The following is a 57,671-nucleotide window of genomic DNA, read 5'->3' as shown; positions in this document are numbered from 1 at the left end:
CAAGAGGATGATTGGGATGAAGCGTGAAAATATAAAAACGATATTACTTACGGTACTCGTCGTCATCAGTCTTGTTTTTACATGGGGGATATGGACGTTCCAGCCAAACTTTTCTGAAGGCTCATCCTCAACAGAGTCTACTGTTCGTGTGAAACATAAAATCGAAAAAACCACCCAAAAGCTGTCTGAAACGGTAAGGCCGAGGGACATGTTTATCCATGAGGACGGCGCTCATTACAAGGTGGATGACAATGCCCTCTATGAAGAAATTTGGTCTGACTTGCCGCATTGGGATGTGAAAGGAATTAAAGATATTTCGGATCAGTATGACAAGGCTGGATTCAAAAGCTGGTTTTATGGAATAGGCGGTTCTGAAGCCAAGCTTGACTTGCAATTCAGCGATACGATTCCGATTGATATTTTCCAAACGCTGTTTAAATGGTCTAATCAGTCGTTTGAATACAGTTCGTTTGATCATATTCTGATCCCGTTCAATGAAACAAAAGCGAACAAGAAAATCTATTTGGTGTCTTACAGCAAACAGCTCATTCTTGAAGTGACGGTTGAATCGGCAAACTACCGGAACATTATGAATGACTTGAAAAACAGGCAATCAAATATGCCGGCGTTCAGTTTGTTCTCCATTGGCTCAAAGAAAGAGTTCTTGCTGCCGAACAAACCGCTTACGATGGACAAAAAAGAATTTGTCACAGAATCGATTAAAACAAATACCTTTAAGCAGGCTTTGTTTAGCGATCCGAGCATTGTAAGAGAAGATTCGAATTACAACAACAGAAATGTGCTGACAGATGGGATCAGCCGTTTAGATGTAAATCTAAGCCAGCGACAGGTGCAATTTCAGCAGCGCAATTTGGTGCAGAGCACATCCTATCAAACAGGTGAATTAATCAAAAAGAGCCAAAAATACCTTGAGGATACCGGAAGCTGGACGGATCACTATCAATTTTTCAATATCAATGACAGCCAGCAGCTGAGCTTCTATATCTTTATGGATCAGATCCCGGTCATTAACAGCACCGCCAAACCTTTCGGAGCGACATCGGCGATTACGGTGCAATGGGCGAATGATGATATTCTCAGCTATAAGCGGCCGAATTACAGTCTCGGAACGAATCCGATTAAAACAAGTGAAACAGAGCTCATGAGCGGCAGCGAAGTGAGGATGCTGCTTTCGAAACAAACCGCTTATGATACGGACAAAATTGATCAGATCTTCCTTGCTTATCAATTGGTATCAACATCAACCAACGATGATCCTCTCGTTGAACTGGAACCGGTTTGGGCGATGAAAGTAAATGGAAAAATTGTGCCGATTACAAAGGATTTATTGAGGAAGGAGGGGGCTAGCAGTGGAGTGGAATAAGACAAAATCAATCTTCATCGTTGCCTTCCTCATTTTAGATATTTTCTTAGGCTATCAGTTTTTTCAAAAATGGCAGGCTACCGGAAAAGAATATGAAGTCATTAAAAATGATGTCGAGCATGACATGAAGGCCGATCATATCACGTATGAAGGCTTGAATAAGGAAGCGACAGAAGGCTATCGGATCACGGCAAATCAAAAATCTTTCTCCAAGGAGGAAATTGAGGCGCTGAAGGATCAAAAGCCTTTGATGGACATGCCTAGTGATGATCATAAAGTAACGAGCCTGAAAATGAAGTTTGCAAATCCAATCGCCCTATCAAAGAAGGATATTGAGGACGATGCTCAGGCACTTGTTTCTTCGAAAATTCAAGATGGCGAAAAATATAAGCTTTGGAAGGTTGATAAATCGAAGAAAGAAATTATTTTCTTCCAAACGTACGAAGGTCATTATATTTACCAAAAGACCGACAATCCCTCTAATATGATCGGGCAAGTGGTGCTGCACTTAAACGGTAAAAACGAGGTTGTGTCATACGACCAGACTACGCTTGAGACCTTCAAGCAAATCCAGAAAGAAAGCTTAATTACTGAAATGGATGCGGTTGAGCTATTGTACTATCAAAATCAATTGAAAGAATACAGCACTGTGAAGAGCTGTAAATTCGGCTATGTAGCACAATATCCGCTGACAAGTACGCAGGTGCTGGCGCCGGTATGGAGAATTACGGTCGAGTACGAGAAAAAAGTGAACGGTGAGAAAAAGACAGTACAAGAGTATTTTACTGTGAATGCTTTGGAGAGTACGATTTTAGATACAGATCAATGAAAATAATGGAGTGAGACAAACATGAGCTTGCAATTTAGCGTACTTGCGAGCGGGAGTACGGGAAATGCGTTTTACCTCGAAACAGAGAATCACGCATTTTTAGTGGACGCCGGTTTGAGCGGAAAAGCCATGGATGGGCTGATGGCGCAGATCGGGCGTAAGCTGGATGATGTAGACGGCATTTTTGTGACGCATGAGCATAGTGACCATATTAAGGGCCTTGGTGTCGTCGCCAGAAAGTACAAGCTTCCGATCTATGCGAATGAGAAGACTTGGAAAGCGATGGAGAATCAAATCGGCAAAATTGACACCGATCAAAAGTTTGTATTTCCAATGGAGACGGTGAAGTCGTTTGGCGGACTTGATGTTGAATCGTTTGGCGTCTCCCACGATGCGGCGGAACCGATGTTTTATGTGTTCCATTATAACGGCCGAAAGCTCGCGTTAATGACAGATACGGGATATGTCAGCGACCGGATGAAAGGCATTATCCGTTCAGCGAATGTGTTTGTGTTTGAAAGCAATCACGATGTCGGTATGCTGCAAATGGGAAGATACCCATGGAGCATTAAGCGGCGGATTTTAAGTGACGTCGGGCACGTGTCAAATGAAGATGCTGCCTTGGCGATGACGGATGTCATTGGCGATAAGACGTCCCGTATTTACCTGGCGCATTTGAGCCAGGACAATAACATGAAGGAGCTGGCAAGAATGTCTGTACAGCAGACATTGGCTTCTAAAGGATTTGTGACGGGCGAGACATTTGACTTATACGACACAGATCCGAAGAAGGCCACTCCGCTTTGCGCTGTATAATTTTTCTATGTAAATCATGACTATTCTAGGAGTTTCTAACCCACAATATAACCATATTAACGTTCTTGGAAAGGATGGAATATGGTGGATTACGAACGTGAGGAAGAACATACTACTCCTGAACAGCCAAAGAGAAGCAAAAAAGGATATTTTCTTTCGAGTCTGATTGGCGTGATTGTCGGTGCCGTATTAATGGCGTTTATCATGCCGTATCTTTCAAATGAAGGGCTAGATACGGGCGCTTTAGATCAGCAGCAGAACAACAACGGCCGGGAATCAATCAGGACGGTGAATGTCAGTGTCAACAATGCCGTCACCAAGATTGTCAGCAATGTGTCGCCCGCCGTTGTCGGTGTTGTGAACATCCAAAAATCAGATATTTGGGGAGAGAGCGGCGAGGCTGGGAGCGGCTCTGGCGTCATCTATAAGAAAAATGACCATTCCGCTTATGTCGTGACCAACCATCATGTCATCGAAGGCGCTTCCCAAATTGAAATCAGCTTGAAAGACGGTTCACGTGTATCAGCTGATCTTGTCGGCAGCGACCAGCTGATGGACCTTGCCGTTTTACGGGTGAAAAGCGATAAGATTAAAGCAGTCGCCGATTTCGGAAATTCAGATAAAGTGAAGTCTGGGGAGCCGGTTATTGCGATCGGGAACCCGTTAGGCCTTGAGTTTGCTGGCTCTGTCACACAAGGCGTCATCTCAGGTACGGAGAGGGCGATCCCAGTGGATTCAAACGGTGATGGACAGCCTGACTGGAACGCAGAAGTCCTGCAAACAGATGCGGCCATTAATCCTGGGAACAGCGGCGGTGCTTTGTTAAATATGGATGGGAAGGTCATTGGCATCAATTCAATGAAAATTGCCGAGTCGGCGGTTGAAGGGATTGGCCTGTCGATTCCATCTAAGCTCGTGATCCCTGTGATAGAGGATTTAGAGAGATACGGAAAGGTCAAACGCCCGTTCCTTGGCATTGAGATGAAATCGCTAAGCGACATCGCAAGCTATCATTGGGATGAAACATTAAAGCTTCCTAAGAATGTCACCAATGGAGCGGTTGTGATGGGTGTAGACGCCTTTTCACCTGCCGGAAAAGCGGGACTGAAGGAACTGGATGTCATCACGGAATTTGACGGATACAAAGTAAATGATATTGTTGACCTGCGAAAACGGCTTTATCAGAAAAAAGTCGGTGACCGGGTGAAGGTGAAGTTTTACCGCGGCGGAAAAGAAAAATCTGTAGACATCAAGCTGTCCTCCGCAGACCAATTAGGCAGTTAATAAAAGCAGTCTGGCATCGTTGCCAGGCTGTTTTGATATGCAAAAAAACTGAACAGGGGTCACGCCCGTTCAGTTGAAAAGGATATATCGAATATGAAGAAAAATACAAGATGGATGTTACACGTGAAACAGCAAACAGCAGTTAGCTGCAAATACTTCCGTTCTCTGCATGGACTTTAATGGTTTGTTCCGTGTGGTTGCTGGCTGTACACATAGATGCCATTTCTTTTTTCAATGCAGAAGAAGTAACGTTTTTTAGTGTTTGACCGATTTTACAGGGCAGACCCATCCCGCTCCCGGAAATATGGAGGTTCGGGATTAGGCCTTGCCATAACGAAATCGATTATCGACAGCCACAATGGGACGATTGAAGTGAAAAGTGAAATCGGTAGAGATACTGTTTTCCTGATCAGGCTTCCTGCCCCGGATTATTCGTTAGACGAGTGAGAAAATTTCTTCAGCCGATATTGGAGGCTTTGTCTGCTGATGCCAAGCTCCTGAGCAGCTTTCGAGATGTTATGGCCGTGTTTTCTTAACACGTTCTCTATCACATATTTTTCGAAGCTCTCCATTTTTTCTTTTAAGTCCGCGGCCGGCTGGTGTCTTGGTGTTTCCGGCTCTGGGATGTCAGCCGGCTTGATTTTCATGCGGTATTGATAGGGCAGATGGGAGGCCGTAATCGTTTGCTCGTCCGTCATGAAATTCATTGCGCCTTCAATCATATGCTCAAGCTCGCGAATATTTCCCGGCCAGTCATAAGAAAGGAAAAATTGCTTCACGTCTTCGCTGATGTGTTCAACATTCATTTGGAACAGATGGTTGTTTTTCTGGATGAACTCCGACGCGAGAAGCAAAATGTCTTCTTTTCGTTCCCGAAGCGGCGGGATGATCAGTGTGACGACACTCAGCCTGTAATACAAGTCCTTCCGCATTCGTTCGCCGGCAATCGCGTCAATTGGGTCTTCATTCATCGTGGCAATAATACGTACGTCAATCGGTGTATCCTTTGTCGAACCAATGCGCCTGATTTTCCGTTCTTGAAGGGCGCGCAGCAGCTTCGCCTGAAGGCTGAGATTCAGCGAGTTGATTTCATCTAACAGCAGCGTCCCGCCGTGAGCTTGTTCAAACAGGCCGGGCTGGTCGACAGCGCCGGTAAACGCGCCTTTTTTCGTCCCAAACAAAATGCTTTCCACAAGGCTGTCTGGCAGTGCCGCACAGTTTTGCGAAATAAACGGGCCGCCTGAACGATCGCTGCCATTATGAATACTTTGCGCGAACAGCTCTTTTCCCGTGCCGGTTTCGCCTGCGAGAAGGACAGATGATGACGTGCGGGTTGCCCGCTTGGCGTTTTCGATGACGTCTTGAATGGCCGGGCTGGTGCCGAGGATGCTGTCAAACGTATAGGTGGTGCTGCCTTTTTTGTTCATATTTTCCCTGATCAGCCGTTCAAGCTTTGTCACATCCTTGGCAATTTCAACGGCGCCCTTGATTTTGCCGTCCTGGACGATGGGATATGTATGATTGATCGTCGTAATTTCCTGGCCTTTATTATTGAAATAGCTCTGTTTGACGTTTTTAATCGTCTTGCCTTCCTGAAGAGCCTGTACCAGTGTGCTGTCCTGCTGCTTTGAAAACATAAACACATCCATCAGGTTTTTATTCAAGACGTCATGCTTCTCCATATCTTCAATCTGCATCATTTTATTGTTATAAACGATTGTGTTTCCATGCTCGTCTACCACGTGCAGGCCAACATCGATTTCATCTAAAATACTCTGAAAAACCAATGTGAGGAATTCGCTGTCTTTGACCACTGTATGAACCTCCCTCAATTATTTTCTTAATATTGCTTCTATTTTATAAAAAAATGGAGAGGATATGCAAAAGAATTTTGCACTTGCTGGAATTTTTGCTCGAAATATCAGAATGTTTTTGCACCTTGTCCTCGAAAATTGTAGAAAACACACGAATTCTTGATTTGGCACAGAACTTGCATTTATATAAAGGGAAAGCAGGATAACATGTTGAAACAGAAAACAAGGGGGAATTCAAATATGTCAGCTTTATCTAAATCCAAAGAAATTATTGATCAGACGTCTCATTACGGAGCCAACAATTATCATCCGCTCCCGATTGTTATTTCTGAAGCGCTGGGTGCTTGGGTAAAGGACCCGGAAGGCAATGAATATATGGATATGCTGAGTGCTTACTCTGCGGTAAACCAGGGTCACAGACACCCGAAAATCATTCAGGCATTAAAGGATCAGGCTGATAAAATTACCCTCACGTCACGCGCGTTTCATAACGATCAGCTTGGGCCTTTTTACGAAAAAACAGCTAAACTGACAGGCAAAGAGATGATTCTGCCGATGAATACAGGAGCTGAAGCGGTTGAATCTGCAGTGAAAGCGGCGAGACGCTGGGCGTATGAAGTGAAGGGCGTAGCTGACAATCAAGCGGAAATTATCGCATGTGTCGGGAACTTCCACGGCCGCACAATGCTGGCGGTATCTCTTTCTTCTGAAGAGGAATATAAACGAGGATTCGGCCCGATGCTTCCGGGAATCAAACTCATTCCTTACGGCGATGTGGAAGCGCTTCGACAGGCCATTACGCCGAATACAGCGGCATTCTTGTTTGAGCCGATTCAAGGCGAAGCGGGCATTGTGATTCCGCCGGAAGGATTTTTACAGGAAGCGGCGGCAATTTGTAAGGAAGAGAATGTCTTGTTTATTGCGGATGAAATTCAAACGGGTCTCGGACGTACAGGCAAGACATTTGCCTGTGACTGGGACGGCATTGTTCCGGATATGTATATCTTGGGCAAAGCGCTTGGCGGCGGTGTGTTCCCAATCTCATGTATTGCGGCGGACCGCGAGATCCTAGGCGTATTTAACCCTGGCTCACACGGTTCAACATTTGGCGGAAACCCGCTTGCATGTGCAGTGTCTATCGCTTCATTAGAAGTGCTGGAGGATGAAAAGCTGGCGGATCGTTCTCTTGAGCTTGGCGAATACTTTAAAAGCGAGCTTGAGAGCATTGACAGCCCGTTTATTAAAGAAGTCCGCGGCAGAGGCCTGTTTATCGGTGTGGAATTGACGGAAGCGGCACGTCCGTATTGTGAGCGTTTGAAGGAAGAAGGGCTTTTATGCAAGGAAACGCATGATACAGTCATTCGTTTTGCACCGCCATTAATCATTTCCAAAGAGGATTTGGATTGGGCAATAGAGAAAATTAAGCACGTGCTGCAAAACGCATAAATCCGCACCATGGCGGGATATTCACTTCGTTTGTATAAATTTACAACAGAAAAATCAGCACTCCCTATTTGCTCAGCTACAGTATTTTAGTATAATGTATCTTTATGAGAAGAAGTGAATTTTATATTAAATAGATAGAGACTCTTTGGACAGCAAACTGGGATAGCACCATGCAGATGTTCCAGCTTAGATCCAATACAAGTTGCTGAAGGGGTGCAGAATGTGAATACAAACCAAGATAACGGAAATCAGCTCCAGCGGACAATGAAATCACGCCATTTGTTCATGATTTCATTGGGCGGAGTGATCGGAACCGGTTTCTTCCTTGGAACCGGGTTTACCATTAACCAAGCGGGACCGCTCGGCGCGGTTCTGTCCTATTTAGTGGGCGGCTTTATCATGTTTTTGACGATGCTCTGCTTAGGAGAGCTGGCAGTCGCCTTTCCTGTGTCGGGGTCCTTCCAGACCTATGCGACAAAATTTATCAGCCCGGCCTTCGGGTTTGCGTTCGGCTGGCTGTACTGGCTCGGCTGGGCGGTTACATGCGCCATTGAATTCTTATCAGCGGGGCAGCTGATGCAACGCTGGTTTCCGCATATAGACGTGTGGATCTGGTGTCTGGTCTTTGCGGCTCTGATGTTTATTCTAAATGCGATCACCACAAAAGCCTTTGCGGAATCTGAATTCTGGTTCTCAGGCATTAAAATTTTGATTATCCTTTTATTTATTATTCTCGGCGGAGCTGCCATGTTTGGCCTGATTGATCTGAAGGGTGGAGAGCATGCGCCGTTTTTGACACATTTTTATGAAGACGGGTTATTTCCGAACGGCATAAAGGCAATGCTGATTACGATGATTACCGTGAACTTTGCGTTTCAGGGGACTGAGCTGATCGGGGTTGCAGCCGGAGAAAGTGAAGACCCTGAAAAAACGATTCCACGGTCAATCAAACAGACAGTATGGAGAACGCTTGTCTTCTTTGTGCTTTCAATCATTGTCATTGCCGGCATGATTCCGTGGAAACAGGCGGGTGTCGTGGAAAGTCCATTTGTTGCCGTATTTGAGCAAATCGGAATCCCATATGCAGCTGATATCATGAACTTTGTTATTTTAATCGCGCTGTTATCCGTTGCGAATTCAGGTTTATACGCATCGACACGTATTCTGTACGCGATGGCGAATGAAGGACAGGCCTTCAAAGCGCTCGGAAAAACAAATCAGCGCGGTGTGCCGATGTACTCGTTAATCGTAACGATGGCTGTGGCCTGCCTATCACTTCTGACAAAGTTTGCGCAGGCTGAAACTGTATATATGGTACTGTTATCTTTGGCGGGTATGAGCGCGCAGGTCGGCTGGATTACGATTTCGCTTTCCCAAATCATGTTCAGACGCAAATATATCCGTGAGGGCGGGAAGATAGAAGATTTGAAATTTAAAACACCGCTGTACCCGGTGCTTCCGCTGATCGGCCTAACGTTAAATACGGTCGTGCTCATCAGTCTTGCATTTGATCCGGAGCAGCGTATCGCGCTGTATTGCGGCGTACCGTTTATGGTCATTTGCTACATCATTTATCATGTCGTCATTAAAAAACGCCAGCAGGCGAATCGTCAGCTAGAGCTTTAAAACGTTGTCCGCAAGTCATCTTTGTTAGAACCCGCATAGGACATTATCTTAAATGTTGAGGTGGAATCACAGATGGATAAAACGATTTCGGTTATTGGAATGCCAATGGATTTAGGACAAGCACGACGCGGAGTGGATATGGGCCCGAGTGCCATCCGGTACGCTCATCTGATCGAGCGGCTCTCAGACATGGGGTATACGGTTGAAGATCTCGGTGACATTCCGATCAACCGCGAAAAAATCAAAAATGACGAGGAACTGAAAAACCTGAATTCCGTTTTGGCGGGAAATGAAAAACTCGCGCAAAAGGTCAACAAAGTCATTGAAGAGAAAAAATTCCCGCTTGTCCTGGGCGGTGACCACAGTATTGCGATCGGCACGCTTGCAGGCACAGCGAAGCATTACGATAATCTCGGCGTCATCTGGTATGACGCGCACGGAGATTTGAATACACTTGAAACTTCACCATCGGGCAATATTCACGGCATGCCGCTCGCGGTCAGCCTTGGCATTGGCCACGAGTCACTGGTTAACCTTGAAGGCTACGCGCCTAAAATCAAACCGGAAAACGTCGTCATCATTGGCGCCCGGTCACTTGATGAAGGGGAGCGCAAGTACATTAAGGAAAGCGGCATGAAGGTGTACACAATGCACGAAATCGACCGTCTTGGCATGACAAAGGTCATTGAAGAAACCCTTGATTATTTATCAGCATGTGATGGCGTCCATCTGAGCCTTGATCTGGACGGACTTGATCCGAACGACGCACCGGGTGTCGGAACCCCTGTCGTCGGCGGCATCAGCTACCGGGAGAGCCATCTGGCTATGGAAATGCTGTATGACGCAGGCATCATTACCTCAGCCGAATTCGTTGAGGTTAACCCGATCCTTGATCACAAAAACAAAACGGGTAAAACAGCAGTAGAGCTCGTAGAATCCCTGTTAGGGAAGAAGCTGCTGTAATAAGAAAACCCCCGCATCCCGCGGGGGTTTTTCATTTATCCAATCATTTTCTCAGCGACTTTCATTTCCTGTGAGTGGGTTTGATGGTCTGCAATAAACCAACCTGATAAAATCACCGCTGCGACGCCTGCGCCAATCAGAAATCTTTTCATTTATATAACCTCCGTTCGTTTAATCAGTTCTTCAATCTGTAATGCTTCATAAAAAAAGTGGGCAGCTTCTTTGTAAAGCTCAAGTTCCCTATACCGTTCGCCAGCCAAAATGGAAAGTTCTCTTACACTGTCATACTCTTTCTCGGACAACAAGTCATCCATATGTTGTTTGCATAAGTGAAACGTTTCCGCATGACCCCCTTCTGCATAAATGGCATATAAAATGTCTATTTTTGCCTCACATATTCTATTCGGCTCAGCAGTCAATTTTTCCTTCACGTCTTGGTAATAAGATAAGGCCTGTTCTTTCTTTTTGATCTTAAACAGTTCTCGTATCAGCAAGTAGGCAGAATGATAATAATAGGCGGAGCGGGCATACTCATCGTTCCGTAGAGCCTCCTCTAATTTCGAAACCGCTTCTTCTGATTTGCCGCTTTGCGCATGAAGAAGGCCGAAGTTATGCAAAAGCTGGGCTTCAAAAAAATGATCCTCTAATTCACTCGTGATCCGAATTGCTTCGTCCAAGTAAGCCTCAGCTTCTTCAAACTGGCTCATCTCTGTAAAATTGCCTGACATGGTAATCAGCGCTGAAGCCAGCTTCTTTTTATAATCAGTCTCTTCCCTGAACGTTTTGACCGCTTGCCGTGTATGATTGAGGGATACAATATTTTGTCCCAGCTTATAATAGAGCTTTCCGACCTTCAGGTGAAATTCGGCTTTTTCAATCGGATCGGGAATGTTGTCGAGATACTGCTCTGCATCTTTATACAGCCCAATGGCAATGTCATAATTATTTTTATAGGCCTCATACATGCCTTCAAACAGAAAAAAGTAATATTTCAGCATGTCAGACGTAGCATTCATATGAGAAGGCTCCTCATGCTGAAAGCCCTGTCCTCTCGCCTCGTGAAGCAAAACCTTGTGGCGCAGTTCCAATAAGGAGAAGTAGGCCAGCACCTCCTGATCCTCTTCCATGTCATCCAATAAAGGCTTCACTTCTTCAAATAAACGGGAGGACTCTTCAACTTCATGTTTCTTGATAGCAAGGTACCAATCGTTGAGCATGCTAGCGATTTCTGCGGGTGCGATCTTATTCATGTGAAACTCCTTTCTCTAGTGACTTATCAATCTCAGTTGCTTATTCTGATAGTAACACCTCTTTCTATTTTATGTAAAATCCTCTAGTCAATATATGAAGGAGAGATGATATGACAATTATGCTGAGCCCTATGCAGACAGAAGAATTTCGGTCTTATCTCACATACACAACAAAGCATTACGCGAAAGAAAAGGTAAAAGCGGGAACATGGATGCCTGAAGATGCACAGCTTTTGTCTAAGCAGGCGTTTACTGATCTGCTCCCGAAAGGGCTGGAAACACCCCATCACCATTTGTGGAGCCTCAAGCTGAATGAAAAGGATATCGTTGGCTGGCTCTGGATACATGCTGAACCGGAACATCCGCAACAGGAAGCGTTTATTTATGATTTTGGGTTATATGAACCGTATCGGGGAAAGGGCTACGCAAAGCAAGCATTGGCGGCATTAGATCAAGCAGCACGCAGTATGGGAATCCGCAAGCTGTCCCTTCATGTCTTTGCTCATAATCAGACGGCGCGAAAGCTATATGAGCAAACCGGATTTCAAGAAACAGACGTAGTGATGAGCAAGAAGATTTAATGAAAAGGGCCTGATAAAGGCCTTTTTCTGTAAATGGTTTCTAAAAATTCTGTAAATAACCTAGTTACTTTCCTTATTTTCCTAATATAATGTGGGTGAGGAAATTACCTTTCCTACACTCACAAGAAAAGAGGAGATGTAATGAAGTTGAAGAAACGAGTGTCGATGTTTTTGGTAGCGCTTACAATGTGCGGCGGCCTGTTTGTTTCTCCCGCCAAAGCCGTAAAGACCACAAATTATGCTGTAGAAATCGCCGCACTGCAGCCAGGCACGACACCGGAAGAAATCATGAAATCTGCCAGCCAGATTGCCAAACAGCAGCACGTAAAGCAGGACATTATCCTAAAACAGTTCTATAAGGAAATCACGGCTGATAAAGCAGAGGGAGACCGGCTCGCCAAGGAAAGCGGCATGTCTATCATGGGCGGGTCGTCCGGCACGAAAAAACTCCCGACAAGCGCGAAAGGCAATATCTATTACACGAACTCCTACACAGCCTACTACAATCACGGCCACGTCGGCATGTACTCCGCTGCTGACAAAATTGTTGAATCTGTCCCGAGCGACGGCGTCAGGCAGATCGCTTATAATGCCAGAGACGTGGAAGACAACTCCATTGTGCAAACCGTCAGCGTATCCTCATCTCAAAAAACAGCTGCTGCCGACTGGGCGGTATCAAAGGTCGGCGACCCATACTCATTTAACTTCGTCAATAACAGAAATACGGGCCATGACGGCGCCAAAAACTGTTCAAAGCTCCTATGGTCTGCCTTTTTGCTAAAAGCAGGGATTGATATAGACAGCAACGGAGGCTTAGGCGTGTATCCGCGCGACATCACAAGTTCTTCGTATACGACAACCATCATGACCATTTACTAAGGAGAAGGATATGAAAAAGTGGATGATTACCATCGCCATGCTGATTCTCGCAGGAATCGCACTATTTGTCTTCATTTCTCCTCTCAAAAGCCATAAAACCGTAAGTCAGCAGGATCTCAGAAACCCCGATTTCCTGGATGACAAAGAAGTCCTGCTGTATTTCTCATCCTCTGCGGATCAAGATGCATTTGGCGGCGGGAAAAGCTACGCCCTGTTTATCAGCCAGGACGGGACGCTGTCTTCCTTTAAGATGAAGGGCCTTGAGCTGGGCTCAGCAAAGGTTCACGGTGACAGCGTGATGCTGGAGGACAAAAACACGATTTATACGATCAAAAACGGCCTGCGCTCCCATAAAAGAGCCTATCAGCACACAGGCGACAGCGCAGGCTTTCTGCAAAACACGGACGGCTTTTACACCTTATACAACTCCGGCTACGACAAAAAGGGAGACGGATACCGCTCAGAGCTGTACCGGCAGATGGACGGTGAGTGGAAAAAAGACGTCATCTCCTACTACATCCGAGCCTCCGGTTTCCATGACGGCGCCATTTACGCACTTGTCCCGACAGCTGACGAAAAAGGCTATGAGCTCCTTCAGATTCAAGCAGATCAAAGGAAGCTCACTTACCACAAGATAACGGAATGGCAGTACCGGGAAGGAGCCTCAGTCGAATCCCAGCTTGCCGTGGACGATCAAGCTGTGTATGTCATGGTTCGCGGCCAAAAAGCCCGCAATCTCTATCAAATGGTCAAGATCAACAAAAAAAGCGGCAAAGTAGAGCTGCACGATATCGCCGAATACAAAAACGACGAACAAACGATATACAGCTCCATGCCCTTCAGCTTTAAAAACAGCTTTTTTCCTTATGACGGGAACCTGTATTTCATTGACGGCTTCGGAAAGGTACACAAAATCGATGCCAAGACAGGAAAAACAAACATCGCCTTCACCCTTTCCCAGGACAAAATGAAAGCCGATTTCAAAGAAATCACCCAAAAAGGCAGCAGCCTCTATTTCTTCACATACACGTATAACAAGCCTGCCTACATTGAACAGTACAGTCTGAAAACCGGAAAGAAAATGAAAGAAAAAGAGATTGGGAAGGTAAAGGATATCGTGACGCCGAAGAGTCATTTGAAGCTGTATGATGTTGAGGTGATGAAGGGGTTTTAAGGCAAGGAGGGTAGTATGGGAGCCATCGCTGTGTTATTTATCGTTTTTGGTTTTCCGATCATCGCAGGTGTATTTGGTATAGCGGGTCATTTTTTATTTAAAAGATTTTGGGTGGCACCGCTCATCGTTCTTATCACGAGCTTGATATTGTTAGTTACGTTAGCTTCGGGCAATAGCTCATTCATATTTTGGGTTGTTATGTATACGGCGATTGCGTTAGTAACAAGTATTGTCACATTATTTCTCAGGAAATTTTTTGAGTGATCTCTGTTTATGAAGAGACTGGTGTGAAGTCTCTTTTTTTGTTGAACCGAAGTTTGCAGAGGATTTTGGGTATGGTTTAGAAACGAATCTAAAGGAGGAATTACATGCAGACCAAACGGGTTATTCTTCTGGCAGTTATGATCTGCCTGGTTTCGGCCATTACTGTGTTCTTGTTAAATGGATGTAAAGTCGACTTCTTAGACATCGGCGGAACCATTATTGGCTGCTTTCTTGGCATATTTGTTGTTGTAAGAATACAGAAAAAGCAGGCGTGAGAAAGGGAAAGAGTCATGCCGAACCGAAGTCATGTTCAAGGACGCAAAGTCCAAACACATGAATGGGAGGAATGGCGTTGACAGGAAACAAAGCGGTTGTGTACAAAGGCAAAGGGACTGTAGCGGTGGAGGATATCGGTTATCCGGAGTTAATCTTGAGGGACGGGCCCGGCGTCCCGAAGGCGAATGTGAATCGAAAATGTGAGCATGGGGTTATTCTCAAAGTCATTACAACCAACATTTGCGGAAGCGACCAGCATATGGTCAGAGGCCGCACAACGGCGCCAGAAGGCTTGGTGCTCGGGCATGAAATTACGGGAGAAGTCATTGAAACGGGGCGTGATGTTGAATTTATCAAAAAAGGAGATATCGTATCCGTTCCTTTCAATATTGCCTGCGGACGCTGTGTGATGTGCAAAACGCAGAAAACGCATGTGTGCCTGAATGTCAATCCGGACCGGCCGGGATCGGCTTACGGCTACGTCGATATGGGCGGCTGGGTCGGCGGCCAGTCTGAATACGTCATGGTGCCATACGCTGATTTTCAGCTTTTGGTATTCCCTGATAAAGAACAGGCGTTAGAAAAGATTCTCGATTTGACCATGTTGTCCGACATTTTCCCGACCGGCTTCCACGGAGCTTACACAGCGGACGTGCAAACAGGTTCAACCGTTTATATCGCGGGAGCGGGGCCTGTTGGCTTGGCAGCTGCACACTCCGCTCAGCTCCTAGGCGCCTCAACCGTGATTGTCGGCGATCTGAACGAAGACAGACTGGCACAGGCGAGAAGCTTCGGCTGTGAAACGGTCAACGTGCAAAAACACGACCGCCTCGGCGAGCAAATTGAACAAATACTAGGTGAACCAACCGTTGATGCCGCAGTGGACTGTGTCGGCTTTGAAGCATCCGGACACGGCAATCAAGGAGAAGCGCCTGCCGCCGTGCTGAACTCAATCATGGACGTCACCCAGGTCGGAGGCAGCCTTGGCATTCCAGGCTTATACGTGACCGAAGATCCCGGCGCAAAGGATGCGGACGCCAAAACAGGCTCACTAAAAATCCGCTTCGGACTCGGCTGGGCCAAAGCCCACACCTTCGTCACCGGACAAACACCCGCCATGACATACAACCGCAATTTGATGAAAGCGATCCTGAGCGGCAGAGCGCAGATCGCAAAAGCAGTCAACGCCACCGTCATTTCTCTGGACGACGCGCCAAAAGGCTACAGCGACTTCGACAAAGGCGCAGCCAAAAAATTCGTCATCGATCCGCATGGAACATTGAAGTAAAAGAAAAAGCCGGACGTTCTCAGAACGCCGGCTTTTATTGCTGGTCATCTGTTTCTTCAAAGCGATCTCCTGATTCGTCTTGTACGATTAAATCCCCTTCGATTTTGTCCAGTCCAATCAGAATATAAGGGTTTTTCTCATTTGCCTTGGGAGCGGGTTTTCGCGTCACAGTTACAACCGTTTCTTTAGATGAGAATTTGACGTCTGACATCTCAAGCTGTTTGTCGTTCTCGCTGCTTCCGAGAGACACCACGACCATTTTTTTGCCTTCTGAAATGGTGAAGACTTGATATCCTTTTACGTCATCATGCATTTGAAGATAATTAGCATATAATTCTAGCTCTGAACCGCCTTCACTGATACGATCCTTCTCTAACACCCAATAAGACGGCTGACACCCAGCAAGCAACAGCATGATCACAAAAAGCCAAACCCATTTGAAGCGCAAACGCAGACCTCCCCAAACATTGTTTACATCCAACCTAACATACGAGCGAGATAGAGTCATCAACAGCTTGTTTGTCGAATTGTGGATAAAACTCAGCCCGAAGCACTACTAACATGTGAATAAATAGGTTATATTGGGAAGAGAATATTTGCAAAAACGCAAGAAACCATCGGAGGATTTGAACATGAAACAAACGTATTATTCCTGTGAAGAACACATCGAAACCGTGCTGGATATGTACATAGACGACCACGAGCTGCCGCCCGAAATCAGAAAAATCGAACATACTAACAGTTTATCCACAGGCTGTGAATTATGTGGAGACCCCGCAGTATATATAGTGGGGAACGAATGATCTTACACAAAATACAGAAAAGATATCCACAATTGTGGACAACATATATGAATAACTTGTTTCTAAAGTGGGGATGACTTGTGAATATCAATATTGTGACAATCGGAAAACTAAAAGAAAAATACCTCAAGCAAGGTATTGAAGAATACACCAAACGACTTTCGGCCTACGCAAAAATCGACATCATCGAACTCCCGGACGAAAAAGCGCCGGAAAACCTAAGCGACCAGGACATGAAAATCATAAAAGACAAAGAAGGCGACCGCATTCTATCAAAAATCAGCCCCGACGCCCATGTCATCGCCCTCGCCATCGAAGGAAAAATGAAAACATCCGAAGAACTAGCCGATACAATAGATAAGCTGGCTACTTATGGAAAAAGCAAAGTCACCTTCGTCATCGGCGGATCACTCGGATTGAGTGACGCAGTGATGAAGCGAGCGGACGAGAAGCTGTCGTTTTCAAAGATGACGTTTCCTCATCAGTTAATGCGTCTTATTCTGGTGGAGCAGATTTATCGGGCTTTTCGGATTAATCGTGGGGAGCCTTATCATAAGTGAAGTGAGGTTTAACAATCTTCATAGTTCTTTTTATACATCTGTGAAATGAGTTCTTAATGTATTTAAGTCAATTTATATAGATTATGGGCTATTCGAAGATGGAATAGAACGATTCCTGTTTAGAAGAATGTTAGATGAAGTTAAATAATGAAGTACTAGACTTGTATTATGTTATACTCGATTCCTATGTAGAGTATGACTATACACAAAGTAACTTTGTGTATTTTATAATAGCATCATTTAAATAATTAAAGTATATCTATATATGCTGCTAGAAACCATTAAGTATAGAATCTTTTAGTACTCTTTATTTTCAAACTAGAGTTTTAGGTTCTATATTGAAATTCCATATATTATAATATAATTTAAGTTATACCAACTATATTTAAGGTGGGATTTCTAAGATGAAATTGGCTCATAAAGAACTATAAATTTTTATAAGAAGATTTTTTGCACTTTTCAAACGACAAGTGTAATACGTTTGCAATTTTATAGAAGGAATTTGAAAGTAATTTTTAATTTACAAAGGGAGTGCTATAAGTGTGATTGACGTAGATTGGTTCTTATCGTTATTAGATAAAAATGATATGGCATATATTTGTCAAAAATTTAAACTAACAGTAACAGGTTTTCAACGTAATTTGAGTAGTGCACCTATAAAATTATTAGGAAACACTATCAAAACAGCTTTAAATAATGGATTTCAGAAAAAAAGAGGGAAAAAAAAAGACTATTTGCCTTTTGAAGATATGTTTTTACATATTGCAAAAGACTTAATAGAAAAACGGTCTTATATTTCAGAATTTACATTTTTGGAGTTTGCTGTTCATGCAGAGTTGGAGCAAGATTTACGTAATTTTGAGATTATCTCTATTGCTTATAAATTATTCCCTAAAGAATTTGAGAAACATTATGATACGATAGTTAAAAACACTAATAAAGGAAATTACATATTTAATGGATTATCACAAGAATTAAACAGAACCCCTCTAGAGAAAATCTCTAAAATAGTTGATGTTAATAGCCTACATGAAAAAAATATTGAAACACTAAAAGATTTTGGAAACATCTTTTTGCAATCCTCTGAAAAGGTTTTTGTTGAAATCAGAGATTTGATTGTTGATGAAGAATCTGCTTTTCGTTTTTTAGCAAAAACGAAAAAAAATATACATGTATATATTATGACTGCTTTTTTGCTAAAAGAAGAGAGATATAACGAAGAAATCTATAAAGACCTTATTCAAACGACTGTTCTTAACATTCAAGCTCATAAATTAGAACAATTGAATAAGACAGCAGAAGAAAAAGAAGCAGAGTTGAAGGACATTGAGAGCAAATTATTAAAATTAACAGAAGAAAAAAATAGATTAGAAAAAGAAAATTCTAGTCTAGTTACCAGTTTAAATAGGCAAATTGAAAATGAGAATAATCTATTGGTCAATATAGAAGAACTTACAAAGAAAGTGGATAAATTAGAAAGCGTTTTAAATAAGAATGAGCCCCTACAAATGGTATTTTATCGCATCATTACGGAAAACAATTTTATTATTGTCACGAAAGATGTTGATTATTTTGTAGGGACACCTTTTGAAAGTGTAACAATTTTACCTACGAAGTTTAAAAAAAATATAAGGTCAAGTAGTCAATACAAGGAACAAACCGTTTTTGTGACTAGATCCTCTTTTATTAGTGCAACAGAATGGTATGAATTCAAACAATTTTTAGAAAAACATCATTTGAGTTATGAAGAACTTGGCCAATATGATATCACCTTTTATATTCAGGAAATCATTCAATACTTAAGCAGGAAGGAAGTTTTGATTTATGCAGACGAACTTTGAACAAAAAGAACTTTCACCTACAGAAAAAAGAAAAATAGAAGAATGTTTCATTCTGGGAAGACTGGCGGATGACAACATTAATTTACGGAGATCAGATACTGTACCTGGAAAAGCAGTAAGCTATACAGCCTCAGGAGATATTGTTTTTTATGTACAAGCTTGCTCCGATGAACCTCTCATATTAAATGAGCTACTAGGAAAACAAACCGAGGATGTGTATATAACATTTGATAATCGTAATAAACTCTATTTAGAACGAGAAAACTATGGGGCTTCTGAGAATAAAGAGGAATTTATTAGAAAACACTTCGAAAATAAATTGATTCTCTTTAAACCTAAACTAAATTATGAAATCCAAAAGAAAAGGTATCATTATAATTTTGATATTGTATTGGTCGATAATGATGATGAACAATCTTCCCATTATGTAGCTATTCCTCATTATAAAAAGGGGATTTCGCATAGGAGGTTTGAAAAATTATTGTTAGACCAAAAACCAATCGAGCTTGAGCAATATAATCACAGTTTTGATATTCCTGAATTCATTGTATGTGATAATTTTATTTATCATATTCCGGATTCAGAAGTATTAGAAAAATACAAAGCCAGAACGACCACTTATATTTGCCGGAAACCAGAAGAAATCAAACGAGTACCATTGCCGCATAATTGGCACTTTTCAATGGCCAAGGCAGCTTATAAAGACCTCTGTTTTATTTCAACAACTCATAGAGGAGAATTAATTGATGAGATTGATCAATCTGGAGAAATCATTACAGAATCCTACAAACAACATGAAAAAGATGATACTCAAGAAAAAGCACATAAACAAACCAATTTAATAGTTACAGAAAACAAAGTGAATCATAATGGTTATGCAGAATACAAGTTTTTGGAAAGACTGGAATTATTAGCTGAAAAAAGAGATTTAATTTATGATAAAAATGACCTTAAAAATCTACATATTTCTTTAAAAACAAGTAAATTCACCATATTAGGCGGAATGAGTGGGACTGGTAAATCTGAACTTGCAAGATTATACGCAGATGCTCTTGGATTAAAACAAGGAGATAACCTATTATTTATCCCTGTAAGCCCAGCCTTTACCGAACCATCTGATGTACTAGGGTTCTTGAATCAACAAACAGGTATTTATATGGAAAGTGACACTGGGTTGGTCAGTTTTCTCTTAAAAGCCAACAAAGAAAAAGATAAAATGTTCATGGTTATTTTTGACGAAATGAATCTGGGTCAAGTCGAACATTATTTCAGTGACTTTATTTCTATTTTGGAAGCACCTATTGGTAAAAGAAAATTAAAGCTGTTTAGTGATAAAGCTATGTGTCGTCAAGAAGAATACTGCGGTGGAATCGAAATTGGAGAAAATGTTTTATTTGTAGGTACAGCTAATTTTGATGAGACTGGGAAGGAATTTTCAAATCGACTTTTAGACCGTTCCAATGTATTAATTTTAGAGAAAAAAGGATTTTTGGAAGCGAAAATTTACGAAGAGGAACAAAAAGAGCAGTTGGAAGAAGGAGATTCAGTAGTCCTTCCTTTTAATATAAGCTCCCAAATTTATAGATCATGGATTAAACAATCGAAAGGTTTATTATCCTTAGAAGATGTAGAATTAAAGATTTTGGATGAAATTCACGAACAAATAAGTAATTATGATTCACAAACAGGTGTATCATTTCGAATTGTAAAGGCAATTTCTCAGTATCTTACTAATGTTCCATATGATGAGGATGACAACGAACTTCTTTCCCGGGATGTAGCTTTTGATTACCAGATTAAACAAAGGATATTGTCAAAAATTCGAGGTTACCGTGATCAAATCGAAAGTCTTGTTTTTAAACAAGACAACGAAGGTAAACCTAATGAAAAGGACGGGGAAATAGGTATTATATTGACAAAATACGAAGGGCTTAAATTTGAAAAATCTATGGCCTACCTAAAGCAAAAAGCGAAAGAGTTGATTCGAAATGGCTATACTTTGTAATGGTAAGGAATTGCCTATTACAATTGCTATCAATCATAAAAATCGATACGATATGGGCGATAAGACTTTTACAGAAATTTACCCATATGATGCTTATATAAAACAAGATTCCTACATCGAACTCTATGAGGGATTAAATACAGGGATCAAATTTTTTGCTGATTCTCTTGAACATTTTGATCAGGACGCTAGAATCGAAATTCAAACTTCTTTATATGATTCTTCAGATACACAAAAAAAACATGTGTATCCACTTACTTTAGAACCAACTTTGAACTGGATTTATAATCATGGTGACGATATCTTTCCATGGAGAATGGGAACATATCTCATTCATGTTTATTACAAGGGACAAACCTATACAGTCGGGTTTTTTGTAAGACCTTTGTATCTTTCAACGGAGCAAGTTAATTCTATTCATCATTATCTGGAATCAAAAATTGAAGGAATGATCTATGATTTAATCTCCAGCAATGAGAGTTTAATGGATCAGGAAGATAAAACTCTATCGAATTGGTATTATGATTATGCAAGATATATGACTAGCCAAAAGGAAACCATCTACTATTTTTTATTGTCTTTAGAAAATTTGCCACTATCTCATATAATCAGCAGTAATGAAGTCAGTTTAACTCCCGGTAAGGTGAATAGACGATCTATTAAATGGAGTACTACAAATAAGGGAATTGCAAAGAATAGTGGTATTGGAGAAGAAACCTATTATTATAATCAGGTAAAGAAAGTGAATTACAACCAAAGTGCGAACCGCTGGATGAAAAATATCTTGTCGAATTGGAGTTCAGATCTAAACCATGTTATCAAAACAATTTCTAAGAGTCGCGTCATTGTACAAAAGAAACTTTATTCTTTAGAAAATAAAGTCTTTTCTTTGTATGAAAGAAAAGATTATTTAAACACTAGAAGAGAAGTTTCGACAACAACGAAAATTGATATCAGTTCACAAATTTCGATTATAGAAAAGGAGATTCAAAAACATAAAGGAATTCTAGAAAAACAAGACTTTTGGATAGCAAAATTAAGTTCTATTTTTAGCCGAATGGTTTATTTATTGAATAATTCATTTCTGAAAGAAATTGATCGTGGAAAAATTAAGCCAGTTCTAAAAAATAACAATTATTATCAGTTGAACAGTATTTACGATAAATCAAAACTTTTTCAACAAGCAAAAGGTGACAACAAACAAATTGTAAAGATACTTAAACCCTTTTGGCAGATTTATGAATATTTTTGTTTGTTTACTGTCATTGATTGTCTTAAAAAAATCGGATTTAGGATTAAAAAAGGGTTTGAGCCTAATTTTGTTGAGCTTTATCATCAAAGCCTTATTCCACCGGGCACATTCTTCGAATTAGAAAATGAAAAAGCTATCATTCATTGTTGGTATGATAAGTACCATGGCGATAAATTTTCAGCTGAAGAAAAGGGAGAATTATTTTTTGCGGGACAGGAAAAGAAAAGGCCGGATATCAAACTGGACTTATATGAAAAGCAAGAAAATGGTGATTTACTGTTTAGGAGCAGTTTAATTTTTGATGCAAAGTTCAGAAAATTAGCTAATATGCATAATAATGATTATGCCACAACTACATATCAACAATTAACTAGTTATTATAACTTTTTTTACTTAGGGTCCAACAGAAAGTCTCAAAGGGGCCAAGTGGTGTATCAAGTCATTTGTTTATACGGAAGCGAAAAAGGTAAAAAAGTAAAGAAAACTGTTGAACCACTCTTGTATATTAAGCTTTTTCCTAAAATAGAAGAGAATGGAGAAATTAACACAATTGGAGAAAATGAAGTTTTAGAGGAACTTCATTATTGGTTAGAGGATTTAGTTTTATCTCCCCTTGATTGATTGAAGGAGAATTAATTTAGTCATACTTATCAGTGACTAGAATATTGAATATAAGATAATAAAAGGACATTTTTTAGTAAATCATATAGCGTAATTGTTAAATTTTTTCATTAGTAAATGTTCAAACAATCGAAAAAGAGCTTGGAGTCTTAGTCAAGCTCTTTTTTGATTGTATTCAATTTGGGTGCGTAAATTAAATTTTACTTTGTGTTTCTCTAAAGGTAAAAGATTTTTTGTTTCATCTTTCCATCTTTTTTAAGTGAGTATATCTAACCTCTGAACCCATACCCTCACTTCATATACCGATACTCCCGCAAACTCTCCAAAATCGCAACTTCCTGCAGCAATTCCTCACCCACATTCGTTTCCTTCACTTTCTTTCGCTCAAGCTCTTTGTCCACTAATCGTTTCACCGTTAAGACGTCGGTTCCGGTGCTTAGGACTTCTGCCTTGGAGTTGAAGTGTTTATGGGCGACGAGCTGCATGCCGTAGGAGTTGTATAGCAGCGTGTAGCCGGCGATGCCTGTTGTGGATTGGTAGGCTTTGGAGAAGCCGCCGTCGATGACGATCATTTTTCCGTTTGCTTTGATGGGGTCTTCTCCTTCGATTTCTTTTACGGGTGTATGGCCGTTGATGATATGGCCATGATCTGGATTGAGGCCGAATTCTGCCAGGATGTTTCGGCAGGTTGCCTCGTCTTCGCGTAAATAGTAATACGGATTTTTCTTTTCTTTATGCGTTTCCTTTTCTTTGATAAAATACCGCTCAAAGGTTGTCATGGCGCGTTTTCCGAAGAGGGAGGAGTACTCGCCTGTCCATAAATACCATGCCATATCAGTCGCCAGGTCATCGGTTTCTTCCGGATGGGCAAACGCTTCCCGCAAGAACCGTTCAAATACATCAAGCAGCTCACGGCCCGCATACGGTTTATCCTCAATCATCATCGTTTCCATATTGCCGTTTTCATCGACGGGAATACAGCCGTGAATTAATAGGTTGCCGTTATATTTTAAATAAAGGCTGCCTTTTTTCATCATAAAATTCATATGGCGGCCCAGCTTTTCGGAATGCTGGACAGAGAATAGCAGCTTGTCTATGACTTCTGCTTCTTCTTCTAGTAGCTGATCTGGCTGTTCCGGATTGATTGTCGCAAAGCAGGTGTTTTCCAGTTGATATGTTTTTCCGTGCAGCGTGATTTCATTTTTATCATAGTCAATTTTCTCTAATAACAATCGTTCTTCCATATTAAAGTTCGGTCGTCTTTTGATAATCGGGCTCTCAAGCTTGAATTGGATCATCGCAATCGCTTGATGGATTTTTGTGATTTGCTTAATCTCTTCTTCCGGTCTGTTTTCGTCTGCTTTTGGGCGAAACGCTGGATTATCATCATAATATTTTTCGGCCAGGTTCAGCAGTGGTCTCAGGTTGATGCCGTACACGTCCTCAATAATATCCAGGTTGTCGTAGCGGGCACAGATGCGGATAATATTGGCCAGACACACTTTGGAACCGGCATAGGCGCCGATCCAAAGGACATCGTGATTTCCCCACTGAATATCGACAGAATGATAGTTGATCAGTTCTTCCATAATTCTATCCGGCTGCGGTCCGCGGTCGTAAATATCGCCGACCACATGCAGATGGTCGACCACCAGCCGCTGAACGCTGTAAGCAAGACCGGTGATCAGCTTATCGGCTTGGCCAAGTTCAATGATCTGATCAATGATTTCGGAGTAATATTGCTCCTTGTTGCCAGCTTGTTCTGTTTTGTATAACAGCTCCTCCGTAATATAAGCAAATTGGGCAGGCAGTGCTTTGCGTAATTTGGAGCGGGTATACTTGGAGGAGCAATATGAAACGAGCTTAATCATTCGATGAATCGTTTCTTTATACCACTCGTTTAACGCTTCTTTCGCATCAAAGTCATGTTTGATTAATTTCAGTTTGTCTTCCGGATAATAGACCAATGCTGCTAATTCATCAATTTCTCTATCGTAAATGACACCGCTGAAAATATCGCGTATCTTCTCTTTGACACGTCCTGAACCATTGCGCAGCACGTGCTGGAATGCCTGATACTCCCCGTGCAGATCACTGACAAAATGCTCGGTGCCTTTTGGCAGGTTCAGTATCGCTTTCAAATTGATGATTTCTGTTACCACTTTTTCTTCACAATCGTATTTTTGTGCGAGTAGATCTAGGTACTTGCTTTCCAAAACCGTCCATCCCCTTTTTAGAATAAACCCCTATTTATGAGCATGTGCATGATAAGGTGAATTTAAAAGTATGACATTATTTTTAAACATTGGACCTTTATATGATAGTACCGCATAACTGCTTTTATAGACAATTGAAACGAGTGAAAGATTAAGGCAGCTAGAGCTGAAAAACCTTTTAGCAGAATCTACGGAGGAGGTTATTTAGTCAAGGGCTTAGGCTAAAAGGTTCAGTATCCTCCTTATTGTTGTTATCAATATGCATTGATATGGTATTGACGATCCATTTATTTAGCTTGTTTGTCAGTTATCTTGTAAGGAATTGCCTTGAGGAAACTGCCGTTGTTGTACATTGAGTGTTATATATTGTAAACTAGAGTAAAAGATATCCAGATTAATCATCGAAAAACATTTCTTACAGTTCCAAACCGGAAACGAAAGAGGTGACTCGAAAATACAAATATTTCCTAGGAGTATGTATATGAATATAGCAAATTACACTTTAAAAGTGAAAGGCAAAACGTTACTTCAGGACACCGACTTGCATTTTTCGAGCGGGAAAATTAATCACGTTGTCGGAAAAAATGGAGTCGGTAAATCACAGCTTGCTAAAGACTTTTTGTTGAATAATAGCAAAAGAATTGGTAGAGATATTCGTCAAAATGTTTCTTTAATATCCAGCTCGTCGAATATACCTAATGATGTTTCTAAGGACTTTTTATTACACTTTTTGAGTAAAAAATTTGATGCAGAAATGATAGATAAAATCGCACATTTACTTAATCTGGATAATATTGATGGGAAAGTTCTGATCAAAAATTTGAGTGATGGACAAAAGCAAAAATTAAAATTGCTCAGTTTCTTATTAGAGGATAAAAATATTATTGTTTTAGATGAAATAACGAATTCATTAGACAAAAAAACGGTTATAGAGATTCATGGCTTCTTAAACAAGTATATTCAGGAGAACCCCGAGAAGATTATCATCAACATTACACATGATTTGTCTGATTTAAAGGCGATAGAAGGGGATTATTATATATTTAATCACCAAGAAATTCAACAATATCATTCAGTGGATAAATTAATTGAAGTGTATATAAATGAGTAATAAAACAGTGGGGGCTTGAGATGAAATTAGAGTTTAAAAAGAGTATTAGCAACAAAGTTATCATTATTTTAGGAGCAATGTTTGTATTTTTATTTTTGCTGGGTTATTTTTTACTTGTTGGAATCGATAAAGTCAGCAATGTTACACCTGAAATGTTTTTCTTTAGCTCCTATACTGTTGCGACCCAGTTTGGTTTGATGTTGTTTTCATTTGTTATAGCTTTCTTTATTAATAGAGAGTATTCAAATAAAAATATTCTCTTTTACAAATTAATTGGAGAGAACATCTATACTTTCTTTTATAAAAAGATAGCTGTTTTATTTTTAGAATGTTTTGCATTTATAACGCTAGGCCTGCTAATCATATCGTTGATGTACCATGATTTTTCGCATTTTGCATTATTACTTTTTTTATTTTCTGCAGTTATACTGCAGTATATTCTAATTATCGGAACTATAAGCATATTATGTCCTAATATATTAATTAGTATAGGTGTCAGTATCGTTTATTGGATGACTTCTGTTATCTTAGTAGCTATAAGCAATAAAACGTTTGGTTTCATTGCTCCTTTTGAGGCAGGTAACACTATGTATCCCCGAATAGAAAGAGTGCTGCAATCTGATAACATGACACTTGGGAGTAATGATGTTTTATTTATTATTTTGTATTTAGTTTCAATCATTATCATAAATGCGATTATACTTCGCTTTTCTAAAACTAGATGGATCAAAATGGGCATTTAATAGAGGAAGCTACTTCACAATGAAGTAGCTTTTTATGTGCACCTATATATCATTAACATCAAGATTAATGCATGTGACTGGCTGAGATTGTTAATGGAAGGATGTTTTTCTGTTTGCATCGCCCAAACTATTATTGTTTTTCGTTCACCATCTTGATAAAGAGGAAAAAGATAATGAATACGATAAAGTAGTTCATTGGATTCTTAACGATGCTCATCTCTAGTGAAATCTGTAAGAGTATCCAGAGCGCAAAGATGGCTAGAATTGCAGGGATAATGATTTTGTACATGTCGACCACCTTCCGTAGTGAAGCAGCCCTATAATAAAAAACTATTAGCCTGTACGACAAACTGCGACTGCTCATAATTATACGAAATCTTCGAGTAATCAAACGGCTGCCCATTTGTCAGGTGAAAAATACTTTCTATATACAGCTTCGGCAGTCCAGCCTCTAATCCCAAATATTCCGCTTCCTCCTCATTAAGCTGGTCCACGTGCAGAAACAAATCAGAAAAACCAATCTTCAACCCCAGTCCTTCCCGGATGTAATGGAAGATGGAGTGGGAGACGATTTCGTTGTTTAAATACGTCACGATCGATTTGTTGTAGTAAGACTCTTCGTAGCAAAGGGTCTGGCCGTTGATGTAGCGGACCCTTTTGACATAGTAGATGTCTTCGTTTATTTCGATGTTCAGATTTTCCGCCGCTTCCGGTGTTGGCTTTCTCACGTCCAGTTCGATGACTTTTGAGGTGACGTTGAAATCCTCGAGATCTTTTTTAAATCCCTGATTCGACAGAAGGCTGATATAGCCTTTTCGTTTATGTTTTCTGACAAAAATGCCGCTTCCTCTGACTTGAAAGATCGCGCCTTTTTGCTCTAATAGCTCGAGGGACTTTGTGATGGTGCTTTTGCTGACTTCAAACTGGGCCATGAGGGTTTCTAGGACTGGCAGTTTGTCTCCCTGCTGAAGCTGGTGTTCTTCTATATATGTTTCAATTTCCGCTGCGATTTGCTGGTATTTTAACATACGCATTCCTCATTTATTCGTTTAGTTTCACTGCCAAAATTATAGCATAAACCGCTTACAATGATAGTTAGTGCGTAAATATTTTGTTTCGGTATTGATATATTATACCGGTACAATTATAATGAAAGCGCAACCAAAACGAAGGGGTGGGTGAAATGTCGGGGAAAGTGAGAGATTATACGAGACTAGCAAAAGACATTTTAGAGGCCGTAGGCGGGGAAGAGAATGTGATTGGGGCTTCTCGCTGCGCTACCAGACTTCGATTGGTGCTGAAGCGGTCTACCCCTAAAGCGAAGGATATCGTGAAATCGATGCTACCATCCCGGCGTCATTACGGTTGTCATGGTGGCGCCTACAAAGCCTGCGTTCAGCGTCCGGCGTCGAATTGCTTGCGCACATCGGGCTGGATAGAGTGACATTAGACGGCACGTCTTTTTCCTTGAAGGTAAAAGAAGGCGATACCGTCAAAAAAGGCGAAGTGCTTGTTGAGTTTGATAAGCTTTCATTGAAGAGATTGAAGAAAGTGCATTACATCAAAAAATATTTACAGTCGTAAGCTGAGGAGGAATTTAACATGGGAAACATGCCGAAGGATTTTTTATGGGGCGGTGCTTTAGCTGCCCACCAATTTGAAGGCGGATGGAATCAAGGCGGTAAAGGGCCGAGTGTCGTCGATGTGATGACAGCGGGTGCGCACGGCGTACCGAGAAAAATCACTGACACGATTGAAGAAAACGAATTTTATCCAAACCATGAAGCCATTGATTTTTATCACAGATACAAGGAAGATATCGCTTTGTTTGCGGAAATGGGATTAAAATGTCTGCGGACGTCCATCGGCTGGAGCCGGATTTTTCCGAAAGGCGATGAGACTGAACCGAACGAAGCGGGTTTGCAGTTTTATGATGATGTGTTTGATGAATTGCTGAAGCATGGGATCGAGCCAGTCATTACGCTGTCTCACTTTGAAATGCCGCTGCACCTGGCAAGAGAATATGGCGGCTTCAGAAACCGGAAAGTCGTGGACTTCTTCGTCAACTTTGCAGAGGCCTGCTTTACCCGTTACAAAGAGAAAGTGAAGTACTGGATGACATTTAACGAGATCAACAACCAAATGGATGTGAATAATCCGTTGTTCCTATGGACGAATTCAGGTGTTGTGGTCGAAGAAAATGAAAACGCCAAGGAGGTCATGTATCAAACAGCGCACCATGAATTAGTGGCGAGCGCATTAGCAGTGGCAAAAGGAAAAGACATCAATCCAGAGTTCAAAATCGGGGCTATGGTATCACACGTGCCGATTTATCCTTTCTCCTCCAATCCTGAAGATGTGATGCTGGCTGAAGAAGAAATGAGGCAGCGCTATTTCTTCCCTGATGTACAGGTTCGCGGTTATTATCCAAGCTACGCGTTGAAGGAATTTGAACGCGAAGGCTACAACATCACATTCGAAGAAGGCGATGATGAGATTTTAAGAAACGGAACCGTTGATTACTTAGGCTTCAGCTATTACATGTCAACAACTGTGAAAAGTGATGTGAAAAATGATAACACTGGCGATATTGTAAATGGCGGCTTGCCGAATGGTGTCGAAAATCCGTACATCACTTCGAGTGACTGGGGATGGGCGATTGATCCAACCGGGCTGAGATATACATTAAATCGTTTTTATGACCGATACCAAATCCCGTTATTCATCGTTGAAAATGGCTTTGGCGCAGTGGATACGCTGGAGGAGGACGGAAAGGTTCATGATCCGGAACGCATTCAATATTTAAAATCGCATATTGAAGCATTGGAAAAAGCGGTCACGTACGACGGTGTTGATTTAATTGGCTACACGCCGTGGGGCATTATTGATATTGTCTCCTTTACAACTGGCGAAATGAAAAAACGCTACGGCATGATCTATGTTGATCGTGACAATGAAGGAAACGGATCCATGAAACGATATAAGAAAGACTCCTTTGAGTGGTACAAAAATGTCATTCAAACGAATGGCGAGGAACTATAAGAAGCTGGCCCGAATCGAGCACATTTACCGTAGTGCCTGGTTCGGGTTTTTGGCATGACCAGACCCGATATCCAGTAATGGGAATAGATTACTAGCGCTGATTGTTATGTTATGATTTCACCTGTAAGATCCTTTTTTGTATAATTTAATATTAGAACGGAAGAAAGGGAGAGCGTTTGTGAGTAAAAAGGGATGAAAGCGGGTGTCCGGCTGAAGATTTTAAGATCATGATAGAGTTCCCTAAGCAAATCTCCTGACAAAAATTTGGCGAGGAAGGGGCAACATCACATTGAAAAACATTTTAATAAGAGCTGGCATATCACCATTTGATACATTTAATGCAGCTGAAATGATTGTTCGTAACTCCATTGGCGGCAATGTAGGAAACCTAGTATATGCCTACAGTGTGTTTCGCACGCTGATGACAGAAGGAACGACGATTACTCCTGATTATTATCGGATTAATCCAGCGGATGCTGAACAAATTAATAAAAATTATGATATGTATATTATTCCGCTGGCAGATGCATTCCGCGAGGATTTCGTGCCTTCTTTACGGAAATATACCCAATTAATTAAGAAACTAACCATTCCGGTTGTTGTGATTGGTGTTGGTTTGCGGGCTCCGTTTGAGCCAAAATTAAATGAAGGTTTTCCTTTTGATGAGGATGTAAAGGCGTTTGTAAGTGCTGTGCTGGAGAGATCAAATATGATCGGTGTCCGCGGTGAAATTACAGCGAAATACCTTTCCAGATTAGGCTTCCGTGAAGGCATTGACCATACGGTGATTGGGTGTCCTTCTATGTATGCGTTTGGCAGAGAACTGAAGATAAGAGAAACCAATATCACACCAGAATCAATGGTGACGGTTAACTCATCAAGGCTGTCTCCAAAGCATGTGCTGGACTTCATTACGAGAAGCATGAAAGAGTTCCCGAATCATTACTTTATCCCGCAATGGCGAAAAGAAATGATTCTGACATATGCGGGTGCGCCTGCGCTAGCGAAGCCTGCTGATAATTATCCGGTCAGCATGGAAGACCCGGCTTATCAGAATGATAGAGTTCGATTCTTTTTAAATGTACCGACTTGGCTGGATTTCCTGAAAAAAGCCGATTTGAGCTTTGGCGCAAGGCTGCATGGAAATATCGCAGCGACGATTGCCGGTACACCGAGCCTGTTGCTTCCGAAAGATGCCAGAATGCGTGAATTAGCTGAGTACCATCAATTAACGCATGTCATGGCAAATGAGATAACCGATCGGACAAAACTGTCAGAATTAATTGAAACACTTGATTTTCATCAGCCTGAGAAACGGCAAGCGCAAAACTTTGACCATTTCATCAGCTTCTTGAATCAAAATGAATTAGACCATATTTATAAAGAGAAAGCGATTCCTGATACCGTTCCTTTTGACGAAAAACTATCTAACACGAAGCTTCTTCCGCCTGTGACTACAGTTAGCGGCTGCAGTTCCACAGAAACAGCGAAACGCTGGGAAGCGCTGATGGCATTAGAAAATGCCAAAAAGGAAAAAACCATTAAAGATCTGAAAAAAAAGGTCAAAAAGTATCAGGGCACGTTAAATAGAAAATCAGTGCGTATCGCTTTAAAAACAGCAAATATGCTGAGTGTGAAGTGACCATTCACTAACATTACAACTATATTACAGTTGTATAAAACTTGCAATATTTTTGGAATAAAAAAGAAAGCCGCAATGCTGCCAATCTGGCAATTGCGGCTTTCTTATATCAGTTACGGATTAGGTAATCAAACGCGCCGAGGGCGGCAGTTGCACCTGATCCCATAGAAATAATAATTTGGTTGTACGCACTGTCTGTGCAGTCGCCGGCAGCAAATAAGCCTGGTACGCTTGTCGCGCCGTGTTTGTCGACAATGATTTCGCCGATGCGGTTGCGTTCAACCGTTCCTTCTAACCATTCTGTGTTTGGCACGAGACCGATTTGGACGAATACACCTTGAAGTTCAACGTGTTTTTCTTCGCCTGTTTCGCGGTCTACATATGTGATGCCGTTAACACTCTGATCACCTGTGATTTCTTTTGTTTGTGCGTTTTTCACGACAGTAACGTTAGGCAGGCTGTAGAGACGTTTTTGCAGGACTTCGTCTGCTTTCAGTTCCGGCGCGAATTCTAGCACAGTAACGTGATTGACAATACCTGCAAGATCAATCGCTGCTTCGATACCAGAGTTTCCGCCGCCGATTACCGCAACGTCTTTGCCTTCAAACAATGGCCCATCACAGTGCGGGCAGTATGCGACACCTTTGTTTTTGAACTCTTGTTCACCAGGTACGTTGACATTGCGCCAGCGTGCACCTGTTGAAAGGATCACTGTTTTACTTTTCAGGACAGCGCCGTTTTCGAGTTCAAGTTCGAACAGATCTTTTTTCTCAAGGCGTTTCGCACGCTGAAGGTTCATGACATCAATATCATATTCCTTCACATGCTCTTCAAGACTTGCCGCTAGCTTCGGTCCTTCCGTCGCTTTGACGCTGATGAAGTTTTCGATGCTCATGGTGTCGAGCACCTGTCCGCCGAAGCGCTCAGCCACAACACCAGTGCGGATGCCTTTACGTGCAGTGTAGATCGCTGCACTTGCACCAGCAGGTCCGCCTCCGACAACAAGAACGTCAAACGGTTCTTTGTCAGCAAACTCAGATGCATCTGTGCCGCTGCCCATTTTCGCAAGAATTTCTTCAAGCGTCATACGGCCGCTTCCGAAGGATTCGCCATTCAAGTAAACGGTCGGCACTGCCATGATGTTTTTGCTTTCAACTTCTGCTTTGTATGCTGCACCGTCAATCATCGTGTGCGTAATGTTCGGGTTCAGCACGCTCATCATGTTTAAAGCCTGTACAACATCAGGACAGTTGTGGCATGTCAGGCTGATATAAGATTCGAAGTGGTATTCACCACTGATCTTCTTCACCTGATCAATGACTTTTTGGTCTACTTTAGGCGGTCTGCCGCTCACTTGGAGCAGCGCCAACACTAATGATGTGAATTCGTGGCCCAGAGGGATACCGGCGAAAGTCACGCCAGTGTCTTCTCCGACACGATTGACACTGAAGCTTGGCGTTCTGTTTAATTCAGCTTTTTCAACTGAAATTTTCGATGACATGGAAGCCAGCTCATCAACGAGAGCCAGCATGTCCTTAGAAGTGTCATCTTCGCCTGCGCTAACTTTGAGAACAATATCATTCTCAATTAGCTGCATATATTGATTTAATTGTGCTTTGATGTTTGCATCAAGTACCAATTGAATGCACTCCTTAGATTTTACCTACTAGATCAAGGCTAGGTGTAAGAGTTTCGCCGCCTTCTTCCCATTTAGCCGGGCAAACTTCACCTGGGTTTTGACGAACGTATTGAGCTGCTTTTACTTTGTTTACAAGGTTGCTTGCGTCACGGCCGATACCGCCTGCATTGATTTCTACAGTTTGGATGACGCCGTCTGGATCGATGATGAATGTTCCGCGGTCAGCAAGACCAGTTTCTTCGTCAAGAACATCGAAGTTGCGAGAGATTGTTTGAGATGGGTCACCGATCATTGCGTAAGTGATTTTGCTGATTTTTTCAGAGCTGTCATGCCAGCCTTTGTGTACGAAGTGAGTATCTGTAGAAACAGAGTATACTTCAACACCTAATTCTTTAAGAGCAGCATATTGTTCTTGAAGATCTTCAAGCTCAGTTGGGCATACGAAAGAGAAATCTGCTGGGTAGAAGCAGAATACGCTCCATTGGCCTTTCAAATCTTCGTTTGTTACATCGATGAATTCACCGTTTTTGAATGCTTTTGCTTCGAATGGAAGTACTTCTTTACCGATTAAAGACATAATGTATATTCCTCCTAAAAATGTATTAGAAAGCATATTCGCTTTCAATAATAATTCTAATTATATATGAATTATTAATTAATATATATTTTTTGTCAAGCGATAACCTACTTTTTTTCAACTTGTTTAAGGTATGACAGGTAGGATTTAGGTATTTCTTTTATAACAGATGAGATGATTGATATGGGTTGATTCTCAATTAGACAAGGTTTTCAGGGACTTTTGTAAATCAGAATGACAGGCCGTTTTGGCATTTGAACATTTTATGACACCATGGGAAAGGGCAAAGAACAATGGCCAAAAGCAGAATAGAACGGAATAGCAGGCATGCTGTCACATGATCATCTTGGGGATTGTTTCTAGCTAATATTGTATCACTGTTTATGATATTTAAAACATAACTTATGTCTTCTGTTGTTTGGGATAGAAGAAAAAAACACGGTTCAGTTGAAACTGACCGTGTTTTTGATGATAGGTTATTCAGACCAATTCGTATGGAAAACGCCGTCCATATCAGTCCGTTCGTACGTGTGAGCGCCAAAGTAATCGCGCTGCGCCTGCAAGAGGTTCGCATTGGAACGCCCTGTGCGGTAGCCGTCGTAATAAGAGAGCGCGGTAGTTAAGCATGGGAAAGAGATTCCGGTGCTGATACCCTCGCAAACGACTTTTCGCAGGCCTGTTTGATAGGCATGGAGCTTATCTGTGAAATAAGGCGCGATCAGCAGGTTAGCCAGATTTGGCTGCTCACTGAATGCTTCGCTGATCACGTTTAGGAAATCAGCGCGGATGATGCAGCCGCCTCGGAAAATCAAGGCAATGTCTTTGAGCGGCAGATTCCAGCCGTAAAGCTCAGATGACATCTTATATTGGGCAAAGCCTTGTGCATAGGCGCATACTTTCCCCATGTAAAGAGCCTGTCTGACGTATTCAATCCAGGTGTCTTTATCCAAGTGTTTTTCTTCGGCTTCCGGGCCTGCTAATACGTCTTGAGCTGCCATCCGTTCTTCTTTTAAGGATGACAAGTAGCGGGCGAACAAGGACTCTGTGATGATCGTGGACGGGATGCCATTATCAATCGCCTGCATGCTCGTCCATTTCCCAGTGCCTTTTTGTCCAGTTTTATCAAGGATGACATCGATCAGAGGCTGTCCTGTTTTTTCGTCTTTTTTGCGTAAAATCTCAGCTGTAATCTCTATTAAATAGCTTTTCAGCTCACCTTGATTCCATGTTTCAAAAATAGATGCAATTTCATCGAGCGGCAGACGAAGCGTTTCTCTTAGAAACGTATACGCTTCTGCAATCAGCTGCATATCGGCATACTCAATGCCGTTGTGCACCATTTTTGTAAAGTGCCCTGCCCCTTTTGGTCCGATATAGACACAGCAAGGGTCATCTCCGACTTGGGCTGCGATTTTCGTCAGGATAGGAGCGGCTTTCTCATAGACGTCGCGATCTCCGCCCGGCATGATGGAAGGCCCTGTTAATGCGCCGACTTCACCGCCGGAAATGCCGACTCCCAGGTAGCCGATCCCTTTTTCCTTCAGCTCGTCATATCTTCTTTCTGTGTCTTCATAGTGGGAGTTTCCTCCGTCCATGATGACGTCGCCTTCTTCAAGCAAAGGCTTTAATGATTGGATGACGGAATCTACGGGTTTTCCCGCTGTGACCATCAAAAAGATTTTTCTTGGTTTTTCTAACGATTGAACAAAGTCCTCAAGCTCGTAATACGGGCTGAGAGATTGTCCATCCAGCTTTTGGACAAGCTGGTCCGTTAAATCTCTGGTGTAATTATAGACAGCGACGTTTTCACCTTTATTTGCCATGTTTAAGGCGATGTTGCTTCCCATTACGCCTAAGCCTATGACACCAATCGTATTGAACATGTGTTACAGCTCCTTCTTAATTTCATACAACTAAACTTAACAATAAAATGAATCCCAGTCCAGCAACGGAAATAATGGTTTCCAGCAAAGTCCATGTGGCAAATGTTTCTTTCATGCTTAATCCGAAGTATTCCTTGAACATCCAGAAGCCGGCGTCATTGACGTGTGAAGCGATAACACTTCCGGCGCCTGTTGCGAGCACGACTAACGCCAGGTTAACATCAGAATGGCCCAATAACGGGATGACCAGACCTGTTGTGCTTAGTGCGGCAACAGTCGCTGATCCTAGAGAAATGCGCAGGATCGCCGCGATGAGCCATGCCAGAATGATTGGCGATAAAGCCGTTTCTTTGAATAAGTCTGCTACGTAATCGCCGACACCGCCGTTGATCAGCACTTGTTTGAAGGCGCCGCCTCCTCCGATGATCAAAAGCATCATGCCGATTTGTGAAATGGCAGTTGAACAAGAATCCATCACGGTTTTGACTGGAATGTTGCGCTTGATGCCCATTGTATAGACTGCGACCAATAACGAAATAATCATAGCAGTCGATGCGTTTCCAATCAATCTGATAAAAGCTAAAACTCCGTTATCTGCAAACCCGATTGTTTCTTGAAGCAGGTCGATAATGGTCGCGACCGACATGATGATAATCGGGAGCATTGCGGTAAAGACACTGATTCCAAAGCCAGGTGTTTCTTCAAGGTTAAACGTTTTTTGTGTGCCGAGTGATGCAATATTGCCGTTTTTCGCAAATGATGCAGGAACGATTTTTTTCGCGAACTTTGTAAATAACGGCCCTGCGATGAGCACTGTCGGAACAGCAACGATAAAGCCGTACAGCAGCACTTCTCCAATGTTTGCGCCATACTCACCGGCGATCGCCGTAGGTCCCGGGTGCGGCGGCAGGAAACCGTGTGTGACGGATAGTGCCGCGACCATCGGGATTCCGAGAAATAAAATAGAAATCTTCAATTCTCTTGAAATCGCAAAGACAATCGGAATTAATAGAACCAGTCCTACTTCAAAAAATAACGCAATCCCAATAATGAATGAAGCAATGACAACGGCCCATTGAATATTTTTCTCACCGAATTTGTTGACGAGCGTCATCGCAATGCGCTGTGCGCCTCCTGAATCCGCGATCAGCTTGCCCAGCATCGCACCGAGTCCGAAGATGAGCGCGATGTGGCCAAGAGTCCCCCCTATTCCTGCTTCGATGGAGCTGACAACTTTATCGAACGGCATCCCGAGTGCCAGTGCCACGCCGAACGATACGACCAGCAGGGAAATAAATGTGTTTAATTTTAAGCCCATAATCAGAAATAGTAATGCTAAGATCCCAAGTGCAACGATGATTAACGGCATGGTAATGCCCTCCCCTTCATGTCATGTGCTATTTGTGTGTGATTAAGCCCCTCTGATAATCTGCAATTTGTGTATATTGATTTTCTAATAATCTTGATAGATTGATGAAAATCGGCATTAATGTTCTGTATTCCTTGGCTGAGTCTTCGATCGGCGTATGTCTGTATGTGCTGCCGATCATGTCGGACACGGCGTCGAAAGAGTCAATTTTTCCTGTTGCATACAGGCCTAAAATGCAGGCGCCGAGACATGAGCTTTCGTAGCTTTCCGGAACGACAACCTCTGATTCGAAGATATCCGACATCATTTGGCGCCAAACCTCTGACCTTGCAAATCCCCCTGTCGCTTGGATGCGGGTTACCGGGCCATCCATGCATTCAGTTAACGCCAAGAACACAGTGTACAGGTTGTAAATGACGCCTTCCAATGCCGCGCGTATCATATGCTCTTTCTTATGCGACATGGTCAGGCCGAAAAATGAGCCGCGTACATCCGGATTCCACAACGGAGCGCGTTCTCCGGCGAGATATGGGTGGAACAGCAGACCGTCAGAACCGGGTCTGACGCGTTGGGCAATTTTCGTCAGCACGTCATATGGATCAATGCCCAGCCGTGTCGCTGTTTCGATTTCGGAGGAGGCAAACTCGTCTCTGATCCAGCGAAGGACGATGCCCCCATTGTTCACAGGTCCCCCAATAACCCAATGCTTGTCCGTCAAGGCATAGCAAAAAATTCTCCCTTTTTCATCGGTTTGCGGCTTGTCAATAATCGTCCGGATGGCACCGCTTGTACCGATGGTGACGGCGATTTCGCCCTTTTTAATGGCGTTGACGCCGAGGTTGGACAGCACGCCGTCGCTGGCCCCGATGACAAAAGGCGTTTCCGGATCGATTCCCATTTGGATCGCTATTTCCGGGCTGCAGTGCTGAAAGATCTGTGTTGTCGGCACGAGTTTGGATAAGTGATCCGGCGTGATGCCTGCGATGCGCAGTGCCTCTTCGTCCCAATCCAAGCCCTTCAGGTTCATCATGCCTGTCGCTGATGCCAATGAGTAATCGATGACATACTCATTGAACAGCTGTTTAAAAATGTACTCTTTGATGCCGATATATTTTTTTGCCTTGGAAGCGATTTCTTTCCGTTCATTCGTGATCCAGGCAATTTTACTTAACGGTGCCATCGGATGAATTGGTGTTCCCGTCCGTTTGTACACCTCATGTCCGTTCAATTCCTCTTTGATCTTATGCGCCCAGCCTTCACTTCGGTTGTCGGCCCATGTGATGCACGGCGTCAGCGGCTTGTCATTTTCGTCGATTGCAATGACGCTGTGCATGGCGCTGCTGAACGAAATGAATGAGATTTGTTTTTCGGGATGCTGTTTTGTAATTCTCGCTGTTGTATGGATGACTGCCTGAAAAATCTCTTCCGGATTTTGTTCAGCTGTTGAGATGTCCGGTGTATAGAGCGGGTAGCCGATGCTTTCTTTCTGTACCACATCCCCGTTTTCACTGAACAGCACAGCTTTTGTGCTTGTCGTGCCGATATCGATTCCTAACATATAACTAGTCATTGTTGTATTCAGCTCCTTTTGCCAGCATTTGTTGTGAGAGCCATAGGTCTTCTACCTTATCCTGCACATCATCAAAGTTTTGGTGAAGAGACTGAATCATCAGCGCCCTATCCTTTGTTTTGATGGCTTGAATATAAAGCTCGTGGTTATCTAAGATCCTTGTGAAGTCTTCATACTTTTCCTTTAACCGTACCCGCATCGATAAAAGAATAAAGCTTTCCATGACGGGTTTTAGATTGTTCCAGATCATCTGAATGTATGAATGATCAATCGCTCGGATAATGGTTTCATGGAACAGCACATCTTGAAATGAAAATTCGTCAGCGTCCTCATATTTGATTGAGACTTTCATCATTTCAAGAATTTTGCTGAGATCCTTAACTAAAGGCTCAATGTCTATTTTGACAAGCCGCTCAAAGACAAATGTTTCTAATAGTAAACGCACATCATAAATTTCCGCGATTTTCTTCTCAGTTAAACCAATTACGACCGCTCCCATTCGTTCTAAGCGGATGATTTTTTCGGATGCGAGTATTTTTAGCGCTTCGCGAACCGGCGAACGGCTTACTGAAAACTCGGCGGCGATTGTATTTTCTGATAAAATGGTACCGCTTTCAATCAGGCCTGAAACGATCCGCATTCTCAGCTCGTATGCGACACGAACCCCGGTTGACGCTTTTGAGAGCCATTTTGCGGGATACAACAGGTCTTTGGAGTCTAGCATACACTCACCTTCCTCACTCAAGGAGTATACTTGTATACAAGTATGATAACGTGAATATTTCTTTTATGCAAACACTTTCATTTCTAATTTTTAATAAAATTTTTCCCAATCATTATGGTATTTATTTCTAAATGGAATATGGTACATTGGAGATAACTAGCATAAGTGAATCATGTTTTGAAAGAGGCGATTTGGATGAAAATCATCATTGCACCTGATTCTTTTAAGGAAAGCTTATCAGCTCTGGAGGCAGCCGAAGCGATAGAAAGAGGTTTCAAATCGGTCTTTCCGGGTGCTGATTACAGAAAATTGCCGGTGGCGGACGGCGGCGAGGGAACCGTTCAATCTCTGGTCGATGCGACCAACGGAAGGATCACAGAGCAAGTTGTCACAGGGCCGCTGGGGGAACCGGTGAGAGCTTTCTTTGGCATGATGGGAGATGGGAGAACAGCTGTGATTGAAATGGCTGCTGCTTCTGGGCTGCATCTGGTGCCTGTTGATAAGCGAAATCCGCTCATCACTACAACAAAGGGAACGGGAGAATTAATCGGAGCAGCTCTTGATGCGGGAGCGAAGCGGTTGATCATCGGAATCGGCGGAAGCGCCACGAACGACGGGGGAGCCGGGATGATTCAGGCATTGGGCGGAAGGCTTCTTGATAACTCAGGCAGCGAGATTGGCCCAGGGGGCGGCGTATTATCTCAGCTTGCATCAATAGATGTCAGCGGGCTTGATCACAGATTGCGGAATGTCAAACTGGAAGTTGCCTGTGACGTGGACAATCCGTTAACAGGACCAAAGGGTGCTACGGCTGTTTTCGGGCCGCAAAAAGGCGCGACGGCCGACATGCTGGATGTACTAGACAAGAACTTAAGCCATTTCGCTGATATGGCAGAAAAAGAGCTCGGATCAACCTTCCGAGATACAGAGGGCGCCGGTGCAGCGGGCGGTCTTGGATGGAGCCTGCTGACTTATCTTCAGGCTGACCTGAAAAGAGGCATTGATATTGTCCTTGAAGCGGTTGATTTTGAAAATATCGTTCAGGATGCAGATCTTGTAATAACCGGCGAGGGACGGATCGACAGCCAAACGGTTCATGGAAAAACGCCGATTGGCGTAGCCAAGGCGGCTAAATCATACGATGTGCCCGTCATCGGCATTGCGGGATCAATATCCCGAGACAGTGATGCCGTCTACCAGCACGGAATCGATGCGCTTTTCAGCATCGTTCCCGGAGCCGTGACTCTAGAAGACGCGTTTGAACATGCCGCAGAATATATGGAAAGAACGGCGCGGGACATTGCTGCGTCTATCAAATTGGCGAAAACGATGTTTCTGATATAGCCGATGCACATGCCAATGCATAGCCATCCTTCTTTTTGGGTAGAGACAGTTAACACACAATGAGGAATTCATCCCAGAAGGAGGACGCAGATATGACTGTACAAGAAATCAAAGGCAAAAAACTAGTAAAAGGCATTGCGCCAAATGTGGAGCCGGAAGCTCTGTTAAATGATAAACGAAAAGTATTTTTGTTTGGTTCCCCTAGTTACACAAACATTGGCGACCAAGCGATTGCGTATGCGGAAGAGAAATTTATCAAAAATCATTTTCCGTATTATGAATACATTGAGATTATGGATTATGCGACGGATGAGGGCATTGAACTGGTGAAGGAGATCATTCGTGAAGACGATATTGTCTGCTTTACAGGCGGAGGGAATTTAGGAAACCTTTATCTCGATATTGAGGAAGACAGAAGAAAGGTCTTTTCGGCGTTTAAAGATTACAAATCAATTTCTCTGCCACAATCCGTTTATTTTGAGGATACAGAGGAAGGACAGAAGGAAAAGAAAAAAACACAGGATGCGTACCATCAAAATACAAATTTAACGATTGCTGCGCGTGAGACGCAAACACTGGATGTTGTGAAAGAGACCTTCAACTCCAATGTGATCTTTACACCGGACATGGTGCTTTCCTTGGATATTGTGCCGCGAGAGCTCGAGCGGGACGGCGTTCTCTTTATTTTAAGAGCGGATAAGGAGAAAGTGACTGACGAAGATTTTATGTCACAGATGAAGAAATGGGCAGAAAAAACAACTTGCACAGAGCGTACCGATACGGTGCTGGATACGGTCGACACCATCGACTACGCCGACCGTGAAAAGCATTTTATGGAGATGCTAGACCGCATCGGCTCCAGTAAATTGGTGATTACCGACCGCCTTCACGCGATGATTTTCTCGATTATCACCAAAACACCTTGCCTTGTCTTTGGAAACAGCTATGGCAAAGCCAAACATTCATATCGGGATTGGCTTGAAAGCTTAAACTTCATTGAGTATACGGATAAGAATGATGTTGAGGAGCTGGAGCGTATGATTGACCGCCTGCTTCAAGCAGAACCGAATGACGTTGATTTATCTAAGGACTTTCAGCCGCTGGTTGATTTTTTTGCTTCTTAAACGAAAAAGACTGCCCTCACCCGGGGCAGTCTTTCTTTGTTAAATATGAAACAGCCAGACGACGAGTGGGCCGAAGAATGAGCCGAGCACCGCACAAAGCGTCATGGAGACGGAACTCATGGAGACGGCCAGTTCTCCATATTCCAATGCTTTGGAGGTACCCAGTGCGTGGGAGGCGCTGCCTAATGCAATGCCTTGTCCAAGGGAACTGCGTATGCGAAGCCATTTTAGGAAAAGCGGCCCGAGAATGACGCCTGAGAAGCCCGCAATCATGACAAATACGACTGTCATGGAAGGGACGCCGCCAAGACCGGCGGCGATCTGAATAGCGACAGGGGTTGTGATCGACTTTGGCAGAATGGATAATAAGAGATCATGATCAATCCCGAATGCTTCTGCGAAGATCAGCCCGCTGATCATTCCCATGCATAATCCGACCAGGACGCCTCCTAAAATAGGAACACAATGTTTGACAATGATATGCCATTGTTTATAAAGCGGATAGGCCAGTGCCACGACAGCCGGCCCAAGCAAAGAATTGATCCATTTCCCCCCGATCATATAGCCTTCATAGGAAACATGAAACATCATCAAAACCGCTACAATCAAAATGGTCGTTGTCAGAACAGGGATAAGAAATGGAAGCGGGAATCGCTTATAGAGTTTGACCATCGCTAAATAAGCGGCAACTGTTAAAAGAATTATAATGATCGCGATACATGCTTGCTGCATTTCTCTTTCTCCTCCCGTTTTTTTGCTTTTTTCTCTAATAGCTGGCTGGCGAATCCAGCCGCAATGATCGTGACGATGGTGCTGAGAACGACTGTAATCAGCAGCATCAGCCCATTGAATGAAATAAGAGACGGGTAGTTTATCACTCCTGTCATTGCCGGGATGAACAACAATGGTAGGAAGGATAATAAAAACCCTGCTCCGTCTTCAATGATGGAGACGGGAACAATACGGAGGCCCAAGCAGATCAGAAGCAATACCAATCCAACGATGCTTCCTGACACGGGTAAATGAAACAGATGCTGAATGGCTTCCCCGATCATAAAAAATACATATAATATCAACACTTGCAAGATAATTCGTATGACTTTCACATCAAGTGCTGCTCTCCAATCAGAACAGCTTCCTCCTTTCTGGTGCTTGCTTCTAGGATGGTTCTGAGGAATCGCTTTACTTTCTTTTTATATGATTGTACTATACAAGTATAATGATTGATTTAGTCATATAACGACTTGTATTTATTCAGTTAATGTACATTTGTATTATACAAGTATATATGGTGTTGTCAATGCCGGAGATTGGAATAGGGAGCGAGAGCGATTGCAAAATCAAAATCCAGTTGAATTAATTGAATATGAGCTGACGACTTTTATCAGGAGAGCTGTTTATCTGGATCAATCAGAGAAAAGAACAGGGAATTTGGAGAGATCTTCATACTTATTACTGAGACAATTGGATGAGTTTGGGCCTGCTCGTGTTAAGGAATTGGCAGAATCGTTTAAGCTTGATATTTCTACTCTTTCAAGACAAGCAGCTGCATTAGAGGCAAAGGAGCTCATCTATCGCTTCTCAGACCCATCTGATGGGAGAGTCAGCCTGTTTACCATTACAAAACTCGGCAAACAACTATTAAAAGCCGATCAGCAAAAGCGCCTTGAACGTTATGAACAGATGCTGAAAGAATGGTCAACACAGGAAAAAGAGATGTTCGGCGAGCTGCTGCAGCGTATGAACAAGGCTTTTATCGATTAACAGCTAAAAACCCATGGTTCCGCTGGAACAGCATGGGTTTTTCTTATGGTCAGAGATTATCTGCATCGTTTGGCGGCAGCCCAAGCCACTAGTCCGGCAACAACAGCCGCCGATACAATGGGGCGCTTCGTTGCTTTCGTGTAATAGCTTCTAGACCGCATCCATCCTTTATTTGTGCCTCTGTCATGCATACCGCAGCCCGCATCATAAAGAGCGCTTTCTTCTCGCGGTTTGGACGGTCTTTCGGCATGCTGGCTGTGATACATGATTTTTTCCATCAGTCTGTCGGTCAGACGAGGGAAAAGCGCGCCCAGCATGGCGATGGCTTTGGCCTGTGAGCCGATGTACATGTCGCGCTTAGGGTGTTCGGCGGCAAACAGGATAGCTTCGGCGACCGCTTCCGGCGGATAGATCATGGAGCGGTAATGAGCCGGCTGTTTGTCGAGGTAGCTGTGCGCATGCTCGTTATAAGGTGTGTCAATTCTGCCGGGGTGGATGAGCGTTACCGACACGGGCGCCTGTTCCTTTTCGAGCTCCATTCGGATGCTTTCCGTCCAGCCGTGAAGCGCAAATTTGGCAGACGCATATGTGGATTGAATGACTGTTCCCCTGTCTCCGAACAGGCTTCCTACATTAATGAGTGCGCCCGGCACACCCTTGCCGGTGTAGTGTTTGACAGCCGCTCTTGTTCCGTAAACAGGTCCCCAGAAATTTGTGTCGAACATGCGCTTCATGTCTTCGACGGTGACGTCCATGGCATGTCCGAAAGTCGAGACGGCCGCATTGTTGACCCATGTGTCAAAGTGGCCGAATGTGTTGATCGCGGTTTCTGCGATGCGGTTGACGTCCTCTTCTTTTCCGACATCCGCCTTTACCCATATGGCGTCGTGCCCTTTTTCCTTAAGTTCATCAGTGAGCTCCTTCAGCGCGTCTTCATTTCGCGCTGCTGCCACGACCTTTGCGCCTTTTTCTGATGCCATACGTGCCGTGACAAGTCCGATTCCGCTTGAAGCGCCGGTAATGACGATCACCTGATCCTTAAGCTTTTTCAGTTTGAGCTTTGTTTTTATGGCGGGGTTTTGTCGTTCAAGCTGTTCTGTATTCGTGACTGAATGATCGATTGTCATTGAGAGATCCCTCCTAGACGCTGTTTTTGTACATTTACCCCATCCGGAAGGGTCTTACCCCTTTTGACAATCACAGGGTTCTTTTTTATATTATATAAGTCGCTCTACCATACCTAGGAGGGAATGTTTTAATGACTAGCAGAGGAGATTCACGTGAAAAAATCCTTCACACGGCGTCACGTCTGTTCCAGCTGCAAGGATATCACGCGACAGGTTTGAACCAGATTGTAAAAGAAAGCGGTGCTCCTAAGGGATCGCTTTATCACTTTTTTCCGAATGGCAAAGAAGAATTAGCAATTGAAGCGGTTACATATACAGGTAAGATCGTTGAACATGTGATACAGAAAAGCATGGATGAATCCTCTGATCCTGTTGAAGCGATTCAGCTTTTTATCAAAAAAACAGCCAGCCAATTTGACAACACAGAAAGCATTAAAGGTATTCCAGTCGGTTTGCTGGCGAGTGAGACAGCGTTAATCAGTGAACCGCTGCGGACGGTTTGCATGAAGGTGTTTAAAAGCTGGGAAGCGGTTTTTGCCAGAAAATTAATGGAAAACGGATTTGCAGAAGAAGAAGCAAATCAGCTTGGAACGCTGATTAATTCGATGATTGAGGGCGGCATCATGCTTTCGTTAACGAATAAAGACAAAACGCCCCTTCTTCTCATTGCCGAACAAATACCAGTGCTGGTGAGAAAAAAAGGGTAGCATTTTGTTATCCTTTCTCCTACAATTATATAGAACGGTCTAGTCAGATACAATACATTATATAGACTGGTCTAAATTGGAGGAAGCGATAATATGAAAACATTATGTACACATTCATTGCCTAAAGAAAAAATGCCTTATTTGCTCCGGAGCGGAGAAGGCGAGCGCTATCTGTTCGGCAGACAGGTTGCCACGGTGATGGCGAATGGGAGGAGCACAGGTGATTTATTTGAGATCGTGCTTCTTTCCGGGGGAAAAGGAGATGCCTTTCCGCTTCATGTCCACAATGACACACATGAAGGGATTCTCGTTTTGGACGGGAAGCTTGAGCTGACACTTGATGGTGAACGCTATTTATTAATATCAGGTGATTATGCGAACATTCCGGCGGGAACACCGCACAGCTACCGGATGCAGAGCCACAGAACAAGACTGGTATCTTACACGATGAAAGGAAACGTAGCGCACTTGTATTCCGTTATTGGGAATCCGTATGATCACGCTGAACATCCGCCGAACGCAAGCGAAGAAGTCTCAAACGAGCGATTTGCAGAAGCAGCCGCTGTAGCGGACATTGTATTTCTAGATGAAGGAAAGCCTGCATGTTCGGCCAAATTAGCGGAACTTACAGAGCTGCCAGATGGAGCCGTTCCATACGTTCTTGAATCTGGAGAAGGAGATCGCCTGTTGACTGGAGATCAGCTTCACCGCATTGTGGCTGCACAAAAAAATACAGATGGCCAGTTTATCGTCGTATCATCTGAAGGCCCTAAAGGTGACCGAATCGTTGATCACTACCATGAACATCATACAGAAACATTTTATTGCCTTGAAGGTCAGATGACGATGTGGGCAGATGGCCAGGAAATTCAGCTGAATCCGGGAGATTTCCTGCATGTCCCTGCAAATACCGTTCACTCCTATCGCCTTGATTCTCACTATACAAAGATGGTGGGCGTATTGGTTCCTGGTTTATTTGAACCGTTTTTCCGGACGTTAGGCGACCCGTATGAAGGCCACATCTTCCCATGTGAGCCTCAGGCTTTGCGCTTTGATCGCGTTTTGCAGAATATCGACGCATTAGATTTAAAGGTGATGAAACCATAAAGATGACAAGATTGTAAGGTTTTCATGCCGGCCTGACACCTAAATCGATGTTTCCGCGCTTCATTTTTTCATACCCTTAAGGTACAGAAAAAAGGAGCGTGATGGCTATGTCTTCATTACAGCCGACTCTAACAAATGAGCGGATCGGTGTGCTTGATGTGCTGAGAGGAATGGCGATTTTCGGCATCTTATTTGTCAATCTGGCACATTTCAGTTATCCGGATATGTATTTGTCTATGCTTGGAAAAGAGAATTTTTTCATGGATAAGTGGTCTGAAGCTGATTTTGCCGCCGCAGACATACTGAAATTCTTCATTCAAACAAAATGTATTTTATTGTTTTCCTTTTTATTTGGATTTGGCATGGTTGTCATGATGGAGAGAGCAGAAAACAAAGGGAAACGGTTTGTTCCGTTATATGTGAGAAGGTTGATGGCGCTTCTCTTGTTTGGAACGATTCATGCGTTTTTGATATGGGACGGGGATATTTTAACAGAATATGCCCTGCTCGGTTTTGTCCTGCTCTTGTTTCGAAAAGCAAAGCCGAAAACACTGCTGATATGGGCGGTCTCTTTGTATTTTCTGTTTTCCATTCCGTTCATGTTGACAAGTTTTGATCAATCAAACGGACAGGAATGGGTACAAGCGGTAACACAGCAGGCAAAACAAGCGATTCATGTTTATGGAAGCGGTAGCCTGAGGGACATTGCAGAACAGCGGATCCACGACCGTCTTGTTTACATGTCTTCGAATGGCATGCTTACGTATAATCCGCTCAACTTCTTCTTTGCATCCATTCCATATTTCAGCATGTTTTTGCTGGGAGCTGCGGCAGCAAAATCTCGGTATTTGCACGAACCGGAAAAGCATCGCAAAGGATTAAAACGATTATGGATGGCTGGGCTTGTCATCGGCATCGGCGCCCAGGTGCTGTACAGTGTAACGGATAAAGAAATATGTTTGCTGATTGGCGCGCCTTTCCTCATGTTTTTCTATGTTACAACGGTTGTCTATCTTTATCATAAAACAAGAGTGAGAACAGTGCTGCAATCATTCTCCGCTGTTGGGAGGATGGCATTTACCAATTATCTGATGCAGTCTATTGTATGTACTTGGATTTTTTATCATTACGGCTTGGGCCTGTATGGAAAAGTGTACCCTGCTGCCGGTGTGCTCATTACAATTGCTGTTTGTACCGTTCAAATGGTCTTCAGCCACCTTTGGCTTCGTGTTTTTCGGATGGGGCCGTTTGAGTGGCTATGGAGAAGCGCTACGTATCTGTCGTGGCAGCCTATTGTAAAGAAAACAAAAGTCTAGATGCCTATTGGCGTCTAGACTTTTTTCTATTATTTATACACGACACGTGTTTTGCAAATGATGTCATGCAGGCCTTTTTTCTCTCCAAAGGCGATCATGATAAATCCAATATAAAAGATGATTCCTGATAAGATATAGGCAAAGTAACGGCCAATTGCCTGTCCGACAGAAACCCGTTCACCTTGTTCATTGACCACTTTCAGGCCAAGAATTTTTTTGCCAAGTGTGCCTTGCATTTTAGAAGCTGTGAGCAGCCCGTAATATAACACACTGATGATGATCATGATCAGCATTGTAGGCAAAAATGCAAGCGTCATGTATTTCACTAAATACTCTTCTTCCGTCATGTAAGGGTTTGTTGCCACAGCCCCAGCTACAAAAACAGAATTGATTATAAATAGAATAATATAACTAGGAACAGATACAATAATGCCATCAATAAAATAAGCTAAAAAACGAATCCAAAATCCTGCTGGTTTTTCCATGTATTTTTCTCTCTCCTTTGAATGAATCTGGAATAGTATACTTTGAAAAAGAAGTACATGCAATATGGTATGGTGATAAAATCCTGATATTACAGAAAAATGAGTCTTTTATCCTCTGTTTTTTACTATATAAATATACTAGAAAGAATCACATCATTTGTGTATGTTCTGGATTTTTTAAAAAAATATAATGAATATAACATTCAACTTACTTATAATAAAAAAGGTTAATATTTCTATTAAAGGAGGAGTTTGATGTCTAAAAAAAATAGCGTGGCGATCATGACAACCATTTCTGCGTTTCTTTTTTGCGCCGTGATTGTGGCGGCTTCACTTTCGCCGCTGGCCGGAACGGGAGCGGCGGCCAATCAGTTTAATTCAGCTGGCATGTGGTCAGCTGTCGGTATGATCCTTGTCTTGTATTTCATTCCATTTCTCGTTTATATGCTCGGAGTCGATGCAATGAGGTATGTCATGGCGGTGCTTTGCGGCTTCGGGCTTTTGATTCATTTGTCTTCGGCCGGTTTTATCTTGATGTTTAGTTTCTTTAGTGACCATCTGCTTTCTGAGTTGATCTTTGTTTTGGGAGTTAGTCTCGCTGCGGCTGCTGTCAATGTCATTTGGTTTGTGGCTGCATTTCGGCAGGGTGCTGAAAAAACGTCCGTGAATACTCTTACATAGTTTTCTAGTTTATGATGTTTTTGTGAAATAGATTTATAAAATGGGTGAATATGTTATGATGGTCACAAATTAGAAGTTACATATAATGGGGGTCTCAATGATGGTCAAGTCATTTCGTATGAAAGCTTTGATTGCGGGAGCTGCGGTGGCGGCGGCTGTTTCGGCCGGCGCTGTTTCTGATGTGCCCGCTGCCAAAGTGTTTCAGCCGACAGCTGCTTATGCGGCGGAAACGGTGTTTTCTCAAAATAATGGAGCATCCGGCTTTTTGACAGGAAGATATGATGTACAAGCGATGGCGCCTGCCATGTTTAACTGGTCACGCGAAAGCCGGTTCGCCGGAAATACAGACGGGACGCTGAAATGGCAAAACGACATCAGAACGACTCCGCAAAATGGAGCGGGGGCTGTGATTGACGGAGACGGCACAGTATATCTTCATTCCAGAGATGGGGAAATGAAAGCCTTTAATCCAGACGGCTCAGTCAAATGGGTGACCGGGAATCTTGGAAAAACATATACGCAATCTCCTGTACTTGGGACCAACGGCGTTATCTATTTGGCTTCCTATGACAAAAAGATTTATTTTATTGACAAAGAAACTGGAGAAATTTTAACAACGGTTCCGTTAAGCGGCGGGCCAAGCTCTGAAACGGTGATCGGTTCAGACGGGACGTTGTATTTCTCAACACTTGATAATTATGTTCATGCGATCAAACCGACGTCAAAATCAACCTGGACAGAGCGCTGGAAGTTGAAAACAAATGGTGTCGTCAGCTCTGTGCCGGTGCTTGCCTCAAACGGCACCGTGTATGTCGGCACATACAATAACGTGTTTTATGCGATCAATTCCGGAACCGGACAGGTGAAATGGTCCAGAACGACGTCAAATGCGTTTAAAGGATATCCGGTGATTGATAAGGATGGCACCGTTTATGCTGGCAACCAAGACGGACAGCTGTATGCGTATACGTCAACAGGCAGCTTAAAATGGACATTCCCGCTGAACGGGTTCTCAAGTTCATCGCCTGCGATTGATCATAATGGCAATATCTACATCGGCTCAGGAAGCGGCGAGCTGTTTTCCATCAGCAAAAACGGGGATATGAACTGGTCATTCTATACAGACGGTCCTGTCAGAACGGCGCCGCTGATTGACGCGAAGGGAACGGTTTATTTCGGGTCAGATGATATGAAGGTTTATGTGGCAGACGCAAACGGCAATGAATTATGGAGCTATCAAACCGACAGCAACGTCGTGTCATCTCCGCAGCTTGCTGAGGACGGAACGCTTTATATTGGAAGTTATACGAAGCTGATGGCTTTCGGGAAATAGTAAAACAGGCTGGCGAGGTTAACTCGGCAGCCTGTTTATTTGATCAATCAAGATATTTATTTTTATAGACAACCTTTGTCCCGCAAATATAATCATGTAATGCCAGTTTAGAGGGAAAGGCCGCCATGATAAAACCGATATATAAGATCTTAGATAATGTGTAAGCGAAGAAACGGCCGAAGCTGTGCCAAAAAGAAATACGCTCGCCATACTGATTGACAACGATGATGCCCATGAGTTTTTTTCCCAATGTTGCCTGCATGTTTGAGGAAGTCAGCAAGCTATAGTAAAGAATAGCGAAAATAAATATGATGGCCAAAACAGGGATTGTGCCAATGATCAACATGAAAAATTCATATCGGGCTTCTGACATGTGTGTGCCTGCTGCATCAATGAGTGGCAACACAATGAAGGTGTTAATGAAAATCATAATGAAAGAGAATATAGCTATAATAAATACATCAATAATAGAGGCGGCTGCCCGAATCCAAAATCCTGCTGGTTTTTCCATGTATAATATTCTCTCCTTTGAAGTTTTCTGGGATATTATACGTTAGAGGCTGCAGGGTTTCAATGAGATAGACTAGAGGATTCTGGTTTCGTAGTGAAAATGGTATTTTATCACTTTTAATCTCTTTATTTAGGTGATATAAAGATAAAAAAAGAACCTGCAAGATGATGCAGATTCTCTTCATTACGATTATTTAGAGGCCTGAATAAAGACACCCTTCTCATGAGAAAACTCTTTGAATCCGTATACCCCATGATAGGAGCCGATTCCGCTTGTGTTGACGCCGCCGAATGGCAGGTTGACGTCACTGAAATGGACGACGACATCATTGATGGCGGCATTTCCTGATGTCGTGTGCTGAAGGACGTTGTCAATCAGGTCTTGGTTTTGGCTGAATACATAAAGCGCAAGCGGTTTATCGTGATCATTTACGTAATCGATGACCTCGTCGATGTCTTCATAATTCATCATCGGCAGGATTGGTGCGAAGATTTCCTCCTGCATGATTTTCATATCAGGCGTGACGTTTTTCAAAACGGTTGGCGAGATCGTGCGGTCGCTGGCATCAAATACGCCGCCGAACACCACTTCCGCCCCTTTTTTGATGGCATCGTCGAACAGATCTTTGACGCGGTTGAAGTTGCGGTCATTGACGATCTGCGTAAATTTGCTGCGGTCTGGGGTATGATCATCCTCCATAAATCCTGCGTTAACGATTGTTTGTAAAATCCCCGCGAACCTGTCCTGAACGTCTTTTTTAATGAACAGGTAATCAGGTGCGATGCAGGTTTGGCCAGCGTTTACGAATTTCCCGACGGCGATCTTTTTCGCTGCGTCCATCAGATCGTAATCGCTGTCGATAATCGTTGGGCTCTTGCCGCCAAGCTCAAGTGTGACAGATGCCAAGTGTTTGGCAGCCGCTGTCATGACGATTTTCCCGACATTTGTGCTTCCAGTGAAGAAAATGTGGTCGAACGGCTGATCAAGAAGCTCGGTTGCCACCTCAACCTCTCCTTCAAAAATCGCGACTTCTTTGTCATCAAAAGCGTCTCTTATCACTTTAGCGGCAATGTTGCTCGTGTTCATCGTGAAATCGGACAGCTTCACAATCGCGCTGTTTCCGGCTGCGAGAGAAGCGGCAAGCGGCGCCATCGTCAGCATAAACGGATAGTTCCACGGGCCGAGGATGAGTGTGACGCCTTTAGGCTCGTACATAAGAATTCCGTTTGCGTCAGGGCTTAACGATGAACCGACTTCTTTAGGCGCCATCCATTGTTCCAGGTTATTCATATTATCTCTGATCGCTTTTTTTGTTCCTTCGATTTCCGCTTTTTTGACCTCGTGATATGGTTTGCGGACGTCTTTGCGGATCGCTTCGATGATTTCTTCTTCATGGGCGATGACGGAATCTAAAAAGCGCTGAAGCTTCTTTCTGCGCTGTTCCGCTGTTGAAGCGCGCAAGGCTTTTTGCTGTTTTTTCTGAAGCTGAAAGACACGCTGGATGTCGTCCTTTACTTGCTGTTCCATTGTAAAATCCCCCTCATTTGCTTTCTTCTTTTCTCGGACCTATTATAAGGTGGTACCTTTTCTGTAAGAAAGACAACGGTGAACCATCTATACGTTACCGTACATATATCGAAGATCTGTCTAATGATTGGAGGTGTCTTTTGTGCCGGAATCTGCCGAAGCTCAAGTGAAAGAGGCGCTGCTGGCTTTATTGAAAGAAAGAGATATTCAACATATCACAATGAAAGAAATCGCTGAGAAGGCCAAAGTGAGCCGCGGATCGCTCTACCTTTATTATGAGGATAAGTTTTCAATCATTGAGGATGTGATCGAAGATATGAAGGAAGGACTGGGCAAAGCGCTTTTTGACGCCTTCAGTCATATGGATACCCTCCATTTGAACAAAAAACGGCAAACGGTGCATCCGACGCTGTCCTTTGTTCATGAGCATCGATCCTTTTTTTCTGTGATGATGAACAGAGGGCATTTCCATCGTTTTTTTAAGGATGTGTTTCAGCAGGATTTGCTGCTTGCTCCGATTCATGTGAATTTGACGCCGATCGAACGGGAAATTTACGGACATTACCGGGCCTTGTACACGTACGCGATTATCCTGTATTGGCTGAATGAGGATGCGGCCGCGACTCCGGAAGCTATCAGCCAAAAGGTATGGGAGCTTGTTTCTCAAAAGAGATTTTATTGGCTGTTTGGACAGGCTGTGCCAGGAGAGCGAGAGCAGGACAAGCAAATCGACAGGCGTGTGGTTCGAACGAGAGAGGCGCTCCAGAAGGCATTTCTGGACGTGCTGGCGGAGAAAAAAGACTACGCAGCCATCACGATTTCGGATATTACCCGGAAAAGCAATATCCGCCGCGCAACCTTTTATGATCACTATGCCAATAAAGAGGAATTGCTCCAAACCATGATACAGCGATCATGTGCGGAGATCATTGATCACCTGACGATTGCCTCCAGCCCGAATGAATTTTCCTTAAAGGAAGCGGAGAAAGCGCTCGCCAGTCTGCTTTCTGCTTTGTCAAAGATGCCCACTGTCCATTTTCTCAATCGGGAATGGGGTGTTCCTCATGTGATACCTGATATGTTCAAAGCGCTGGAATCGTTTTATCTGCATCAGCAAACTGGTATTCACGCAGAGAAAAAGCTTTATGCCCATTATGTATCCGCAATGATTATTGGGTTGCTTTTGTATCGGCTGGATGAAGGAAAGGCGCATCCGCCTGAAGTGCTGGCGAGGGAATTTTTGCAGTTTTTGGATGTGAAAAAGTATAAAGTTGTATTGCTTTGAAAGACAAAAAGAGAGGGACATCCCCTCTCTTATTTCGTTTCTTTCTTCCATTTCTCATCAATCAGCATTTTCCCTGGCCATGTGTATGCCATGATGCCGCCGTCTGCGGTGATGTCCTCTCCTGTGACGTATGAGCTGTCGTCTGACGCGAGGAACAGGGCCACTGTCGCCATTTCCTTCGGCTGGCCGAGGCGGCCGAGCGGCGTGACCCATTTGTTGGCTTCGCGGAACTTTTCACCCATTTCCTGTTCTTTGGTGCCTGCTAATTTGTCAATCAGCGGGGTTTCGATCGTACCCGGTGAAATGGAATTGACGCGGATGCCGTTCCGTGCGTAGTCGATCGCCATCGCTTTTGTCAGGTTGGTGATGCCGCCTTTTGCTGCGTTGTAGCCGGAGCGGTCAAGATCCGCGGCACGGCCTGACATGGAGGAGGTGTTGATGATGGAGCCCCCATTTTCGAGCATGAGCGGAATCAAATATTTGCTGCAAAGGAACGTGCCGCGCAGGTCGACGGCGATAATGCGATCAAACAGGTCAACCGGATATTCGTGCACCTTTCCGCCTTCCTGATCAACGCCGGCATTATTAAACAGAATATCAATCGTTCCGCATGCATCCTTGATTTGATCAGCAAATGCTTTCACACTGTTTTCATCTGACACATCAAGGTGAAAGGATTCTGCCTGTCCTCCGTTTTTTCTGATTGCGTCAACTGTTTCTTCCATTTGATCTTTATTGATATCTCCGATGATCACACGCGCGCCTTCATTGGCAAAAACCTCTGCCGTCGCTTGCCCAATGCCTGTCGCGGCGCCTGTGATCACTGCTGTTTTGTTTTCAAGTCTTCCCATGATACGAGACCTCCTTTTTCTATTTGTCTTCCCGCTATGTGCAGTGATAAACATGCGAGAAAAGAAAGGCCGGCATATGTTAAGATGAATTAGAAATTGTTGGGAGGTTTGTATGTTTGAAGGTACAGCATAAGAAGGAGCTCAAGTTTTATTGCTTCATTACCATTCCATCTGCATTTGTTGTGCTGACTGTCATCTCTTTTTTATTGCAAGAGATTACGTTTCCGGTGACTGCAAGCGCATTTCTGAATGCTTCATGGCATAATCTATTGTTTTTGATACCGTTCGGTTTGTTTTTCTACCCGGTGCATATATGGATGAAGCGGGAGTTTGGCCGCTGGAATGACACAGAAAAAAAGAGAGGATGATGAAGCCTCTCTTTTTTATGAGAATGAGTGAGAAAAAGAGTGAAAACAAATCCAACTAATGTTAAATTTACATATATATGCATCTATCAATCTAATTGACAATTGTCATCTTATGTGATAAATAGATGCTGAAAAGGGTTTACATAATGGTAAAGGAGCGATCAAGAGTGGCGAAAAAAGAGTTTAAAGCAGAGTCTAAACGCTTGCTGGATATGATGATTAACTCCATTTATACCCAAAAAGAAATTTTCCTGCGCGAGTTAATCTCCAATTCGAGTGATGCGATTGACAAAATCTATTACAAAGCGCTTACGGACGATGCGCTTACGTTTGATAAAGACAGTTACTACATAAAGGTCGCAGCTGACAAAGATGCGAGAACATTAACCATCTCTGATACGGGGATCGGAATGACAAAGGATGAGCTTGAACAGCATCTTGGAACAATTGCAAAAAGCGGTTCCCTCGCGTTTAAAAAGGAAAACGAGCTGAAAGACGGACATGACATTATCGGGCAGTTCGGTGTCGGTTTTTACGCGGCATTTATGGTTGCCGATGTCGTGACAGTCATCAGTAAAGCGCTTGGCAGCGAAGAGGCTTATAAATGGGAGTCTGCAGGTGCAGACGGCTATACGATTGAACCGTGTGAAAAGGATTCTGTCGGTACAGACATTATCCTGAAAATCAAAGAGAACACAGAAGATGACAGCTATGACGAGTTTTTAGAGGAATATCGTTTAAAAGCGATCATCAAGAAGTACTCCGACTTCATTCGCTACCCGATCAAAATGGATACAACCATTAATAAGCCGAAGGAAGGCAGCGAAAATGAATTTGAAGAGGTGCAGGAAGAGCAGACGGTCAACAGCATGGTGCCGATCTGGAGAAAAAACAAAAGCGAGCTGACAGATGAGGATTATGAAACATTCTATGCTGAAAAGCATTACGGGTTTGATAAACCGCTCACACACGTTCACATCAGTGTGGATGGAGCCGTTCGCTACAATGCGATTCTATTCGTTCCTGAAAACATGCCGTTTGACTACTATTCCAAGGAATATGAAAAAGGCTTGGAGCTGTATTCCAATGGTGTGCTGATCATGAATAAGTGCGCAGACCTGCTACCGGACCACTTCAGCTTTGTGAAGGGCATGGTCGATTCTGAGGATCTGTCGCTGAATATTTCCAGAGAAATGCTGCAGCATGACCGCCAGCTGAAGCTGATCGCGAAAAACATCAGCAAGAAAATCAAAAGCGAGCTGCAAAGCCTGTTGAAAAAAGACCGGGAGAAATACGAGACGTTCTACAAGTCGTTCGGCAGACAGCTGAAATTCGGCGTGTATAATGATTTTGGCGCGAATAAGGATCAATTGAAGGATCTCCTATTATTCTACTCTTCAAAAGAGAAAAAACTGGTCAGCTTAGACGAGTATGTTTCCAGAATGCCAGAGGAGCAGAAATTCATTTATTATGCGACCGGTGATTCTTACGACCGCATTGAGAAACTGCCGCAAACGGAAATGGTGGCGGACAAAGGCTATGAAATCCTCTACTTTACTGAGGACATCGATGAGTTTGCAATTAAAATGCTGGCTTCTTATCAGGAAAAAGAATTCAAGTCTGTATCAAGCGGAGACCTTGGCATAGACACGGATGAGGATCAAAAGCAGTCCGAGGAAGAGGAAAGCAAGTATAAGGATCTGTTTGAGGAAATGAAAAACATTCTGTCAGACAAAGTGAAAAACGTCAGAATCTCAAAACGGCTTAAATCACATCCAGTCTGCCTTGCTGCTGACGGCGAAGTGACAATTGAGATGGAAAAAATCTTAAACGCGATGCCTGACAGCCAAAATGTGAAGGCGGAAAAAGTGCTGGAAATCAACCCAAATCACGAAGTATTCCAAACGCTGCAGGACGCGTTTGAACAAGATAAAGAGAAGCTGAGCCTGTACACAAACCTTCTGTACAATCAGGCGCTTCTCATCGAAGGCCTGCCGATTCAGGATCCTGTGGAATTTACGAACAATATTTGCAAGGTCATGGTGTAAACAGAAAAAGGAATCGTCCCATAAGGAGACGATTCCTTTTTTTTATAAAGTACGCTCATTCAGCACTTGGTTTTGGGTGCTTTTCTTCTTTTTAAACCGTTTTTTCAGGCTTGCTTCAATTTCCTCCAAGCTTTTCCCTTTGGTTTCCGGTACCATGTAGAACGCGAAGAAAAATGAGAGAAGACAAATGACTGAGAAAACCATAAAGACCCATGCGATGCCCATCGCGCTTAGCATCAGCGGGAAGACAAGCGACACGATCAGGTTAGCCGCCGATAACACCAAAGTCGTGAACCCTGTCGCGGCTCCGCGTGCTTTGGATGGGAAGAGCTCAGGCATGAGCACCCACACTACCGGACCCCATGTCGCCTGGTAAAAGACGATATAGACACCTAGAAAGACTACTGTCATCCACGCTGTTGATGCGGAAAGTCCGAGCGTTAGGAGCACGCCTGATAAAGCAGCAAGGCTCAGTGTGATGCCGACACTTCCCCAGATCAGAAGTTTTTTGCGGCCGACACGGTCAATTAAGATCATGGCAGTGATACACATGATGACGTTGAGGATGCCGATCCCCATTGTGCCGAGCGCCGAAGCTGATGTGCCAAGACCGGCCTTCGT

At 43.2% G+C, this 57,671-nt stretch carries 56 protein-coding genes and 3 pseudogenes (2 of these 59 cut by a window edge); 38 read left to right on the top strand and 21 right to left on the bottom strand.

Annotation, left to right across the window (positions count from 1 at the left end; all coding sequences use genetic code 11):
• The 7 genes and pseudogenes from walK to AC0OMU_RS21510 form a co-directional block, all read left to right on the top strand.
• A protein-coding gene (gene walK / locus AC0OMU_RS21540) for a cell wall metabolism sensor histidine kinase WalK (RefSeq protein WP_009968432.1) crosses the window boundary here: on the top strand, positions 1 to 27 show its 3' end. It extends 1,809 nt beyond the left edge of the window; 27 of the gene's 1,836 nt are visible here — the last part of the coding sequence; its start codon lies off the left edge, out of view; the stop codon is at positions 25 to 27.
• The gene (walH, locus tag AC0OMU_RS21535; RefSeq protein ID WP_474241551.1) at positions 17 to 1,384 is read left to right on the top strand and encodes a WalRK two-component regulatory system regulator WalH; all 1,368 of its coding nucleotides are present in this window, start codon (positions 17 to 19) and stop codon (positions 1,382 to 1,384) included. Before walK ends, walH begins: the two co-directional genes overlap by 11 nt.
• A complete protein-coding gene (walI, locus tag AC0OMU_RS21530; protein ID WP_003244037.1) occupies positions 1,371 to 2,213 on the top strand; it encodes a WalRK two-component regulatory system regulator WalI in 843 nt (280 codons plus the stop codon). The genes walH and walI overlap by 14 nt, the downstream gene beginning before the upstream one ends.
• A gap of 21 nt (positions 2,214 to 2,234) precedes the next feature.
• Positions 2,235 to 3,029 (top strand): MBL fold metallo-hydrolase, encoded by a 795-nt coding sequence (locus AC0OMU_RS21525; RefSeq protein ID WP_474241550.1) that lies wholly within the window; start codon positions 2,235 to 2,237, stop codon positions 3,027 to 3,029.
• An 81-nt stretch (positions 3,030 to 3,110) separates the two neighbouring features.
• On the top strand, positions 3,111 to 4,313 hold the full coding sequence (gene htrC, locus AC0OMU_RS21520; RefSeq protein WP_021481077.1) for a serine protease HtrC: 1,203 nt from the start codon (positions 3,111 to 3,113) through the stop codon (positions 4,311 to 4,313).
• A gap of 19 nt (positions 4,314 to 4,332) precedes the next feature.
• Positions 4,333 to 4,459, top strand: a pseudogene (locus AC0OMU_RS21515) (hypothetical protein).
• 112 nt (positions 4,460 to 4,571) lie between these two features.
• Positions 4,572 to 4,760 (top strand): annotated as a pseudogene (locus tag AC0OMU_RS21510) (ATP-binding protein); the annotation flags it as partial.
• Here AC0OMU_RS21510 and rocR read toward each other — a convergent pair.
• A complete protein-coding gene (rocR, locus tag AC0OMU_RS21505; protein WP_063335901.1) occupies positions 4,742 to 6,127 on the bottom strand; it encodes an arginine utilization regulatory protein RocR in 1,386 nt (461 codons plus the stop codon). The pseudogene AC0OMU_RS21510 and the gene rocR sit on opposite strands and share 19 nt — an antisense overlap.
• 240 nt (positions 6,128 to 6,367) lie before the next feature.
• On the opposite strand from rocR, the gene rocD reads away from it, so the two are divergent.
• The 3 genes from rocD to rocF all read left to right on the top strand — a co-directional run bounded on the left by rocD (position 6,368) and on the right by rocF (position 10,162).
• Complete coding sequence (rocD, locus tag AC0OMU_RS21500) at positions 6,368 to 7,573, top strand: ornithine aminotransferase (protein WP_474241548.1); 1,206 nt, start codon at positions 6,368 to 6,370, stop codon at positions 7,571 to 7,573.
• A 222-nt stretch (positions 7,574 to 7,795) separates the two neighbouring features.
• Positions 7,796 to 9,199 (top strand): amino acid permease, encoded by a 1,404-nt coding sequence (locus AC0OMU_RS21495; protein WP_032730280.1) that lies wholly within the window; start codon positions 7,796 to 7,798, stop codon positions 9,197 to 9,199.
• Positions 9,200 to 9,271: 72 nt separating this feature from the next.
• Positions 9,272 to 10,162, top strand: a complete 891-nt coding sequence (gene rocF / locus AC0OMU_RS21490; RefSeq protein ID WP_003226959.1) for an arginase — start codon at positions 9,272 to 9,274, stop codon at positions 10,160 to 10,162.
• A 35-nt stretch (positions 10,163 to 10,197) separates the two neighbouring features.
• Here the strand turns inward: rocF and AC0OMU_RS21485 are convergent, their stop codons facing one another.
• Complete coding sequence (locus AC0OMU_RS21485) at positions 10,198 to 10,314, bottom strand: Phr family secreted Rap phosphatase inhibitor (RefSeq protein ID WP_003226961.1); 117 nt, start codon at positions 10,312 to 10,314, stop codon at positions 10,198 to 10,200.
• Complete coding sequence (rapG, locus tag AC0OMU_RS21480; protein WP_017695778.1) at positions 10,315 to 11,412, bottom strand: response regulator aspartate phosphatase RapG; 1,098 nt, start codon at positions 11,410 to 11,412, stop codon at positions 10,315 to 10,317. It abuts the gene before it with no gap.
• Between the two features lie 110 nt (positions 11,413 to 11,522).
• On the opposite strand from rapG, the gene AC0OMU_RS21475 reads away from it, so the two are divergent.
• The 6 genes from AC0OMU_RS21475 to fdhA all read left to right on the top strand — a co-directional run bounded on the left by AC0OMU_RS21475 (position 11,523) and on the right by fdhA (position 15,874).
• The gene (locus tag AC0OMU_RS21475) at positions 11,523 to 11,993 is read left to right on the top strand and encodes a GNAT family N-acetyltransferase (RefSeq protein WP_064671695.1); all 471 of its coding nucleotides are present in this window, start codon (positions 11,523 to 11,525) and stop codon (positions 11,991 to 11,993) included.
• 141 nt (positions 11,994 to 12,134) lie between these two features.
• Positions 12,135 to 12,872, top strand: a complete 738-nt coding sequence (locus AC0OMU_RS21470; protein ID WP_474241544.1) for a YiiX/YebB-like N1pC/P60 family cysteine hydrolase — start codon at positions 12,135 to 12,137, stop codon at positions 12,870 to 12,872.
• Between the two features lie 10 nt (positions 12,873 to 12,882).
• Positions 12,883 to 14,046 (top strand): hypothetical protein, encoded by a 1,164-nt coding sequence (locus AC0OMU_RS21465; protein ID WP_474241542.1) that lies wholly within the window; start codon positions 12,883 to 12,885, stop codon positions 14,044 to 14,046.
• Positions 14,047 to 14,061: 15 nt separating this feature from the next.
• On the top strand, positions 14,062 to 14,310 hold the full coding sequence (locus AC0OMU_RS21460) for a DUF2651 family protein (RefSeq protein WP_181220354.1): 249 nt from the start codon (positions 14,062 to 14,064) through the stop codon (positions 14,308 to 14,310).
• Between the two features lie 104 nt (positions 14,311 to 14,414).
• The gene (locus tag AC0OMU_RS21455; protein WP_124047775.1) at positions 14,415 to 14,585 is read left to right on the top strand and encodes a hypothetical protein; all 171 of its coding nucleotides are present in this window, start codon (positions 14,415 to 14,417) and stop codon (positions 14,583 to 14,585) included.
• Positions 14,586 to 14,647: 62 nt separating this feature from the next.
• Positions 14,648 to 15,874 carry a formaldehyde dehydrogenase, glutathione-independent gene (gene fdhA / locus AC0OMU_RS21450; protein ID WP_474241540.1) on the top strand — a complete coding sequence of 409 codons (1,227 nt, stop codon included), beginning with the start codon at positions 14,648 to 14,650 and terminating at the stop codon, positions 15,872 to 15,874.
• Between the two features lie 34 nt (positions 15,875 to 15,908).
• Here fdhA and AC0OMU_RS21445 read toward each other — a convergent pair whose 3' ends face one another.
• A complete protein-coding gene (locus AC0OMU_RS21445; protein ID WP_181220352.1) occupies positions 15,909 to 16,322 on the bottom strand; it encodes a hypothetical protein in 414 nt (137 codons plus the stop codon).
• A gap of 184 nt (positions 16,323 to 16,506) precedes the next feature.
• On the opposite strand from AC0OMU_RS21445, the gene AC0OMU_RS21440 reads away from it, so the two are divergent.
• The 5 genes from AC0OMU_RS21440 (at position 16,507) to AC0OMU_RS21420 (ending at position 22,956) form a co-directional block, all read left to right on the top strand.
• Positions 16,507 to 16,677 carry a CxxH/CxxC protein gene (locus AC0OMU_RS21440; RefSeq protein WP_080344249.1) on the top strand — a complete coding sequence of 57 codons (171 nt, stop codon included), beginning with the start codon at positions 16,507 to 16,509 and terminating at the stop codon, positions 16,675 to 16,677.
• An 80-nt stretch (positions 16,678 to 16,757) separates the two neighbouring features.
• Complete coding sequence (gene rlmH / locus AC0OMU_RS21435) at positions 16,758 to 17,237, top strand: 23S rRNA (pseudouridine(1915)-N(3))-methyltransferase RlmH (protein WP_003226975.1); 480 nt, start codon at positions 16,758 to 16,760, stop codon at positions 17,235 to 17,237.
• 542 nt (positions 17,238 to 17,779) lie between these two features.
• Complete coding sequence (locus tag AC0OMU_RS21430) at positions 17,780 to 19,078, top strand: hypothetical protein (protein ID WP_474241536.1); 1,299 nt, start codon at positions 17,780 to 17,782, stop codon at positions 19,076 to 19,078.
• A complete protein-coding gene (locus AC0OMU_RS21425; protein ID WP_474241535.1) occupies positions 19,062 to 21,083 on the top strand; it encodes an McrB family protein in 2,022 nt (673 codons plus the stop codon). Before AC0OMU_RS21430 ends, AC0OMU_RS21425 begins: the two co-directional genes overlap by 17 nt.
• Positions 21,067 to 22,956 (top strand): nuclease domain-containing protein, encoded by a 1,890-nt coding sequence (locus AC0OMU_RS21420; RefSeq protein WP_474241534.1) that lies wholly within the window; start codon positions 21,067 to 21,069, stop codon positions 22,954 to 22,956. Before AC0OMU_RS21425 ends, AC0OMU_RS21420 begins: the two co-directional genes overlap by 17 nt.
• Before the next feature lie 290 nt (positions 22,957 to 23,246).
• On the opposite strand, the gene fbp is transcribed toward AC0OMU_RS21420, so the two are convergent.
• Positions 23,247 to 25,172, bottom strand: a complete 1,926-nt coding sequence (gene fbp / locus AC0OMU_RS21415) for a fructose-1,6-bisphosphatase (RefSeq protein ID WP_474241533.1) — start codon at positions 25,170 to 25,172, stop codon at positions 23,247 to 23,249.
• Positions 25,173 to 25,653: 481 nt separating this feature from the next.
• Here fbp and AC0OMU_RS21410 point away from each other — a divergent pair, with 481 nt between their 5' ends.
• Positions 25,654 to 26,283 carry an ATP-binding cassette domain-containing protein gene (locus AC0OMU_RS21410; protein ID WP_014481448.1) on the top strand — a complete coding sequence of 210 codons (630 nt, stop codon included), beginning with the start codon at positions 25,654 to 25,656 and terminating at the stop codon, positions 26,281 to 26,283.
• A 20-nt stretch (positions 26,284 to 26,303) separates the two neighbouring features.
• The gene (locus AC0OMU_RS21405; protein WP_047183477.1) at positions 26,304 to 27,026 is read left to right on the top strand and encodes a peptide ABC transporter permease; all 723 of its coding nucleotides are present in this window, start codon (positions 26,304 to 26,306) and stop codon (positions 27,024 to 27,026) included.
• Positions 27,027 to 27,156: 130 nt separating this feature from the next.
• Here AC0OMU_RS21405 and AC0OMU_RS21400 read toward each other — a convergent pair whose 3' ends face one another.
• Together AC0OMU_RS21400 and AC0OMU_RS21395 are read right to left on the bottom strand one after the other, a co-directional pair.
• On the bottom strand, positions 27,157 to 27,315 hold the full coding sequence (locus AC0OMU_RS21400) for a hypothetical protein (RefSeq protein ID WP_047183476.1): 159 nt from the start codon (positions 27,313 to 27,315) through the stop codon (positions 27,157 to 27,159).
• A 28-nt stretch (positions 27,316 to 27,343) separates the two neighbouring features.
• Positions 27,344 to 28,054: a GntR family transcriptional regulator gene (locus AC0OMU_RS21395; RefSeq protein WP_047183475.1), complete on the bottom strand. Its 711-nt coding sequence runs from the start codon at positions 28,052 to 28,054 to the stop codon at positions 27,344 to 27,346.
• A 155-nt stretch (positions 28,055 to 28,209) separates the two neighbouring features.
• Here AC0OMU_RS21395 and AC0OMU_RS21390 point away from each other — a divergent pair.
• From AC0OMU_RS21390 to AC0OMU_RS21375, 4 genes and pseudogenes are all read left to right on the top strand, one after another.
• Positions 28,210 to 28,368 (top strand): annotated as a pseudogene (locus AC0OMU_RS21390) (PTS transporter subunit EIIB); the annotation flags it as partial.
• 23 nt (positions 28,369 to 28,391) lie between these two features.
• Positions 28,392 to 28,610, top strand: coding sequence for a PTS glucose transporter subunit IIA (locus AC0OMU_RS21385; protein ID WP_415749593.1), 219 nt, complete (start codon positions 28,392 to 28,394; stop codon positions 28,608 to 28,610).
• An 18-nt stretch (positions 28,611 to 28,628) separates the two neighbouring features.
• A complete protein-coding gene (gene bglA / locus AC0OMU_RS21380) occupies positions 28,629 to 30,068 on the top strand; it encodes a 6-phospho-beta-glucosidase BglA (protein WP_047183474.1) in 1,440 nt (479 codons plus the stop codon).
• 289 nt (positions 30,069 to 30,357) lie between these two features.
• A complete protein-coding gene (locus AC0OMU_RS21375; RefSeq protein WP_047183473.1) occupies positions 30,358 to 31,710 on the top strand; it encodes a polysaccharide pyruvyl transferase family protein in 1,353 nt (450 codons plus the stop codon).
• Positions 31,711 to 31,819: 109 nt separating this feature from the next.
• Here the strand turns inward: AC0OMU_RS21375 and ahpF are convergent, their stop codons facing one another.
• From ahpF to gntR, 6 genes are all read right to left on the bottom strand, one after another.
• Positions 31,820 to 33,349, bottom strand: a complete 1,530-nt coding sequence (gene ahpF, locus AC0OMU_RS21370) for an alkyl hydroperoxide reductase subunit F (RefSeq protein ID WP_038428098.1) — start codon at positions 33,347 to 33,349, stop codon at positions 31,820 to 31,822.
• Between the two features lie 13 nt (positions 33,350 to 33,362).
• On the bottom strand, positions 33,363 to 33,926 hold the full coding sequence (ahpC, locus tag AC0OMU_RS21365) for an alkyl hydroperoxide reductase subunit C (protein WP_003243686.1): 564 nt from the start codon (positions 33,924 to 33,926) through the stop codon (positions 33,363 to 33,365).
• Positions 33,927 to 34,402: 476 nt separating this feature from the next.
• On the bottom strand, positions 34,403 to 35,809 hold the full coding sequence (gene gnd / locus AC0OMU_RS21360; protein WP_014478511.1) for a decarboxylating NADP(+)-dependent phosphogluconate dehydrogenase: 1,407 nt from the start codon (positions 35,807 to 35,809) through the stop codon (positions 34,403 to 34,405).
• Positions 35,810 to 35,831: 22 nt separating this feature from the next.
• Positions 35,832 to 37,178, bottom strand: a complete 1,347-nt coding sequence (gene gntP / locus AC0OMU_RS21355) for a gluconate permease GntP (protein ID WP_024571486.1) — start codon at positions 37,176 to 37,178, stop codon at positions 35,832 to 35,834.
• Positions 37,179 to 37,206: 28 nt separating this feature from the next.
• Positions 37,207 to 38,748, bottom strand: coding sequence for a gluconokinase (gntK, locus tag AC0OMU_RS21350; RefSeq protein WP_015483939.1), 1,542 nt, complete (start codon positions 38,746 to 38,748; stop codon positions 37,207 to 37,209).
• Positions 38,741 to 39,472, bottom strand: coding sequence for a gluconate operon transcriptional repressor GntR (gene gntR, locus AC0OMU_RS21345; protein ID WP_003243132.1), 732 nt, complete (start codon positions 39,470 to 39,472; stop codon positions 38,741 to 38,743). Before gntR ends, gntK begins: the two co-directional genes overlap by 8 nt.
• A gap of 195 nt (positions 39,473 to 39,667) precedes the next feature.
• On the opposite strand from gntR, the gene AC0OMU_RS21340 reads away from it, so the two are divergent.
• On the top strand, positions 39,668 to 40,816 hold the full coding sequence (locus AC0OMU_RS21340) for a glycerate kinase (protein WP_474241530.1): 1,149 nt from the start codon (positions 39,668 to 39,670) through the stop codon (positions 40,814 to 40,816).
• A 92-nt stretch (positions 40,817 to 40,908) separates the two neighbouring features.
• On the top strand, positions 40,909 to 41,940 hold the full coding sequence (locus tag AC0OMU_RS21335) for a polysaccharide pyruvyl transferase family protein (RefSeq protein ID WP_047183471.1): 1,032 nt from the start codon (positions 40,909 to 40,911) through the stop codon (positions 41,938 to 41,940).
• Between the two features lie 39 nt (positions 41,941 to 41,979).
• On the opposite strand, the gene AC0OMU_RS21330 is transcribed toward AC0OMU_RS21335, so the two are convergent.
• The gene (locus AC0OMU_RS21330; RefSeq protein ID WP_014478506.1) at positions 41,980 to 42,672 is read right to left on the bottom strand and encodes an LrgB family protein; all 693 of its coding nucleotides are present in this window, start codon (positions 42,670 to 42,672) and stop codon (positions 41,980 to 41,982) included.
• Positions 42,642 to 43,046 (bottom strand): CidA/LrgA family holin-like protein, encoded by a 405-nt coding sequence (locus tag AC0OMU_RS21325; RefSeq protein ID WP_009968420.1) that lies wholly within the window; start codon positions 43,044 to 43,046, stop codon positions 42,642 to 42,644. The genes AC0OMU_RS21330 and AC0OMU_RS21325 overlap by 31 nt, the downstream gene beginning before the upstream one ends.
• A 226-nt stretch (positions 43,047 to 43,272) precedes the next feature.
• On the opposite strand from AC0OMU_RS21325, the gene AC0OMU_RS21320 reads away from it, so the two are divergent.
• On the top strand, positions 43,273 to 43,704 hold the full coding sequence (locus tag AC0OMU_RS21320; RefSeq protein WP_003243994.1) for a MarR family winged helix-turn-helix transcriptional regulator: 432 nt from the start codon (positions 43,273 to 43,275) through the stop codon (positions 43,702 to 43,704).
• Between the two features lie 56 nt (positions 43,705 to 43,760).
• Here the strand turns inward: AC0OMU_RS21320 and AC0OMU_RS21315 are convergent, their stop codons facing one another.
• Positions 43,761 to 44,831 (bottom strand): SDR family oxidoreductase, encoded by a 1,071-nt coding sequence (locus AC0OMU_RS21315; RefSeq protein ID WP_474241529.1) that lies wholly within the window; start codon positions 44,829 to 44,831, stop codon positions 43,761 to 43,763.
• Between the two features lie 131 nt (positions 44,832 to 44,962).
• Between AC0OMU_RS21315 and yxaF the strand changes: the two genes are divergently transcribed.
• The 3 genes from yxaF (at position 44,963) to AC0OMU_RS21300 (ending at position 47,961) form a co-directional block, all read left to right on the top strand.
• Positions 44,963 to 45,538: a transcriptional regulator YxaF gene (yxaF, locus tag AC0OMU_RS21310; RefSeq protein ID WP_015385135.1), complete on the top strand. Its 576-nt coding sequence runs from the start codon at positions 44,963 to 44,965 to the stop codon at positions 45,536 to 45,538.
• Between the two features lie 93 nt (positions 45,539 to 45,631).
• Positions 45,632 to 46,645 (top strand): quercetin 2,3-dioxygenase, encoded by a 1,014-nt coding sequence (gene qdoI / locus AC0OMU_RS21305; RefSeq protein WP_322839937.1) that lies wholly within the window; start codon positions 45,632 to 45,634, stop codon positions 46,643 to 46,645.
• A 107-nt stretch (positions 46,646 to 46,752) separates the two neighbouring features.
• Positions 46,753 to 47,961, top strand: coding sequence for a DUF418 domain-containing protein (locus AC0OMU_RS21300; protein WP_474241528.1), 1,209 nt, complete (start codon positions 46,753 to 46,755; stop codon positions 47,959 to 47,961).
• Positions 47,962 to 47,990: 29 nt separating this feature from the next.
• Here AC0OMU_RS21300 and AC0OMU_RS21295 read toward each other — a convergent pair whose 3' ends face one another.
• Positions 47,991 to 48,446 carry an RDD family protein gene (locus AC0OMU_RS21295; RefSeq protein WP_015385132.1) on the bottom strand — a complete coding sequence of 152 codons (456 nt, stop codon included), beginning with the start codon at positions 48,444 to 48,446 and terminating at the stop codon, positions 47,991 to 47,993.
• 255 nt (positions 48,447 to 48,701) lie between these two features.
• Between AC0OMU_RS21295 and AC0OMU_RS21290 the strand changes: the two genes are divergently transcribed.
• Positions 48,702 to 49,127: a DUF5391 family protein gene (locus AC0OMU_RS21290; protein WP_015483936.1), complete on the top strand. Its 426-nt coding sequence runs from the start codon at positions 48,702 to 48,704 to the stop codon at positions 49,125 to 49,127.
• Between the two features lie 100 nt (positions 49,128 to 49,227).
• Positions 49,228 to 50,460, top strand: coding sequence for an outer membrane protein assembly factor BamB family protein (locus AC0OMU_RS21285; RefSeq protein ID WP_015483935.1), 1,233 nt, complete (start codon positions 49,228 to 49,230; stop codon positions 50,458 to 50,460).
• A 43-nt stretch (positions 50,461 to 50,503) separates the two neighbouring features.
• On the opposite strand, the gene AC0OMU_RS21280 is transcribed toward AC0OMU_RS21285, so the two are convergent.
• Together AC0OMU_RS21280 and AC0OMU_RS21275 are read right to left on the bottom strand one after the other, a co-directional pair.
• On the bottom strand, positions 50,504 to 50,971 hold the full coding sequence (locus AC0OMU_RS21280) for an RDD family protein (RefSeq protein WP_015483934.1): 468 nt from the start codon (positions 50,969 to 50,971) through the stop codon (positions 50,504 to 50,506).
• A 189-nt stretch (positions 50,972 to 51,160) separates the two neighbouring features.
• Positions 51,161 to 52,498, bottom strand: coding sequence for an aldehyde dehydrogenase family protein (locus tag AC0OMU_RS21275; RefSeq protein WP_474241526.1), 1,338 nt, complete (start codon positions 52,496 to 52,498; stop codon positions 51,161 to 51,163).
• Positions 52,499 to 52,640: 142 nt separating this feature from the next.
• Here AC0OMU_RS21275 and AC0OMU_RS21270 point away from each other — a divergent pair, with 142 nt between their 5' ends.
• A complete protein-coding gene (locus tag AC0OMU_RS21270; protein WP_181220338.1) occupies positions 52,641 to 53,783 on the top strand; it encodes a TetR/AcrR family transcriptional regulator in 1,143 nt (380 codons plus the stop codon).
• A gap of 29 nt (positions 53,784 to 53,812) precedes the next feature.
• Here the strand turns inward: AC0OMU_RS21270 and AC0OMU_RS21265 are convergent, their stop codons facing one another.
• Positions 53,813 to 54,634, bottom strand: coding sequence for an SDR family oxidoreductase (locus AC0OMU_RS21265; RefSeq protein ID WP_015385126.1), 822 nt, complete (start codon positions 54,632 to 54,634; stop codon positions 53,813 to 53,815).
• Between the two features lie 116 nt (positions 54,635 to 54,750).
• On the opposite strand from AC0OMU_RS21265, the gene AC0OMU_RS21260 reads away from it, so the two are divergent.
• Positions 54,751 to 55,002 carry a hypothetical protein gene (locus AC0OMU_RS21260; RefSeq protein WP_014481429.1) on the top strand — a complete coding sequence of 84 codons (252 nt, stop codon included), beginning with the start codon at positions 54,751 to 54,753 and terminating at the stop codon, positions 55,000 to 55,002.
• 167 nt (positions 55,003 to 55,169) lie between these two features.
• Positions 55,170 to 57,050 carry a molecular chaperone HtpG gene (gene htpG / locus AC0OMU_RS21255; RefSeq protein WP_015483932.1) on the top strand — a complete coding sequence of 627 codons (1,881 nt, stop codon included), beginning with the start codon at positions 55,170 to 55,172 and terminating at the stop codon, positions 57,048 to 57,050.
• 42 nt (positions 57,051 to 57,092) lie between these two features.
• Here the strand turns inward: htpG and AC0OMU_RS21250 are convergent, their stop codons facing one another.
• Positions 57,093 to 57,671 carry the 3' portion of a sugar porter family MFS transporter gene (locus AC0OMU_RS21250; RefSeq protein WP_015385124.1) on the bottom strand. Its footprint extends 807 nt past the window's final position, so the window shows 579 of its 1,386 coding nt (coding positions 808-1,386); the start codon falls outside the window, past its right edge; the stop codon is at positions 57,093 to 57,095.

Source organism: Bacillus sp. FAU18 (assembly GCF_056033885.1).
This window is presented reverse-complemented; position numbering and strand designations above follow the sequence as displayed.

Bases quoted from the DNA above. Each gene is read 5' to 3' on its own strand.
- walH (WP_474241551.1), top strand. From the start codon at position 17: ATGAAGCGTGAAAATATAAAAACGATATTACTTACGGTACTCGTCGTC.
- AC0OMU_RS21525 (WP_474241550.1), top strand. From the start codon at position 2,235: ATGAGCTTGCAATTTAGCGTACTTGCGAGCGGGAGTACGGGAAATGCG.
- htrC (WP_021481077.1), top strand. From the start codon at position 3,111: ATGGTGGATTACGAACGTGAGGAAGAACATACTACTCCTGAACAGCCA.
- rocD (WP_474241548.1), top strand. From the start codon at position 6,368: ATGTCAGCTTTATCTAAATCCAAAGAAATTATTGATCAGACGTCTCAT.
- rocF (WP_003226959.1), top strand. From the start codon at position 9,272: ATGGATAAAACGATTTCGGTTATTGGAATGCCAATGGATTTAGGACAA.
- AC0OMU_RS21485 (WP_003226961.1), bottom strand. From the start codon at position 10,314: ATGAAAAGATTTCTGATTGGCGCAGGCGTCGCAGCGGTGATTTTATCA.
- rapG (WP_017695778.1), bottom strand. From the start codon at position 11,412: ATGAATAAGATCGCACCCGCAGAAATCGCTAGCATGCTCAACGATTGG.
- AC0OMU_RS21475 (WP_064671695.1), top strand. From the start codon at position 11,523: ATGACAATTATGCTGAGCCCTATGCAGACAGAAGAATTTCGGTCTTAT.
- AC0OMU_RS21470 (WP_474241544.1), top strand. From the start codon at position 12,135: ATGAAGTTGAAGAAACGAGTGTCGATGTTTTTGGTAGCGCTTACAATG.
- AC0OMU_RS21465 (WP_474241542.1), top strand. From the start codon at position 12,883: ATGAAAAAGTGGATGATTACCATCGCCATGCTGATTCTCGCAGGAATC.
- AC0OMU_RS21460 (WP_181220354.1), top strand. From the start codon at position 14,062: ATGGGAGCCATCGCTGTGTTATTTATCGTTTTTGGTTTTCCGATCATC.
- AC0OMU_RS21455 (WP_124047775.1), top strand. From the start codon at position 14,415: ATGCAGACCAAACGGGTTATTCTTCTGGCAGTTATGATCTGCCTGGTT.
- fdhA (WP_474241540.1), top strand. From the start codon at position 14,648: ATGGGAGGAATGGCGTTGACAGGAAACAAAGCGGTTGTGTACAAAGGC.
- AC0OMU_RS21440 (WP_080344249.1), top strand. From the start codon at position 16,507: ATGAAACAAACGTATTATTCCTGTGAAGAACACATCGAAACCGTGCTG.
- AC0OMU_RS21425 (WP_474241535.1), top strand. From the start codon at position 19,062: ATGCAGACGAACTTTGAACAAAAAGAACTTTCACCTACAGAAAAAAGA.
- AC0OMU_RS21420 (WP_474241534.1), top strand. From the start codon at position 21,067: ATGGCTATACTTTGTAATGGTAAGGAATTGCCTATTACAATTGCTATC.
- AC0OMU_RS21410 (WP_014481448.1), top strand. From the start codon at position 25,654: ATGAATATAGCAAATTACACTTTAAAAGTGAAAGGCAAAACGTTACTT.
- AC0OMU_RS21405 (WP_047183477.1), top strand. From the start codon at position 26,304: ATGAAATTAGAGTTTAAAAAGAGTATTAGCAACAAAGTTATCATTATT.
- AC0OMU_RS21400 (WP_047183476.1), bottom strand. From the start codon at position 27,315: ATGTACAAAATCATTATCCCTGCAATTCTAGCCATCTTTGCGCTCTGG.
- AC0OMU_RS21395 (WP_047183475.1), bottom strand. From the start codon at position 28,054: ATGTTAAAATACCAGCAAATCGCAGCGGAAATTGAAACATATATAGAA.
- bglA (WP_047183474.1), top strand. From the start codon at position 28,629: ATGGGAAACATGCCGAAGGATTTTTTATGGGGCGGTGCTTTAGCTGCC.
- ahpC (WP_003243686.1), bottom strand. From the start codon at position 33,926: ATGTCTTTAATCGGTAAAGAAGTACTTCCATTCGAAGCAAAAGCATTC.
- gnd (WP_014478511.1), bottom strand. From the start codon at position 35,809: ATGTTCAATACGATTGGTGTCATAGGCTTAGGCGTAATGGGAAGCAAC.
- gntP (WP_024571486.1), bottom strand. From the start codon at position 37,178: ATGCCGTTAATCATCGTTGCACTTGGGATCTTAGCATTACTATTTCTG.
- gntK (WP_015483939.1), bottom strand. From the start codon at position 38,748: ATGACTAGTTATATGTTAGGAATCGATATCGGCACGACAAGCACAAAA.
- gntR (WP_003243132.1), bottom strand. From the start codon at position 39,472: ATGCTAGACTCCAAAGACCTGTTGTATCCCGCAAAATGGCTCTCAAAA.
- AC0OMU_RS21340 (WP_474241530.1), top strand. From the start codon at position 39,668: ATGAAAATCATCATTGCACCTGATTCTTTTAAGGAAAGCTTATCAGCT.
- AC0OMU_RS21335 (WP_047183471.1), top strand. From the start codon at position 40,909: ATGACTGTACAAGAAATCAAAGGCAAAAAACTAGTAAAAGGCATTGCG.
- AC0OMU_RS21330 (WP_014478506.1), bottom strand. From the start codon at position 42,672: ATGCAGCAAGCATGTATCGCGATCATTATAATTCTTTTAACAGTTGCC.
- AC0OMU_RS21315 (WP_474241529.1), bottom strand. From the start codon at position 44,831: ATGACAATCGATCATTCAGTCACGAATACAGAACAGCTTGAACGACAA.
- yxaF (WP_015385135.1), top strand. From the start codon at position 44,963: ATGACTAGCAGAGGAGATTCACGTGAAAAAATCCTTCACACGGCGTCA.
- qdoI (WP_322839937.1), top strand. From the start codon at position 45,632: ATGAAAACATTATGTACACATTCATTGCCTAAAGAAAAAATGCCTTAT.
- AC0OMU_RS21300 (WP_474241528.1), top strand. From the start codon at position 46,753: ATGTCTTCATTACAGCCGACTCTAACAAATGAGCGGATCGGTGTGCTT.
- AC0OMU_RS21295 (WP_015385132.1), bottom strand. From the start codon at position 48,446: ATGGAAAAACCAGCAGGATTTTGGATTCGTTTTTTAGCTTATTTTATT.
- AC0OMU_RS21290 (WP_015483936.1), top strand. From the start codon at position 48,702: ATGTCTAAAAAAAATAGCGTGGCGATCATGACAACCATTTCTGCGTTT.
- AC0OMU_RS21285 (WP_015483935.1), top strand. From the start codon at position 49,228: ATGGTCAAGTCATTTCGTATGAAAGCTTTGATTGCGGGAGCTGCGGTG.
- AC0OMU_RS21280 (WP_015483934.1), bottom strand. From the start codon at position 50,971: ATGGAAAAACCAGCAGGATTTTGGATTCGGGCAGCCGCCTCTATTATT.
- AC0OMU_RS21275 (WP_474241526.1), bottom strand. From the start codon at position 52,498: ATGGAACAGCAAGTAAAGGACGACATCCAGCGTGTCTTTCAGCTTCAG.
- AC0OMU_RS21265 (WP_015385126.1), bottom strand. From the start codon at position 54,634: ATGGGAAGACTTGAAAACAAAACAGCAGTGATCACAGGCGCCGCGACA.